Source organism: Rhizobium sp. PEPV16, from assembly GCF_008919455.1.
Lineage (GTDB): Bacteria > Pseudomonadota > Alphaproteobacteria > Rhizobiales > Rhizobiaceae > Rhizobium > Rhizobium leguminosarum_Q.
Genome location: NZ_VSZV01000356.1, coordinates 22,948 through 80,618, shown reverse-complemented (window position 1 = coordinate 80,618; position 57,671 = coordinate 22,948). Strand labels below are relative to the sequence as shown.

The window sequence follows — 57,671 nt, the reverse complement described above, 5'->3', positions numbered from 1 at the left end:
CCTCGCCGCATTGCAGACCGCAAGTACTGCCGAGAAGACTTCGCTGACCGCGACGATGACTGATGGCATCGAGGAAGAGCGGCGCATGGACCTGCTGCTTGCCGAAAACGACAAGCTCAGCCGCAGCAACGCCGCCGAACTCGAGGCCGAACGGAAACGCTCCGAGGAGCTGGCGGGCAAGGCGACGAGCCTTGAAGGCCTGGTCGACTCGATGGAATCCGAGATCGCTTCGGTGCGGGACGCCGCCGCTGCGGCCCGTCAGGCCGAGGAGAACCGCAAGCTGCTGACGGACGAGCAGCGCGCCCAGGCCAAGGCGCTCGCCGACAGCGGCGTGCCCGATAAAAACCGCATTGCGCCCGCATATCCCTTCGGAGAATTGAAGGCGAAATTGGAGGTGCCCGTTACGGGCGATATCCTGCGCCAGTTCGGCGATGCCGACGGCACCGGGCACGAGGCCATGGGAATGACGGTCGCCACCAATCCAGAGACAGTGGTGACGGCGCCTGCGGATGGTCTGGTGGTTTTCGCCGGCGCATTCCGCAGTTACGGCCAGATGATCATCCTCGACGCGGGCGATGGATACCACCTGGTTCTCTCGGGAATGGATACGATCAATACCCGTCAGGGAAAATTCGTTTTCTCCGGCGAGCCGCTTGCCGTGATGGGCGCGAAAAGAGTGGCAAGCGCAACTGCATTGGCGCTGGAAACGAACCGGCCAACGCTTTACATTGAATTTCGAAAGGACGGTAAACCGGTCGATTCCCGGCCGTGGTGGACCGCCAAAGACACTGGAAAGGCACGCAATGATTCGTAGGGCTTCTCTTGTTCTGGTCGGCGCATTGATGGGTGCGACCGCAATGAGCGTCATTTACTCGGCGGGTGTGCCGGCGGAAGCGGCCGGATCCTCGACCTACAAGGAACTTTCGGTTTTCGGAGATGTCTTCGAGCGTGTGCGTGCGCAATATGTGACGCCGCCTGCGGAAGACAAGCTGATCGAGAACGCCATCAACGGCATGCTCTCCTCGCTCGATCCGCATTCGAGCTACATGAATGCGAAGGACGCCGAGGACATGCGCACCCAGACCAAGGGTGAGTTCGGCGGCCTCGGCATCGAAGTCACGATGGAAGATGAACTGGTCAAGGTCATCACTCCGATCGACGATACGCCTGCCGCCAAGGCCGGCGTTCTCGCCGGCGATTACATCTCCGAGATCGACGGCCAGTCCGTGCGCGGCCTGAAGCTGGAAGACGCAGTCGAGAAGATGCGCGGCGCCGTCAACACGCCGATCAAGCTGACGCTGATCCGCAAGGGTGCCGACAAGCCGATCGAGCTGACGATCGTTCGTGACGTCGTCGCCGTCCAGGCAGTCAAGTCGCGTGTCGAGGACGATGTCGGTTATCTCCGCATCATCTCCTTCACCGAGAAGACCTATCCCGACATGGAAAAGGCGATCAAGAAGATCAAGGACACCGTTCCGGCCGACAAGCTGAAGGGTTATGTCCTCGACCTGCGCCTCAATCCGGGCGGTCTGCTCGACCAGGCGATCAACGTCTCCGATGCCCTGCTGCAGCGTGGCGAAGTCGTTTCGACCCGCGGCCGCAATCCCGATGAAACCCGCCGCTTCAATGCCGGCCCGGGCGACCTGACGGATGGCAAGCCGGTGATCGTGCTGATCAACGGCGGTTCGGCTTCCGCATCGGAAATCGTCGCCGGCGCTCTTCAGGATCTGCGCCGTGCCACCGTTCTCGGCACGCGCTCCTTCGGCAAGGGCTCCGTCCAGACGATCATCCCGCTCGGCGAAAACGGCGCGCTGCGCCTGACCACGGCGCTCTACTATACGCCGTCGGGCCGCTCGATCCAGGGCACCGGCATTGCCCCCGACATCAAGGTCGAGGAGCCGCTGCCGCAGGAACTGCAGGGCAAGATGGTGACCGAAGGCGAATCCAGCCTGCGCGGCCACATCAAGGGCCAGAGCGAGACGGACGAAGGTTCGGGCTCCGTTGCCTACGTCCCGCCGGACCCGAAGGACGACGTTCAGCTAAACTACGCGCTCGACCTTCTGCGCGGCAAGAAGACCGATCCGGCCTTCCCGCCGAACCCGGACAAGGCCGTCGTCGCCAAGTAATCGATTACGTCAAGGCCGGGCACTCGCTCGGCCTTGACCCTTTCTGCTGTTTCCCGGTTTTGGAGCGGGCGAAAAATTGGGAACGGACCTGCATGCGCCTTTGGGCCGCAACCGCAAAACCGGCCGCCGGCGCCCAGGTGTCCTGCGCCTCGGTCGTATCGCCGCCAGTCTTTGCCTTTTTGCGATAGGCGGCTTTTCCCTCTATACGGCATTTCGCGGCGATGGGCTCGAACGCGCCAAACCGCCGGCGGACGAACAAGCCGCAACACCCCCTGCCAATACTCCTCAGCCGCCGACGGCCACCACGGGCCAAGCGGCGGACGGTATGCTCCGCGCCGACCCGCGCTCGGGCGCCAATGTCGAGCAGATGGTCACCGGCGACGGCTCGGTCGTCACCAAATACAGCCCTCGCCCGCGCGACGGCGGCGGGCCGGTGCTGGTCGACGCCATGCAGATCGGCCAGGATCCGCGCATGGCGGCCCAGCCCAATGAAGCACTGCTCGAAGAGACGCCTTTTGGCAGGCTGCCGATTATCGGCCCCGATGGCCGGCGGCCGATGGATCAATATGCGCGCCCCTCGTCCGGCGCGCGTGGCGTCCGCATCGCCATCGTCGTCAGCGGCCTCGGGCTCAGCCAGACCGGAACGCAGCGCGCCATCGCGGAATTGCCGGAAGAGATCACTTTCGCTTTTGCCGCAAGCGGCAACAGCCTGCAGCGCTGGATGCAGGAGGCCCGCCGCGGCGGTCACGAGATCCTTCTCCAGGTGCCGCTCGAACCCTTTGATTACCCGGCGAACGATCCAGGCCCCGAAACGCTACTGACCACGAAACCGGCCGCACGCAACATCGAGAACCTGCACAAGGCGATGGGCGAGATCACCAACTATACCGGCGTCATGAATTATCTCGGCGGCCGTTTCCTGTCTGATCCCGCCGCCATGGAACCTGTCATGCGCGACATCGGCAAGCGCGGATTGCTGTTTCTCGACGACGGCACATCGGCGCAGTCGAAGACGGCGGCGATCGCCAAGGGAACCGAACTGCCCTATGCCTTCGCCGACCTGCAGCTCGACGGCCAGCTCGATATCAACGCCGTCCTGAAGAAGCTCGACGAGCTCGAGCGCATCGCCCGCAAGAACGGCCAGGCGATTGGCGTCGCTTCGGCTTTCGATGAGAGCGTTGACGCCATCGCCAAATGGAGCGAGGAGGCCACGATGCGCGGCATCGAGATCGTCGGCGTTGCCGCCCTTTCCAACGACCCCAAGAATCCTTGAAAGTATCCTTGAGATGGGTCCTTGAGAGTATCCTTGAGAAGAATCCCAGAACGGAGAAGAAGATGAGCCAGGCGACCGTGAAAGCCGAGGATCTGCCCTACCGCCCCTGCGTCGGCGTGATGATCCTGAACCGCGATGGCCTCGTCTGGGCGGGGCAACGTATCTCCGACGGCAATTCCGAATATGACGGCTCGCCGCAGCTCTGGCAGATGCCGCAGGGGGGCATCGACAAGGGCGAGGATCCATTGGACGCCGCCTACCGCGAGCTTTACGAGGAGACCGGCATCAAGACGGTAACCCTGCTTGCAGAAGCGAGAGATTGGATCAACTACGATCTGCCGCCGGCACTGATCGGTATCGGGCTGAAGGGGAAATTCCGCGGCCAGACGCAGCGCTGGTTCGCCTTTCGCTTCGACGGCGACGACAGCGAGATCGCCATCAACCCGCCGCCTGGCGGCCATGAACCGGAATTCGATGCCTGGGAATGGAAGCCGATGCAGCAACTGCCAGGGCTGATCGTCCCCTTCAAGCGCGCCGTCTACGACCAGGTGGTGGCCGAGTTCCAGCACTTGGAAACACTTCAATCGGAAGACTGATCACGGCGGGATGATCGCTTCCGTTTGTGCTCGGCAACGATGCCTCCGAAGAATGCCGACCGCACCGATTCGCGTTCAACGGTGTCAGATCGGGCACACCGGCCGCCATAGGCGGCCGGCCTCTCGTTCGAATATTATTCGGCTTCGTTGGCGGAATCGGCATTGAGCTGGCCGTATTTGCTCTCGCCTATTTTCTCGAGCAGGTCGATCTGTGTTTCGAGGAAGTCGATATGACCTTCCTCGTCCGCCAGCAGCTCCTCGAAAAGTTTCATGGAAACATAGTCGCCGGCGTCATGACAGATATCGCGCGACTTCTTGTAGGCCGCGCGGGCGTCGTACTCGCCGGCAAGATCGGCTTCCAGAACTTCTTTGACGTTCTGGCCGATGCGCAGAGGTGCAAGGGTCTGCAGATTGGGATGGCCTTCGAGGAAGATGATGCGTGCAACAAGCCGGTCGGCATGGTGCATCTCTTCGATGGATTCGGCGCGCTCCTTCTTGGCGAGCTTGGTGTAACCCCAGTCCTCAAGAAGACGATAATGAACCCAGTATTGGTTGACCGCACCGAGTTCGAGGAACAACGCCTCGTTAAGCCGCTCGATGACCTTTTTGTCGCCTTTCAATGTCCGCTCTCCTGTTTTCCTCATGGAATTGTTTCAAGCGGGACATGAAATCAAATATTTCGGCCTCCGTCGAGTGGCGACGGGCGTGATATTCCTCGGTTGTCTGGATAATGAGGTCGACGACGTTGGGGAAACAGCCGCAGCAGCGGCCGCGTTTTTCCATGGCGTGGTAGACTTTCGCAGGCACGATAAGCTGCCAACAGTCTTCATCGAGAAGGTTGGTGATAACCTCCCGGATTTCTTTATCGGTTATGTAATTGCAGCTGCAGACAAGCACGTCTTCATTCCAAACATGACACTGACTATCGTGTTTTCTGCTAAAGAAGATGGTGGCTGTCAAGAAAAAATTCGAGCCCCGCATCATTGAATAGCGGTGTCCGGTGAGGCCTTCATGCATATCGTCCGGGATTATGCAGCGGTTTCAGGGTGATGACGCCATAAGGCAATTGAAGCGCGCCGCATGGTCTTGATCGATGCGATGCATTTTTAATGAAAGTTGCGTCCGCGCGGCATCACCTGAGCGGTTTCCGCCGCGCCCGCATGGCGGCCCGAGGCAACCACCCGTTTTTCCAGCTCGGCCCTCTCCTGCGCATTTACAAGCTTTTTCTGCCGCTGATCGGCACCCGGCCTCAGCACCTCGTCTGCCCGCTCGCAGACGCCGAAACGCCGGGCCTCGCGTTGCAGGATACCGAGCGCCGGCGTCATGTCCTCGATATGCTCGACGACGGTATGGATCACCCCGCTCTGGCTTTGCAGCCTGCCGCGGATTTTCACCAGCCGGGCGCCCATCACGACCGAGCGGTATTTGTCGAACATTTTCGACCAGACAATCACATTGGCCACGCCGGTCTCGTCTTCCAGCGTCATGAAGATCACACCTTTGGCCGAACCCGGCCGTTGGCGCACCAGCACGAGGCCCGCGATCGTCACCCTCTTTCCGTTCGCGACCTTCAACAGATCGACATTGCGTGTCACACCGGCCTTGCGCAATTCCTCGCGCAGGAAGGACAGGGGGTGCGCCTTCAGCGACAAAGAGAGATAACGATAATCCTCGATGACCTGCTCTCCGGGCAGCATTTCCGGCAGCTTTGCCGCAGGCTCGATCTGGAGGTCGACATGACGGACCTGCTCGAAAAGCGGCAGCTCCTCGGCAGCACTCTTCACATCCAGCGCCCGCACCGCCCAGAGCGCGTCGCGTCGCGATAGTTTGAGGGATTGGAATGCATCCGCATCCGCCAATCGCTCGATGACGGATTTCTGCAGACCCGACCGTAGCCAGAGATCGCGGACCGAGCTGTAGCCTTCGCCTCGATTGCTGACGAGCCGTTCCATATCGTCTGTCGAAAGGCCCTTGATCTGCCGGAAACCCAGCCGCACCGCATGCCGGGTCTTGATGATCTCGCGCATCTTGTCATGCCGGAAATCGATGGCATTCCGATCGAAGGTAGCTTCTTCCAGACCGCAATCCCAGTTCGATTCATTGATATCGACCGGCAGGATCTTGACCCCGTGCTCGCGTGCATCCCGCACCAGTTGCGCCGGTGCATAAAACCCCATCGGCTGGGAATTCAGCATCGCCGCACAGAAAACGTCGGGATAATAGGCCTTGAGCCATGAGGAAGCATAGACGAGCAGCGCGAAGGAGGCGGCATGGCTTTCAGGGAAACCGTATTCGCCGAAGCCTTTGATCTGGTTGAAACACTGCTGCGCGAATTCCTGGGCATAGCCCTTTGAGACCATTCCGTCGATGAACTGCTTTTCGAAGTTACCAATCGTACCCGTTCTCTTGAATGTTGCCATCGCTCTGCGAAGCTTGTCGGCTTCCGCCGGCCTGAATCCTGCTGCGGTAATGGCGATCTGCATGGCCTGTTCCTGGAACAAGGGCACGCCGAGGGTTCTTTCCAGAACAGTTTCCAGCTCCTTGCTCGGATATTCGATCGGAATGTTCTTGGCCCGCTGCTCCCGGCGCTTCAGATAGGGATGCACCATGTCGCCCTGGATCGGACCCGGCCGCACGATCGCCACCTCGATGACGAGGTCGTAGAATCGCGTCGGCCGGAGACGCGGCAGCATGCTCATCTGCGCCCGGCTTTCGATCTGGAAGACCCCGAGCGTATCGGCCCTGCCCATCATCTCGTAAACTGGCTCGCCTTCGTTCCCATGTTCCTTATTGCCAAGGTCTGCGAGCGTCTTCTTCACATCGTAATGCAATTCAAGCAGCGAAAAAGCCTTTCGCAGGCAGGTCAGCATGCCGAGTGCCAGCACATCCACCTTGAGGATCTTGACGTTGTCGAGGTCGTCCTTGTCCCACTCGATCATGTAGCGATCCGGCATCGCCGTCTTCATGATCGGCACCACCTCGTCGAGCCGGTCCCGCGTGATGACGAAGCCGCCGACATGCTGGGTGAGGTGGCGCGGGAAGCCGAGAAGCTCGGAGGCATATTTCAGCACGTTCCGCGTCACCGGATCCTTGACGTCGAGGCCGGCCGCCTTGGCATCGCGTTCGGAAAGATTGTCCTCCGACCACCCCCAGACGAGACTGCTGATCGCCGACTGGACATCCTCCGACAACCCGAAGGCCTTGGCGACCTCTCGGCCGGCCGAACGGGTGCGGTAGGTGGTCACCCCCGCCGTCAGTCCCGCATGTTCTCTTTTGTAGTTTTTGTAAATAAACTGGATGACCTCTTCACGCCGGTCATGCTCGAAATCGACATCGATATCCGGCGGTTCGTCGCGATCCATCGAAATGAAGCGGTCGAAGAGCAGTGTGCTCTTTTCGGGATCGACTTCCGTTATCTCGAGACAATAGCAGATGACCGAATTTGCCGCCGATCCGCGCCCCTGGCACAAGACCTTGAGTTCATAGCGGGCGTGCTGGATGATCCTGTGCACCGTCAGGAAATAGGAGGCATATTTCTTATCCCCAATGAGTTTTAGTTCATAATCGATCTGTTGCGCCACCTTGGGCGGGATACCCTCGGGATAGCGTCTTACCGCTCCCGCTCTCGTCAGCCTTTCGAGAGTCTCCTGCGGCGTTTCGCCGGGATCGTTTTCTGGCGGATAATTGTGCTCCAGTTCCTTCAGCGAAAAGGTCAAACTGTCGAAAAATACCTGCGTATTCTCGACCGCATTAGGATAGTCCCGGAAGATCCGGGCCATTTCACGTGAATCCTTGAGGTAGCGTTCGGCATTCGGCGCCAGCAGGAAACCGGCTTGCGCTATCTGTACATGCTCCCGGATCGCGATCACGACATCCGAAAGCGGCCGGCGTTCGGGGTGATGGTAAAGCGGTTGGTTGGTGGCAATCAGCGGCACACGATTTCGAGCAGCAAGCATGGCAAGCACCGCAAAGACCTGCCTGTCGCGGCCGTCATAGGCTGGCGCCAGCGCCATAAAAAAAGCCTTGCGGAAGCGTCTGCGAAACCGTTCCAGGTAATCTTCCAGCGTCGACTGAGCCGCCTGATGATCGACAAGGGTGCGATCGGGAACGAGGGCAAGCATCATTTCGTCCCCCCATTCCATGAATTCCGCTTCCGTCAGAATGCAGCTTCCCTTGACCGCTTCCTCCTTCAGATTGCCGGCGCTGAGAAGGCGGCAGAGGTTTGCCCAGCCTCGCCGGTTTTGCGGATAGGCAAGGATATCAGGCGTTCCGTCGCAAAAGACGAGACGGGCGCCTGGTTGAACCCGGATAGGATCGAGGATGACCTCCATTTTTCCTTCCTTCTTCGCTTCGGCCAGAATCTCATCCCTGTTCTTGTATCTCTCCTCAAGCTGCTCCGCCTGCGCATGCGCCCGCACCACGCCAGCAACCGAATTCCGGTCCGCTATGCCGAGGCCACCAAGCTTCAGATAAGCGGCCTGTACGACCATCTCTTCCGGGCCAGAGGCACCTTCAAGAAACGAGAAATTCGTCCTTGTGCCGATCTCGAAGAATGCGCGCGTGGCTGTCATGCGAACACGCCATGCATGAACCAGCGAGGCTCAAGCTCCTGACCATAAAAGCCCCGCCGATAGATCCAGAAGCGATGTCCGGTCTCATCCTCGATGCGGAAATAGTCACGCGCCTCGGCGTCATCCCCATCGATCCACCACTCCATGGCAATCCGTTCCGGCCCTTCGCTTCTTGCCACCTGATGCTGCATCCGCCGCCAGCGGAAGATCTGCGGCGGACCATCGGGCACTTCGGCAAGTATGGTCTCGACGGGCTCCGGCGTTGCAAAGAGCCGCAGCGGGCGCTCTTCGCGGAAAGGAAGCTGGATGTCCTGCGCGGCCTTCCGCCTGGGAAGGCTCTCCATCACAGGAACCGTGATGACGGCGCGTTCCGGCACATGGCTCTCGCGGAGCTGGAAGCTTTGCAGGCAATCCGCACCAAGCCGGGCCGAGACTCGGTCGACGAAGGCCGAAAGCGAGATCTCTCCCTGGCGGTCGCCCTCGAAATCACCCTGCGTCTCATTGAAGGGATCGTGCCGCAACACATTCAACCGCAGGATCTCGAAACCATAGCCGGCATCGAGATCGTCATAGACCGCCTGCAATCGCTCGGAAAAAAGCCCGGCGATGAACTTTGGTTCGCGAAGCGGCTGTGAAGCGCCGACGGAGATACGAAAGACCCTGCCGTCGACGCGGAACAGAACCAGTTCGAACACCCGCCCACCAGCCCCCCGCGCCTCCAGCGACGGCTGCAGCGATAAGGCGACCTGCCTGGTGACGGCAAGGATCTGCTCTTCCGTCCCGATGGGCTCGATCAGCCGGCTTTCGGCCGAGAGGCTGGCAACAGGACGTCGGGGCGAGACCGGCTCCTCTTCACGTCCCAGCGCCTGATCGAGACGCAGAAGCAGCTCCGGGCCGAACCGGCGGGTCAGCGGCGCCCGCGGCGCATCGATGACGTCGCCGACATATTTCAGACCGAGTTTCTTCAGGGCATCGACGGTTTGTCCTTCCAGTCGCAAGGCTGCAACCGGCAAGGACATCAGCACATGTTCCGTCTCTTCGTCCTCGATCACCCCGCCTTGCCCGAAGCGGGACGCGGCCCAGGAAAGGCCGGGTGACGATGAGATCGCGCCGCGGGCATCGAACCCCATATGAAAAAGCCGCGACAGCACATCCCTAAGAAGCGCCTTTTCACCGCCGAAAAGATGGGCGCAGCCGCTAATATCGAGAAACAGGCCGTCCTTGCCGTCGAACGCCACCAGCGGCGTATAACGGTCGCACCAGTCGGCAATTGCCTCCAGCAACCGGCGGTCGGCCGCCGGATCCTCTTCCGCGACCTCGAGCATCGGATACATGGCGCGCGCTTCGGCAACGCCCAGCTCCTTCTTCAACCCCAGCCTCTCGGCCAACTCGTCCAGTGCCGTCAGCCGCATGGCATTGTTGAGCTTGCCGGAACAGACGATAGGCGGCGTCTCAGGACGCCCTTTCGAACGCCAGGAGAGCCCCCATCGCCTGCGGGCGATACGGTCCGTTGGCAGATGCGGGAAGCTGAGCGCCAGAATGCGCTGACTGTTCGCCTGGAGGACGAACGAGGTTTGGTTCGGCGACAGGGAAAAATTCGCGTTCATGGGGATTCCACTCCAGAAGAAAGGACAGCGGGGCCGGATTGCGGCTCTTCTCCAGCGTCAGACGGAAAATTGGATTGCCGATGCTGCCGGAAAGTTTCGATCCATCCGGCAACGGCCGCAGAGCGGACGGGGCCGGTTCGACATGCAGACGCAAGGCCGCACTGCTTGCCTCCTCCGCCCCGGCCTGACGGACAAGAAAGAGCGGACGGCGGGCAGCATGCGCCCTGAGGCTAAGCCTGCGGCTTTCGGTCAGGCCGAAATGGGCAGGATTGCCCCGTACTTCGAAGATGACGGCCGAGAAGGCAGCGCTTTCCACCGCGGCCTCCGCCAGCCAGAGCGCCTCGTCCAGCTTGCGTGGCGCCGCATGGAGAAACCGCTCCGGGTTTAGGCCGAAATCCCGAAGCCCGGGGGCATAGGGACGACCGGCCTCCAGCGTGCCGACGGCATCGCCGATCCAGAGCAACGGCAGAAGGCGGCCGGCATCCGCTTCCTGTTTTTGCAGCCGCGCGGCAACAGCCATCGCCAGCCCGCTTGCAGCACCGGCATCGCGAGACAGAGCGGAACGGAATTCGGTGATCGCATCGAGCGGCAAGCCGCCTTCCAGCGCCCCGTCGAGAAACTCCACCCCAAACGGCAGGGGCGGCAGCGTGCGCTCCTGGCGGGCCTTACGTCCTTCCGCCAGGGCTTCCCGTTCCGCTGCGGCAAGCGCCGGCGCGGGCCTTCCCTCCAGTCTGGCAATGGTTTCGCGGAGCGCAAAAAGCCGCTCGCGCGCCAGGGCGTGCTGCGCCATGGCGTTCTCCGATCCGTCTTGTTCCTGTTATGTTCTTATAGATTCCAGAGAGCTAATGAAGAGTCAACGGCCATTTTCTATGAAAATATTCCTGCCTTTGATTCCGCACTCGAAAATCGGCGATAAAGGTTCTATATGGGCCCGCAAAGGAAGGAATATTCATGGCCCGCATAGACCAGAGCGATGATTGGCGGGACCGCCATGCGCCGACGATCAGCGCCTTCGAGTCGCTGGCGATGGAGGCCTACAGCCATCTCCCGGATGAATTCCGCCAGCTGACGACCAACCTCACGATCGAGATCGAAGATTTCCCCGATGACGACGTTTTCGAGGACATGGCGCTGGAAACCCCTTTCGATCTGCTCGGCCTTTTCGAGGGCAGGGGCATTTCCGAACGTTTCACGGTGGAAACCGGCGAGATGCCGAACCGCATCCGCCTCTACCGCCGTCCCATTCTCGACTACTGGGCTGAAAACGACGAAACGCTCGGCGACATCATCACCCACGTCCTGATCCACGAGATCGGCCACCATTTCGGGCTGAGCGACGATGACATGGAGCGGATTGAGGCAAGCGCCGAGGAAGCCGCCGAACGATAGAGCGCCGCGCGTCCAAGGACGCGCTAAGGACGCTCTATCACTTTCAATCACGCATAACCCCGAAAATCGATTACGATTTTCGGGGTTATGCGCTAAAACCTCACTGCTCGGAGAGCTTCATCTCAGGATCGTAGTCCTTGCCTTCGACATGTTTGACGACGGCCTGGCCGCACTGCATCGCGCCGGTTGCGGCATTGAAGGCATAGGTCGGTGAGCCCTCCAGCGACCAGCCCTTGTTGAGGGCGGCGGTGACCTTATGGCAGAAGGAAGCATCGTCGGGACCGGTCAGGAAGCGGTAGAGTTTCATCACATCGTCTTTCGTGCTGCAGCCTGGCGGGCTGCGATCAGGCGGGCTTTATGGACCAGACTTTCCGCCTGGACAAGATGCAGCCGCTCGACCATCCGCCCGCCTGCATTGATGACGTTCAGCCCATCGGAGGCGGGGTCGGCAAAGGCTGATATGATCGCCTCCGCTTCCGCAATCGCTGCCGGATCCGGACCGAAATGGCGGTTGGCGGGCTCGATCTGCGCCGGATGGATCAGCATCTTGCCGGCAAAGCCCATGGCCCGGCCCTGCAGACATTCGGCATCGAAACCCTGTTCGTCCCTGAAATCGTTGAAGACGCTGTCGATCGCATCGAGCCCATAGGCACTGACCGCAAGGACGACCTGCATCAGCCAGGGCGCGAGATAGCTCCGCCCCGGCTGCGGCAGCACGCCGGTTTCCTTGCGCAGGTCGTTGAGCCCGACGACGAGACAATCGAGCCGTGAGCCCGCCGTGCGCCCGGCTTCGGCGATGCCAGCCGCATTCAGGATGCCGCGTGGTGTCTCGATCATCGCCCAGATGCGCAGATCTTCCGGTGCATCGGCCTCGGAGAGAAGGTCACTGAGCGCCATGACATCCTGCGGTTCGTCGACCTTCGGCAGCAGCACGGCATCGGGACCAAGCGCCGTCACCAGCTCCATGTCCGCCAAGCCGAAATCGGTGGACAGACTGTTAATGCGGATGATCCGCTCCTTGCCTTGGAGCGGCCGAGCCGAAAAGAAATTCCTCAGGGTTTCCCGTGCTTCCACCTTCTTTTCCGGCGCCACGGAATCCTCGAGATCGAAGATCACCGCATCGCAATCGACAGCATGGGTTTTTTCGAGGGCGCGGGGGTTGATGGCAGGCACGCTCAACACCGAACGGCGCAGGCGGGCGGAGCGGGTCGTGGGGTTTCGGCTCATGGCGAATTAGTGCCAAGCTTTGAAAGCCGAAGCAAGCAGCCCACCCCAGAACATCGAGCAGAACAACAAAAAGCCATGCTTGCCTTGCAGAGAGGAAAGAGAAGGACCACATTCCTTTCCGAAGAAAGGTCTCTAACCATGCAGAACATTCGCTCCATCTTCCTCATGCTTGCCGGCGCCACCGTTTTCGTGGCCATGCTGCTTTTCACCTTCTCGGTGACGCTCGCCGTCGGCGGCATCCTGACCGTGCTCATGGTCGGACGTGCGCTTTCGATGAAGATGAAGCCCGCTCCGGTCCGCGCCAAGGCAAATAACGGCCAGCGCGAGATGCGCGTGTGGAACGACGGCCGCGGCACGATCATCGATCTCTGATCACCTTTTCGCTGAAAATTTTGGTTCCCCGAAAAATTTCGGCCGACACTGTCGGATCACGCTTCCATGTTACGTCTTTGAAGCAGCCAGGCATTCAGCCGGCGCTTGAAAAACGAATGGAGGACAAGCATGGATGCGACGACAGAGAGCAACCCGACCAAGATGCCACCGGTCAAGAACGGCCTGCTGCCCTATCTGACGGTCGACGGCGCGGTGAAAGCTGCGGAATTTTACAAGAAGGCTTTCGGCGCCGAAGAGGCATATCTCGTGCCCGTCGACGAGAGCGGCAGAACGATGCATGTGCATCTCTACATCAACGGCAGCTCCCTGATGCTGTCGGATGCCTATCCTGACTACGGCCATCCCTTCAAAGGCCATGAAGGCTTCGCCATTCAGCTGATCATCGACGATATCGATTTCTGGTGGGATCGCGCGATTGCTGCCGGCGCCGAAGTCGTCATGCCGGTCGAACTGATGTTCTGGGGCGACCGCTATGGCCAGCTTCGTGATCCGTTCGGCGTCCTCTGGGGGTTGAACGCACCGTCCAAATAAGGGACAGCCGCAATTGGCGGACCGCGCGAAACGTCGCGTGGCCGCCGGCTGTTAAAGATTCTCCTTCATTTCGGCGAAAAACTGGACTAGATGCAAATTCAGGAAGTAGATTTGCTGAAATGGAGCATGGGTCATGGATAAATTCGTGAAGCTCACGGGCGTTGCAGCGCCTCTGCCGGTTGTCAACGTCGACACCGACATGATCATTCCGAAGGATTATCTGAAGACGATCAAGCGCACCGGCCTCGGCACCGGCCTCTTCGCGGAGGCTCGTTATAACGAAGACGGCTCAGAAAACCCGGATTTCGTGCTGAACAAGCCGGCCTATCGCGATGCCAAGATCCTGGTTGCCGGCGACAATTTCGGTTGCGGCTCCTCGCGCGAGCACGCGCCCTGGGCGCTTCTGGATTTCGGCATCCGCTGCGTTATCTCGACCAGCTTCGCCGATATTTTCTATAACAACTGTTTCAAGAACGGCATCCTGCCGATCAAAGTCAGCCAGGAAGACCTCGACAAGCTGATGGACGACGCCTCGCGCGGTTCCAACGCCGTCCTGACCGTCGACCTCGAAAATCTCGAGATCACCGGCCCCGATGGTGGCTTGATCAAGTTCGATCTCGACGAGTTCAAGCGTCACTGCCTGCTGAACGGCCTCGATGATATCGGCCTGACGCTGGAAAAGGGCAAGGCGATCGACAGCTTCGAAAAGAAGAATGCCGCTTCGCACCCCTGGGCAGCCTGAGCCCTATCCAATCGGTTACCGATCAAGCCGGGCTTTGCCCGGCTTTCTCTTTTGCGGCACATCAAAGAAATTTCTCTTTCCAGGCCCTGAGTTTTTCGAGCGACACGCCGATGCCGCCGCAGACTTCGATAAGCGGATTGTCGAAGCGCTGAAGCAGCCCGGCATGCACATCGGCAACCGCAAGGGCCGCACCGCAAGCCGGCTCGACCAGAATGCGCTGCGCATCGGCAAATTTCAGGCAGGCGGCAACGGCATCGGCGTCGCTGACGAGAACACTTTCGATCGGATGCTGCTGCGGCAGGTCGAAGACATGCTGCGCCACCTGCCGCGCCCCGAGCGAATTGGCAATCGAGGTAATGGCGGGAAGGGTGATACGCTCATTCGCCTTGAGGCTGGCATGGAGCGAAGCCGCCCCTTCCGTTTCGACGGCGATAACAGGCACATCGGAAAGCCCGTTGCGCTTCAACCCCTCGACGATGCCGGCAAGCAACCCGCCGCCGCCGACGCTGGTGACCACGCAATCGAATTTTGCCCCTTTCGCCACCACCTCATCGATCAGCGTGGCATGGCCATCCCACAGAAGCGGATGGTCGAAGGGGTGCACATAGGTTGCCTTGCGGCTCCGGGCGAGTTCGACCGCATGGGCATTGGCCTCATCGAAAGCCGAACCATGAACGAGGACATTCGCGCCCGTTGCGGCAATGGTCTGCCGTACATCGGCCGCCGTCGTCTCCGGCACGACGATTGTGACCGGCACACCGAGCGCCCGGCCGGCATAAGCGGCCGCAATGCCGGCATTGCCGCCGGAAGCGCAGAAGATTTCGCGCGCCCCATTTTCCACCTCGTGCTGGCAAAGCCGGCCGACGCCGCGCAGCTTGAAACTGCCGGAAGGCTGCAGCGCATCAAGCTTCAGCCAGAGCGGTTTGCCGCTGGCGCTGTAGCCAGGTGCCGTCTGGAGCAAGGGCGTGTCGAGGTGGAGAGGCGCGAAAGGCATGGGAACCATCCAGGATAAAGATAGGGTCACCGTTCTAATCCGTTTGCGGACGCAGGAGCAACTATCGCGGCTCGGAGCGAAGCGTACCGATTCACCGCTTCTGTCGCTTGAAATGCCCTTTTCCGAGGTCTAAGAAACCGCAACTTGTTTTTCCCAGGAGGGTTTCATGACAGCGCGCAATCTTTTCCTGTTGCCGGGCGACGGCATCGGTCCCGAGGCCATGGGCGAGGTCCGCAAGATCATCGCCTATATGAACGAGGCGATGAATGCCGGTTTCGTCACCGACGAAGGCCTTGTCGGCGGCTGCGCCTATGATGCGCATGGCGCTGCCATCTCGGAAGCCGACATGCAGAAGGCGCTTGCCGCCGATGCCGTTCTGTTCGGCGCCGTCGGCGGCCCGAAATGGGATAGCGTGCCTTACGAAGTGCGCCCGGAAGCCGGCCTGCTGCGCCTGCGCAAGGATCTGCAGCTCTTCGCAAACCTGCGCCCCGCCATTTGCTATCCGGCCCTTGCTGCGGCCTCGTCGCTGAAGCCGGAGCTGGTCGAAGGCCTCGATATCTTGATCATCCGCGAGCTGACGGGCGGCGTCTATTTCGGCGAGCCGAAGGAAATCATCGACCTCGGCAACGGCCAGAAGCGCGGCATCGACACGCAGGTTTACGATACCTACGAGATCGAGCGCATCGCCGGCGTCGCCTTCGAAATGGCCCGCACGCGGCAGAATCGCGTCTGCTCCATGGAAAAGCGCAACGTCATGAAGTCGGGCGTGCTCTGGAACCAGGTGGTAACCGAGACACATAAGGCAAAATATTCCGACGTCCAGCTCGAACACATGCTGGCCGATGCCGGCGGCATGCAGCTGGTGCGCCAGCCCAAGCAGTTCGACGTCATCGTCACCGACAACCTCTTCGGTGATATGCTCTCCGACGTTGCCGCCATGCTGACCGGTTCGCTCGGCATGCTGCCGTCGGCCTCGCTCGGCGCGCCTGATGGCAAGACCGGCAAGCGCAAGGCGCTCTACGAGCCTGTGCACGGCTCGGCCCCTGATATCGCCGGCAAGGGCATCGCCAATCCGATCGCCATGATCGCCTCCTTCGCCATGTGCCTGCGTTACTCCTTCAATCTGGTGAAGGAAGCCGACGATCTGGAAAAGGCGATCGCCAACGTGCTCGACAAGGGCATTCGCACCGGCGACATCATGGCCGATGGCGCAAGGCAGGTCGGCACCGTCGAGATGGGCGATGCGATCCTCGCCGAGTTCAAGACGCTTTCCGCCTGATATTTCACGTGAAACAGTATCCAGCCCTTCGCATCGCGCATGCGGAGGGCTTTTTTCATTGAGGGCGGTGAAGCGCGTCCCGCTTGGTGGAATTATCCGAAACGGACTATTCTCAGCCACAATCTCGTGTATTTTTGCGCCGGATTTTAACGGGCGCATAATCCCGAAATCGGAAGCGATTTTCGACAAAGGATCATGCGTCAATTCAAAGTAATAGAGCGTCCTTAGCGTGTCCTGTTCGACGCGCGGCGCTCTGGGAAAAATTCGAACGGACGACGAAATGCGGGCATTTTGGGCTTCCCTGGACAGGCGCTGGCGCCGGAGCGCCGTCGGCATGCCGCCTTTGCGCTGGCAGGCCTGCCTCTTCGTCACGCTCAATGCCGTGATCCTTTCGATGCTGCTCTTCGACGCGCCGATCGGCGCCAGCGAAGCTCCCGCGCCGGTGAAACACCTCGGCGAGATGCTGACCGGTTTCGGTGATTCCGCCTGGCTGATCTACACCAGCATCCTGCTGTTCTTTCAGGGCAGGGCAGGCTACAAGCTTGTGAAGACGGCGCGTTCCAAGGCGCAGGCGCTGTATGTCAGCTGGATCGGTGCTTATCTCTTCTTCACGGTCGTCTTCTCAGGACTTCTCGCCAATCTGCTGAAACGTGCGATCGGCAGGGCGCGTCCCGATCATTTCCACGACTACGGCATGTTTTCCTTCACGCCCTTTTCGGGCCATTCCGCTTTCGAAAGTTTCCCGTCCGGCCACTCCACCACGGTCGGTGCCTTCTTCGCCGCCTTCGCCCTGCTATTTCCACGCTACCGCGTTGCCTTCATCGCCTGCGCCATCTGGCTCGGCATGACGCGTGTCATGGTCGGCGCCCATTATCCGAGCGATGTCATCGCCGGCCTCGCCTTCGGCGCCTGGTTCTCACTGCTGACGGCGATCGTCTTTGCCCGCTGCGGCCTGCTCTTCAAGCTGGCGCCGGATGGTTGGCCGCTCGCCAAGCGCCTGTTCCCTGATATGGAAAAGCCCGGCGCCTTGTGAGCGCCGGGCCTTTTTTCTCAAGCGAGGATTGGCCTCAACCCACCGCTCAATCCATGGCGTGGATATCCCTGTTCTTCGTTTCCGGCAGGAAGATCAGGCCGATCACCAGCGTGATCGTCGCAAAGACGATCGGATACCAGAGACCGTAGTAGATATCGCCCGCGGCAGCGCTCATCGCGAAGGCTGTCGCCGGCAGCAGGCCGCCGAACCAGCCGTTGCCGATGTGATAGGGCAGCGACATGCCGGTGTAGCGGATGCGGGTCGGGAAAAGCTCGACCAGCAGAGCGGCGATCGGGCCGTAGACCATCGTCACATAGAGGACGAGGACGAACAGCACGGCGATCGTGCCGATCCAGTTGACGCGGGCGGGATCGGCGGTCATGGCGAAAGTGCCGCCATTGGCGATGTTGTAGACCGCCATGTCGGTGACGCCATTGGTCTCATCCGCCGTCAGCAGCTTGCCTTCGACCAACTTGGCGGCCGGCATGGTTTCCTTCTCGCCGGCGCGCACGGTATCGGCGTTGAGCGCCAGTTCAGGATTGGCCGCGATGAAGGCATCGAGCTTGGCATCCGGCACCTTGACGGCGCCGCGCTTCAGCGGGTAGCCGGCACCTTGGAGCGCGATGTTGACGCCCTTTTCGAAGGCCGCAGTCATGCCCTTGGCCTTGTCGCCGGCGGCAGCGACGTCGAAGCTCGGGATCGTCGCGTTGCCGACCTTCACCGTCGCCGGCTGTCCGGCGGTACCGGGCACGACGTCATAGGGCACCGAGTTCTTGGTCAGGAACGCCGTCGCCACGTCGCAAGAGCTGGTGAACTTCGCCGTGCCGGTCGGGTTGAACTGGAACCTGCAGTCCGCCGGATCAGCTGTCACCGTTGCCCGAATCGAAGCCTGCGCTTCGGCTAGCGCCGGGTTTGCCGTCCAGGTCATCGCCTTGAACAGCGGATGATAGGTCACCGCCGCAATGAGAAGGCCTGCCATGATGATCGGCTTGCGGCCGATCTTGTCGGAGAGGCCGCCGAAGATGACGAAGAACGGCGTGCCGAGGAGAAGTGCGATGGCGACCATGACATTGGCCGAGAACAGGTCCACCTTCAGCACGTTCTGCAGGAAGAACAGTGCATAGAACTGGCCGCCATACCAGACGACCGCCTGGCCCATGGTAGCGCCGAGCAGCGCGATGATCGCAATCTTGGCATTTTTCCATGTCCCGAAGGCTTCGGTCAACGGCGCCTTGGAGCCCTTGCCTTCCGCCTTCATGCGCTGGAACGCCGGCGATTCGTTCATCTTCAGGCGGATCCAGACGGAAATGCCGAGCAGGACGAACGAGAGCAGGAACGGAATGCGCCAGCCCCAGGCGGCGAACTCAGCCGCACCCATCAGATATTGAACAAAGACAATAACGATCAACGACAGGAACAGGCCGAGCGTCGCCGTCGTCTGGATCCACGAGGTGAAGTAGCCGCGGCGCCCGTTCGGCGCATGTTCGGCGACATAGGTTGCCGCACCGCCATATTCACCGCCCAGCGCCAGACCCTGGAGCAGGCGAAGCGCGATCAGGATGATCGGGGCTGCGATACCGATGGTGGCGGCACCCGGCAGAATGCCGACGAGGAAGGTCGACAGACCCATGATCATGATCGTCACCAGGAAGGTGTATTTACGGCCGACGAGATCGCCGAGACGGCCGAACACCAGCGCGCCGAAGGGGCGGACCAGGAAGCCGGCGGCAAAGGCGAGCAGCGTGAAGATGTTACGCGTTGCCTCGGGATATTGGGTGAAATAGGTCGCACCGATATAGGTGGCGAGCGAACCATACAGATAGAAATCGTACCATTCAAAAACGGTGCCGAGCGAAGAGGCGAAGATGACCTTCTTCTCCTCGCCGGTCATCGGACCGGCCTTCGCGCCGTCGATGCTTGCGACATTTGCCATTGTCTGTCCTCCACAGAGTGATGATCAACGCGCGCGACCTGCTTCTCCTCAAAGCATACCCCTGGCCGCGACTCGCCTGACGGGAGTGTGCCAGAAACGACAGATCAAAAAGAGAGAGGCTTTCGGATTATGACTTTAGTCTAATGAGACCACGTTCCGTCGTCCCCATCGGGCCGCTGCGTGGCCTCCGACCGGCAATGCTATTTTGGAGGCGGAAGGTTCTGCTGCTTTACGAAGCAGACCTGCTAAGCCCTCAGCGCCTGCACCGGAGATTGCGGCGGCAGGCGGAAACAGCCTGCTCACGCAAAAACCTTGACTCCTGTGGAAAACCTTCTAAGAGCAACAGCGGAAAAGGAATCTCCATGGTTCGCGACGAACACGCCATTGCTGATCGCAGTGACCGGGCACGAGTTGCCGGGGTGGACATTGCCGTTCCGGTTTCTTCCAAAACCAAGGCCAAAACAACGACGAAAACCGTCTGACGTCTCTGGCCTGCCGCTCTCTCCCCGGCTCGGCTGGGGACAGGAAGACGCGATTAATCGCGCCTTTCCCCTCACCGGACAAGAGGAGAGAAGAGAAAGAGAGCTTGAGAAATGGGTTTCAAAGTAGCAGTTGCGGGAGCGACCGGAAATGTCGGCCGGGAGATGCTCAATATCCTCTCCGAGCGAGGCTTCCCCGCCGATGAGGTCGTGGCACTCGCCTCCTCGCGTTCGCAGGGCACCGAGGTTTCCTACGGTGACCGGACGCTGAAGGTCTCCAATCTGGAGAATTACGATTTCTCCGATACAGACATATGCCTGATGTCGGCCGGCGGCGAGGTTTCCAAGAAGTTCTCGCCGAAGATCGGCCAGCAGGGCTGCATCGTCATCGACAATTCCTCGGCCTGGCGCTACGACGCCGACGTGCCGCTGATCGTGCCGGAAGTGAACCCGGATGCCATCAGCCAGTTCACCAAGCGCAACATCATCGCCAATCCGAATTGCTCGACCGCCCAGCTGGTGGTGGCGTTGAAGCCGCTACACGACTTTGCCAAGATCAAGCGCGTCGTCATCTCGACCTACCAGTCGGTCTCCGGCGCCGGCAAGGACGGCATGGACGAGCTCTTCAACCAGACGCGCGCCGTCTTCGTCGCCGATCCGATCGAGAACAAGAAGTTCACCAAGCGTATTGCCTTCAATGTCATCCCGCATATCGACGTCTTCATGGAGGACGGCTACACCAAGGAAGAGTGGAAGGTGCTGGCCGAGACGAAGAAGATGCTCGACCCGAAGATCAAGGTGACCTGCACCGCGGTGCGCGTGCCGGTTTTCATCGGTCATTCGGAATCGGTCAACATCGAATTCGAAAACGAGATCACCGCCGACCAGGCCCGCGACATCCTGCGCGATGCACCGGGCTGCCTCGTCATCGACAAGCGCGAGGATGGCGGCTACATCACGCCATATGAATCCGCCGGCGAGGATGCGACCTACATCTCGCGCATCCGCGAGGATGCGACGGTCGAAAACGGCCTCAACATCTGGGTGGTCTCCGACAATCTGCGCAAGGGCGCTGCGCTGAACGCCATCCAGATCGCCGAGTTGCTCGTCAATCGTGGTCTCGTCAAGCCCCGCAAGCAGGCCGCCTGATACCATTTGTAAACCATAATATGCTAAAGCCCTGCTGATGATGAAGGCAGGGCTTTTTGCCGAATTGTGGACGCTTCTGTCCATAAGCGCTTGCTGAAAAAGGTGATCGTGACAAGATCGCCTTCGGCTGGCATTCTGCCCGGCATCAAGCCAAAGCATGCCGTCCAAAACCGTGCAGCGGTTCGGGACAGCGACATGAACAGAACGAAGACTTTGAGCGCGTCGCATAGCCCCGATCGGCTGCGGCGCGCTTCAGTAGATCGGAAGCGGGGTTTCTCATGCGCATGACAAAATTCTTTCTGGCGGCGTTTACGGCGGCGGGCGTCCTCCACGCGCTGCCGGCAGCGGCACAGGGCGCTCAATGCGGCAATAATAGCAGCGGTTTCGGTGCATGGGTCGCCGACTTCAAGCAGGAAGCGGCGGCAAACGGCGTCAGCCGCTCGGTCCTCGACCGCGCCTTCGCCAATGTCAATTACAACAGGCCGACGATTGCCGCCGACCGCGGCCAGAAGAGCTTCAAGCTCTCCTTCGACGCTTTCATGCAGAAGCGCGGCGGTGCCACGATCATCTCCCGCGGTCGCAGCATGAAGGCAGCCAATCAGGCGCTTTTTGCCTCGATCGAGCGCCGCTTCGGCGTTCCGGCCGGCCCGCTGATTGCGATCTGGGGCATGGAGACCGGTTTCGGCAGCTATATGGGCAACCAACATACGCTGTCGGCTGTTTCGACCCTTGCCTATGACTGCCGTCGTTCGCAATATTTCACCGACCAGCTCTATGCAGCACTCCAGCTCGTCTCCGAGGGTTATCTGAGCCCGCAGGCCAAGGGCGCTGCCCATGGTGAAATCGGCCAGACGCAGTTTCTGCCGCGCAATGTCGTGCGCTTCGGCGCCGACGGCGACGGCAACGGCCGCGTCGACATGGTCGGTTCCCGCGCCGATGCACTGGCCTCGACGGCGAATTTCCTCAAGGGCCACGGCTGGCGCGCGGGCGCCGGCTATCAGCCTGGAGAGCCGAATTTCGTCGCCATCCAGGGCTGGAACGCCGCCAGCGTCTACCAGCAGGCGATCGCCTATATCGGTCAGCAGATCGACGGCAAATAGGCCCGACTGAATACGCCAAAACGCCGCTGCGATATGCGGCGTTTTTCATATGCGGGAATCAAAGCCGCCGCCGGAAGCCGCCTTGCGTCGCTCCTGCTGCACCGGGGCCTGGATGATTGGTCCCGAGACGACACAATTGCGGCCGGAGGCCTTGGCGGCGTAAAGTGCCAGGTCGGCGCGTTTGACCAGATCCTCGAAGTTCCGGTTGGCGGCTTCATTTGCCCGCCCGGCGCATCCGAAACTCGCCGTCATCTTGAAAATATCGCCGCTTGGCAAGGGGATTTCCGCAGCCTCGATCGCCTGCCGCACGCGCTCGGCAACGATTGCCGCATCGTCAGGCGTCGAATCCGGCAGAAGCGCCAGGAATTCCTCGCCGCCGTGGCGCACCAGCAGATCGAAGGAACGGAAATTCTGGCGCGCGACGCCCGCGACCTGTCGGAGCACGGCATCGCCGGCGTCATGCCCGTGAACATCGTTGATCTTCTTGAAATGATCGAGGTCGAACAGCACGACGGAAATCCAGCGTGATCCGTGCTCGGCCTGCGTGAGAAGTGCGGATGCGGCGACCTCGAAGCCGCGCCTGTTGTAGAGGCCGGTCAGAAGATCGGTCTGGGCGGCGCTGCGCAACTCGCCCACCAGCGTCTCCCGATCCTGGGTCAGCCGGTCGATCAGGCGCAGGCCCTTTGCCGCCAGTAGCAGCACCAATGTGGCGAGGATCAGCAGGCCGGCACACAGCGCCAGGATCCGCGTCAGGTGTATGTGCGAGCGCGTCGAAAGATTTTCGCCGGTCTCATGAATATCCTCGGCAGCCTCGATCATCTTCTGCTGCAGGAAGATCATGCGCTCGCTCTGCGCGGCGGCCCAGACGTCATGCACGGCGCGTGTCGGCCGCGATCCGGCAAGAATGGCATCGGTGATCGCATTCGCCTTCACTTGGTCGCTGCGACCGAGATAAGCGACGATGTTGCGCACGACCGGCTCAGAGGAATGGAAGACCATGTGATCCATGCCCTCGCCGAGCATGACCTTGCCCTGCACGAACAGTTCCACCGGCAATCTGGCGGAAACGCCTTGATTGAGATAACGGGTACCAGTCCCGGTGATCAGCCTTTCGCCGTAATAGGTCAGCAGGATGCCCATCAGCTGGTTGGATTTTTCAAGCAGCACCGGATCGCTGATCAGCGGTGAAAGCGCATCGACGACAGCCAACTGCTTGAGAGCCGCATACCAGTAAATGGAACCGGGATCACTGCCGGCATAACGGCCCTGGTCGACGGCGCTGCGTGCGGCGACGATGCGGCTGTAGGCAAGGCTGAGAATCGATAATTCGCCGACGAGCCCCTCGTCGAGCGTATCGCGGGAGGGCAGGCTGGTATAGAAAGCGCGGCGCTCGCGATCGAGCGTCGCCCGGCTTTGCTGCATGTCGATGGCAGTCCTGCTGCTGGGATGTGCGAGGTAGCGGCGGGTGGCGCCAATCTCAGTCAGAATCTCCGTGGCGGCGATCGACCCACCACGGGCAAGCACATCGGCGAATTGCCGGTCCTTTTCGAGGTTCTGGTATTGCTTGACCGAAGAACGTATGACGACAACGCCTTCAATGAGCATGAAGACGAAGGGCAGCATGATGGCGGCCAGGATAACCCTTTTGATTGTTTCGAACTTCATCGCCAATCGCCACGGTGATCAAAAACGTCGGTCGTGCGCGACCAATTGACGGCGAGCTTAACAACAATCCTTAAAAAACTGATAAACTGGCATGTCCCTAGATTTCGGGACGAATGAAATCGCGTGTCTCGGCGTCCATGACCCAGAGTTCACCGGTCGAAATGTCGAACCAGGCACCGTGGAGATGAATCTTTCCCGCTTCCTCGAGCGCCTTGATGTCGGGAAAGCTTCTGAGATTGTTGATCGAATTGCGAATGGAGACACGCTCCAGCGCCGTCTGTCGCTCGGCGGCCGTCATCACGTCGTTGCTCTGGATCTGCTCGGCGGCGGGTTTGACCAGCGACATCCAGCGGCCGATGAAATCGCCGGGCGACAATGGCTCGGCATTCGGATCGAGCGCCGAGCGGATGCCGCCGCAGCGGCCATGGCCCATCACGACGATATCCGAGACCTTCAGCACCTGCACGGCAAATTCGAGTGCGGCCGAGGTCGAATGAAAATGACCGTCCGGCTCGTAGGGCGGCACCATGTTGGCAACGTTGCGGATGACGAAGAGCTCGCCTGGGCCGGCATCGAAGATCAGCTCCGGTGCCGCGCGAGAATCCGAACAGGCAATGACAAGCGTATGGGGATTCTGACCGTTTTCGGCAAGCTGCCGATACCTGTCGCGGGCGTCGGCATAACGCCCGTTCATGAAGTTGCGATAGCCGTCCAGAAGGGGATTTGGAAAACGCTGCATGCTTCTGGATTAGCGCGCGCGGAAGACAAGATCAACTGCTGCACCGCAAAATGAACATATTGGCGGATGCGTCACTTTTTCCGCCGTTGCGCCGGGTGCACGAGGCGGCGCATCTGCACCATGGCCATCGGCGTCGAAAGGCTGGAAGCATCGCTTGCCAGCATCAACTCGTTGCTGCCGCGCTTGACGGCGCGCGCGAGCACCTCGAAGACGCTGGCGGTGGCAAGCTGCAGCGCCTTTTCGTCCTCGATCCCGGAAAGCAGGCGCGACAGGAAGACGGCGGCGATGAGGTCGCCGAGACCATTCGGCGGGTTGTCGACGACGCGATGCTCGGCAAGAAGGGCGTGACGGCCGGAAAGATAGAGATTGCCGGTACCGCCCGCCATCATCGGCACCGCCGAAGTGACGAGCATGCGCGATGGCCCGAGCGCGAGCGCCGCCTCCATGATCGCGCTGTTGTCTTCAAGGGCTGCCCCCGAAAGCCATGCGAGCTCGTAGCGGTTCGGCGTTGCCAGCGAGGCGAGCGGAATGAGATGGTCGCGAATGGCCTCCGCAGTCGCTTCCGGCACGTAAAGGCCGCCGAGATCGCCCATGACGGGATCGCAGACATAGAGCAGCTCGGGATTGTTTTCCCTCAGCGCACCGATCAGCCGGGCGACGGAGCGCGCCTGGGCTGCATTGCCGAAATAGCCCGAAAGCACCGCCTTGACTTCGCCGATCCAAGGCGCGCGGATCAGATCCTCGATTGCCGCGTCGAAATCCGCTTCCGCAAAAGTCAGCCGCGTCGAGCGGCCGTGGCCGGGATGCCAGGGCAGCACGATGGTCGGCAGGGCCCAGACCGGATGACCGAGCGTCTCCAGCGCAAAGACGGCGGCCCGATTTCCGACCGAGCCCCGCACCACATGGCTGGAGATGACGATGACTGCGCCCGCTGCATTTTCCGACATGATACCCAAGATCCGAATGATGACGGCGTTTGATGATCTGTTTGACGCCACGCTGTCAACCATTCTTCATGCGGGCGTGGAAATGTTCGGCGGAACGAAAATCCGGAAGACGGGACTTTCGCTTTCACTTGGCGAAGAAAACGGAAAATCTCTTACAATTTCTCTTTTCCAGCGCCAAAAAAGCGTCAAAACAATCCTCCGGACCTCTCTTTTAGAGATTTTTTCGAAGAATCTTCTGCTAGCTTGCGGAAAATCAGACATTGAGGGAGGCGATCCATGGCTGCCAGACACAATCCGAAACGGGAAAAGCAGATCGAAAGCGCGCGCAAGATCGCCAAGGCGACGGGCGAGGCGCATCTCGATCCGGAAATTCTCTTCGGCCGGGCAAGCAATGACGATCTCGAACTCTATACACCAGAAATGCTGGCGCTCTCCGCGGTGCATTCGGCAAAGGAACTTGCTGTCTGGAACGGCAAGGCGCCCCGCGTCAGCATCGACACGATTGCCGATGTGACGCCTGATGGCATCGCCGTCTCGGTGCTTTCAGTCACCGACCAGAACATGCCTTTTTTGTTTGAATCGGTCATGGGCGAAGTGACGAGCACCTATCGCGACCTGTTCATGGCCGTGCATCCCATCCTGATCATGGAAAAGGGCAAGGCGCCGACGACGTATTCCGCCGATCACCCGAGCGACCCGGCCAACCGCGTCAGCCATATCCAGCTTCATATTGCACCCCTCAACTCCGCCCAGGCCGCCGATCTCGTCAAACGCATCGAAAAAGTCCTCGAACAGGTCCGCCTGTCGGTTTCCGACTGGAAGCCGATGCTTTACAAGATCGACGGAGTGATTGCCGAGCTCGCGGCCAATGGCGCCAGCCGGAAGAAGGTTGATCGCGACGAAGCCGTCGCTTTCCTGACCTGGCTGCGCGATGAGAATTTCACTTTCCTCGGCATGCGGGAATATGTCTATTCCGGCAAGGGCGCCGATGCCAGGGTCGAACGCGACAAGGGTGCAGGCCTCGGCATCCTTTCCAACCCCGATGTTCTGGTGCTGCGCACCGGCAAGGACGCCGTGACGACGACGCCTGAGATCCTTGCCTTCCTCGACGGTCCCGACTTCCTGATCGTCACCAAGGCGAATGTTAAGTCGATCGTTCATCGCCGGGCCTATATGGATTATGTCGGCGTTAAGCGCTTCGACGCTGAGGGCAACGTCACCGGCGAATTACGCATCGTCGGCCTTTTCACGTCGACCGCCTATACCTCGCTCGCCTCCGAAATCCCGCTGCTGCGTTCCAAGATCGAGAAGGTGAAGGAACATTTCGGCTTCGACCCGATGAGCCATTCCGGCCGCATGCTCGACAACACGCTGGAATCCTATCCGCGCGACGATCTTTTCCAGATCGACACGACGCTGCTTGCAAGTTTTGCCGAACAGATCAACGACTTGGCCGATCGGCCGCGCGTCCGCGTCCTGCCGCGCATCGACCATTTCGACCGCTTCGTCTCGGTAATCGTCTACGTGCCGCGCGAGGAATACGACTCGATCGTCCGCGAACGGATCGGCACCTATCTGAAGACTGTCTATGACGGCCGTGTCTCCGCCTATTACCCGGCTTTCCCGGAAGGCGGCGTGGCTCGGGTGCATTTCATCATCGGCCGCTCGGGCGGCAAGACGCCACGCATTCCGCAGTCAAAGCTCGAGCAGGTGATCCGCGAGATCACGGCCCGCTGGGACGACCGTTTCGAGGCGCTGGCAGGCGCCAAGGCGCCGAAGATATCCGTCGACCAAGCCTTCCAGGATTCCTTCACTCCGGAGGAAACCGTGGCCGACCTCGCCGATATCGGTGCCTGCGCCGCCGGCGAACCGCTGCGCATCCAGTTCTACCATCGTCAGGAAGAACAGGGCCGCACCCTTTCCTTGAAGATCTTCCACGCCGGCGGCCAGCTGGCGCTGTCGCGCCGCGTGCCGCTTCTCGAGAATCTCGGCTTCAACGTCGTCAGTGAACGCACTTTCGACATCGGGGTGCCGGCCGCCGATGGAGAAAAGAAACTCGTCGTGCTGCACGACATGGAGCTCGAGGCCCGCAATGGCGGCGAGATCGATCTGCAGCGTTACGGCGCCGCCCTCGAGGAAGGCTTCGTTGCCGCCTTCGCCGGCACGATCGACAATGACAGCTTCAACCGGCTGATCCTTTCTGCCGGGCTCTCGGCGCGCGAGACGAACGTGCTACGCGCCTACGCGCGTTATCTCCGCCAGGCCGGCATCGCCTATTCGCAGGATTATATCGCCACGACGCTCGATAAATATCCCGGTGTCGCCGCTGCTATCTTTCGTCTCTTCCATGATACGCTCGACACCAGGCTTACGGAGAAGGTCCGCGTCAAGAAGCTTGCCGAACTGCACCAGGCGATAGAGGCCGAGCTTGCCGACGTGCCGAGCCTCGACGACGACCGTATCCTGCGCCGCTACGTCAACATCGTCGATGCGACGCTGCGCACCAATTATTTCCAGAAGAACGCGGATGGTTCGCCGAAACCGATGCTGGCCTTCAAGCTTGATCCGCACCTGGTCGACGGGCTGCCGCAGCCGAAGCCCTTCCGCGAGATGTTCGTCTATGGTGTCGAGGTAGAAGGCGTGCATCTGCGCTTCGGCAAGGTGGCGCGCGGCGGCCTGCGCTGGTCGGATCGCGCCGAGGATTACCGCACCGAGGTGCTCGGCCTCGTCAAGGCGCAACAGGTCAAGAACGCCGTCATCGTGCCGGTCGGCGCCAAGGGCGGCTTCTATCCGAAGAAGCTTCCCATCGGCGGCAGCCGCGACGAGATCTTCAATGCCGGCCGTGAGGCTTACAAGACCTATATCCGCACGCTGCTTTCGATCACCGACAACATAGCAGGCGCCGATATCGTCCCGCCGAAGGATACCGTCAGGCTCGACGGTGACGACCCCTATTTCGTAGTCGCCGCCGACAAGGGCACAGCGACCTTCTCCGACACCGCCAATGCACTGGCGCAGGAAGCCGGCTTCTGGCTGGACGACGCCTTTGCTTCCGGCGGATCGGCCGGTTACGACCACAAGAAGATGGGCATCACCGCCCGCGGCGCCTGGGAAACCGCGAAACGCCATTTCCGCGAAATGGACATCGACATCCAGACGACGCCCTTCACCGTCGCCGGCGTCGGCGACATGTCGGGCGACGTCTTCGGCAACGGCATGCTGCTCTCTCCGAAGATCCGGCTCATTGCCGCCTTCGATCACCGCGACATCATCATCGATCCCGACCCCGATATGGAAAAGACGCTGACTGAGCGCCAGCGGCTTTTTGACCTGCCGCGTTCAAGCTGGCAGGATTTCGACAAGAGCGTACTGTCGAAGGGTGCAATGATCATTTCGCGCGCAGCGAAATCGGTCACGCTGACGCCGGAAGCGGTTGCCGCGATCAGCATCGACAAGGCCGTGGCCACGCCCTTCGAGATCATGACGGCGATCCTGAAGAGCCCGGTCGACCTGCTCTGGTTCGGCGGCATCGGCACCTATGTGAAAGCGCCGTCCGAAACCGACACCGAAGTCGGCGACCGCGCCAATGACCCGATCCGCATCACCGCGGTGGAGGTGCGCGCCAAGGTGATCGGCGAGGGCGCAAATCTCGGCGTTACTCAGAAAGGCCGCATCGCCTACGGTCTGAAGGGTGGGCGCTGCAATTCCGACGCCATCGACAACTCAGCCGGCGTCAATACCTCGGACGTCGAGGTCAATATCAAGATCGCGCTGGCAGCCGCCATGCATGACGGACGCCTGACGCGCGCAAAACGCGACCAGCTTCTTTCCTCGATGACCGGTGAAGTGGCGACTCTGGTGCTGCGCAACAACTACCTGCAGTCGCTGGCGATCTCGCTGACGGAACGCAAAGGCACGGCAAACGGCCTGGAACTTGCGCGCTTCATGACGGTTCTAGAAGGCGCCAAGCAGTTGAACCGCAAGGTGGAGACTCTTCCGGACGACCAGACTCTCACAGAACGCTACACGGCCGGCAAGCCGCTGACGCGGGCTGAAATCGGCGTGCTGGTGTCCTATGCCAAGATCGTGCTCTTCGACGCGCTGATCGCAAGCGATCTGCCTGATGATCCCTATTTCATTGCGACGCTTTCGAATTATTTCCCCGTGAAAATGCAGAAGTCGAATGCCGGCGATATCGCCAACCATCGCCTGAAGCGCGAAATCGTTGCGACCGTGCTTGCCAACGAAGCGATCAATCGCGGCGGGCCGAGCTTCACCGTCGCCATGATGGACGCAACGGCGGCTTCAGCACCGGAAGTGGTGCGCGCCGCAATCGTCTCTAGAGACGGTTTCGGCCTGACCCACCTTTGGGCCGAGACGGACGCCTTGGACGGCAAGATATCGGGCGAGATGCAGAACCGCATCTACGAGGAGATCAGCCACAGCTATATCGTGCTGACGCGCCTGCTGCTGAAAACGGGCATGACCAAGGCCGATATGGCAGAAGTGATTAGCCGGCTTCAGGCGGCCCTGAAGAAGCTGAAAACCGCCTTCGCCGGACAGGTGGCCGGCGAGGTCGCCGTGCGCCAGGCGGAGTACAGCCAGGCGGGCCTGCCCGAAAAACTCGCCGCCGACATCGCCAGCCTCCCGATCTTCGCACTGGTGCCGGAGATCATGCAGATCGCCGAGCGCACCGGCGAACCCCTGGTACGCGCCGCCGAGAACTACATCGCAGTGTCGCAGACCTTCCGTATCGGCAGGCTGCTGGCGGCGGGCGGGCGGATCCTCACCTCAGACCATTACGAGAATCTGGCGCTTGCCCGCAGCATCGATCAAATCGCCAGTGCAAGGCGCGACATCGTCATCTCCGCCCTTTCCGATCACGGCAAGGAAAAGCTTCCCGTTCAAGCCTGGCATGCGCAGGATCGTATCCGCATCAACCGTATCCTCGAGGAGCTTTCAACCCTCAGCGACGGCGGCGATCCCAATCTCGCGCGTATTACCGTTGCTGCAGGTATCCTGACCGATCTTGCGCGCGACCGGGTGAGGTGAGACAGTCCGCGTCAAAGAAGGAGCGGATGTTGAATCGCATTGACTGGACAGGAACGCAACCGCCGAAGGCCACGGAGAAGGGCATCTGGGGGTGGATGTTCTTCGATTGGGCAGCACAGCCCTTCTTCACCGTGGTCACGACCTTTATCTTCGGGCCCTATTTCGTTTCCCGCCTGACCGATGACCCGGTATCCGCGCAGACGACGTGGAGCAACATGGCGACGATCTCCTCGGTGATCATCGCCCTTCTCTCACCCGTCCTCGGCTCGATCGCCGACCAATCCGGCGCACGCAAACCCTGGATTGGCTTCTTCGCGGTCATCAAGATCGCCAGCCTCTTCTGCCTGTGGTTCGCCGCACCCGGCTCGCCTGTTCTCTATCCCGTCATTTTCATGATCCTCGCCTCGATCTCGGCCGAGTTTTCGATCGTCTTCAACGATTCGATGATGCCGCGCCTGGTCGGCAAGCACGAGGTCGGCAAGCTCTCCAACACTGCCTGGGGGCTCGGTTATCTCGGCGGCATCATCGTGCTCATTGCCGTCGTGACGCTTTTGGCGGCGAGCCCTGAGACCGGCAAGACCATCCTCGGCCTTGATCCGCTGTTCGGCCTCGATCCTGAGACCGGCCAGGATGCACGCATCACCGGGCCGATCTCGGCCGTCTGGTATCTGATCTTCATCCTGCCGATGTTCTTCTTCACGCCCGATGTCGGCAAGGGTCTTCCCTTCGGCACCGCGGTGCGCTCCGGTTTGCGGGAACTCAAAAACACGCTTGGCGAGCTCAGAGAGCGCCGCGGCATCCTGAAATTCCTCATCGCCCGCATGATCTATCAGGACGGCGTCAACGGCCTGCTGATCCTTGGCGGTATCTTCGCGGCCGGCATGTTCGGCTGGGCGACGATCGAGATCGGTATCTACGGCATCATCCTGAATGTGATTGCGATCTTCGGCTGCCTGATCGCCGGCCGCATCGACAAGGGCGTCGGTTCGAAGGTGACCGTCGTCATCAGCCTCACGATGCTGCTTCTCGCCACCATCGGTATTATTTCGACAGGACCGGGCTACACCCTGTTCGGATTGATGCCGCTGCCGACGGCGGATTCCGGCGGCCTCTTCGGCACGGCGGCGGAAAAGGCCTATATCCTCTATGGCCTGCTGATCGGGCTCGCCTTCGGGCCGGTGCAGGCCTCGTCACGCTCCTATCTCGCCCGCAGCGTCAACATCGAGGAAGCCGGCCGCTACTTCGGCATCTACGCGCTTTCGGGGCGCGCCACCAGCTTCATGGCGACTCTGCTCTTTTCGCTGGTGACCTATATGAGCGGATCACCGCGGCTCGGAATGGCAACGCTGATCCTGTTCCTCGCCGGCGGATTGATACTCTTGATCCGCACATCCTATCCGGCCGATCGCGCATAGGGACAAACCTGCTCGAGGAAGAGCGCCGGCCACCGCCGGCACCCGATCAGTGCCGGAAATGGCGCATGCCGGTAAAGACCATTGCGACGCCGTGTTCGTTGGCGGCATCGATGACTTCCTGGTCGCGCATCGAGCCGCCCGGCTGGATAACCGCCGTCGCCCCTGCGGCGATCATCGACAAAAGACCGTCGGCAAAAGGCAGGAAGGCCTCGGAGGCAACCGCCGAGCCATGCGTCATCGGGACTGCAAGGCCAAGGGCCTTGGCGGCCTCTTCGGCCTTTAGCGCGGCGATGCGGGCGGAATCGACCCGGCTCATCTGGCCGGCGCCGATGCCGGCCGTCTGGCCGTCCTTGGCATAGACCACGGCATTCGACTTCACATGTTTGCCGACCTTGAAGGCGAACTTCATGTCATCAAGTTCCTGCGCCGTCGGCGCGCGCCTGGTGACGACCTTGAGTTCCAGATCCTCGACCATGCCGTTGTCGCGGCTCTGGACCAGCAGCCCGCCGGAAACGGTCTTTGCCGTCAGGCCCGCGGCACGCGGATCGGGCAGGCCACCGGCAGACAACAGCCGCAGGTTCGGTTTGCGGGCGACGATCGCCTTCGCCTCCTCCGTGACATCCGGCGCGATAATCACTTCGGTGAAGAGCTTGACGATCTCTTCGGCCGTTTCGGCATCGAGCGTCTGGTTGAGCGCTATGATGCCGCCGAAGGCGGAAACGGAATCGCAGGCAAGCGCCCGCCGATAGGCCTCGACCAGGCTCGATCCGGTGGCGACGCCGCAGGGATTGGCGTGCTTGATGATCGCGCAAGCCGGCGCCTTCTCCGGCAGGAACTCGGCGACGAGCTCGTAGGCCGCATCCGTATCGTTGATATTGTTGTAGGAGAGCTGCTTGCCCTGGAGAAGAGCGGCCGTCGAAACACCCGGACGCTTCTCGCCGGTCACATAGAAGGCGGCCTTCTGGTGCGGGTTTTCGCCGTAACGCATCTCTTCCTTCAGCGCACCGCCGATGACCCGGTGGCGCGGCATGTCGATCGACAGCGCCTCGGCGAACCAGTTGGAGATCATTGCATCATAGGCGGCGGTGCGGGCATAGGCCTTGGCGGCCATGCGCTGGCGGAAGGCATAGGCGGTCTTGCCGTCATCTGCGGAAAGCTGCTCCAGCAGCTCGGCATAATCGGCTGGATCGGTCAGGGTCGTCACATAGGCATGATTCTTGGCCGATGCGCGGATCATCGCCGGACCGCCGATATCGATATTCTCGACGGTCGTCGGATAGTCGCCGCCGGCTGCACGCACCTCCTCGAAGGGGTAGAGGTTGATGACGGCGAGGTCGATACCCTCGATGCCGTGCTTTTTCATCGCTTCCTGGTGTTCGCTGTCGTCACGGATCGCCAGCAGGCCGCCATGCACCGTTGGATGCAGCGTCTTCACACGCCCATCCATGATCTCCGGAAAACCGGTGATTTCGGAGACATCGGTGACTGCAAGACCGGCAGCGGTGATAGCTTTAAACGTGCCGCCGGTCGAAAGCAGGCGCACACCTCTGGCAGACAAGGCGTGGGCGAGGTCGACGATCCCGGTCTTGTCGAAGACGGAGATGAGCGCAGTCTTGATTTCGACCTTGTCGGGGGTGGGGATCTTCTTGGAAATGACGGCCATGAAACCTTCTCCGTTCGGGCTTCGGGAGGACATCCGCAAGGGATGTTCGCATGCTGGCGCCGCGTTAGCACAGCTTTGCCGCCGCGCAAACAGGCGTCAGCGCATGACGCCAAAAAGCACGAGCCATTTTTGGACGGCATCGTACTTTACTTCTTTGATGTGGATGCGATCCCGATTTTGGCCGCTCGGCTCAAAATCATCCGCTTCTAGCCTTTGCGGGACAAAAACCAGCGGATTTCGGTCTTCTCGGCAAGATCGAAATCGATCTCGATCTGGTCCGAGCCGCAGATGCCGGAGCTGTCGGCAAAGAAGATATCCTCGGCGATCAGCACTTCATTGCCGGGTGCGGAAAACAGCCAGCTTTCGCCGTCCGGCGCCGTCAGCAGCACGGACTCCCCGTCACTCTGATGCAGGACGATCGAAGGATGGATATGAAAACGGGCGACGGCCTTCAGGGGCTCGTCACTCTCATATCCTTCGCGGACGACGAGCCGGTCGCGGCCGGTCACGATCGAACCTGCGGCATTGAGTGTCAGCTCACGCTCGTGCAGCACCCCGAACACCCTGAGATAACCGTCATGGCTGAGCTTTATGCCGTCGCGTCCGTCTTCGGTTTCCGCACGCTCGACGGTGATTGTCCTCACCGGTTCGGTGATTGCGTGGTTCAGGAAGGGCGAAGGCGAAAAGCGGCTGGACGAGGTGTCGTTGAGGATAACGGTCGAATGCGCCGCCGTCGTGCGCGCCATCTGGACATAACGATGCCCGGCAAATTTCGGCGAACCCGAATTGACGATGAAGCGATGACGTCCGGACGACATCTCGAAGGAGAGGCTGCCGGCATGCGCGATCCGAAGCGCGCCTCCCGAAGGCGGCGTGCCGGTATCGGCAATGATCACCGTCTTGCCTCCGGAAAGCCGCTGATAACGCGAATGCGGCAAAGCCTTGAACGGCTGACCGGCGGTCTCGTCATATCTGAGCACCGACATCAGCTCGTTTGCGAGCGTGGAGGTCGCCCCGTTAAAGAGCGCCAGGTCTCCGTCCTGATGGCGAAAGAACCGCAGCGCCGGATAGATGCGGTCTATGCCGGAGATCAGCTTCTGCGGCAGGTCATGGCCGAGATTGACATAGGTCTGCCGGAGCGGCAGCAGATCGAGCAGCAATTCCAGCCCGACGCGCGGATTGCGCGACACATGGCCGCCATCCGGCAGAATCTGGCTATCGAATTCGCGGTCGAGCGCCCGTGCCGCCCTTCTGAGCGTAGAGGCGCGCGCCGGCATGGCGACGGAGGCCATGGCCAGCGCGATACGCAGCCGAAACAGCTCCAGGCCGCCGAGGGTGAACGGCGCCATCCGGTGCAGGAACCTCACCTGGAACGCCAGCGACTTCATGAAGCGGCGATAAAAGCCGCGGTCGGCATTCTGCAGTACCACCGGCGAATGTGACAGCCAGGCAATAACGCGCTGGGCGGTGACGTCGGTTTCCCAGGCAATACCCTCCATGCGACCGGCATGGATGGAAAGCCAGCTGTCGACGATCGCCCGAGCGACCGCCGAACTACGCTCCGTCTTGTTCGCCCGCATATGCCGCAGCCAGCCGAAGCTGTGAAGACGGATCGCGAAGGGGCGTGAGGGCAGGGTGAAGGTGAAGGGCGACTTCTCGTTGGTTTCCAGCATGCGCCCGGCCAGGAGAAACCGTCCGTTGAGGATCTCGTCGGCCACATGCGGATCGATGCTGCGCAGATCGGTCGGTGCGACGATCAGACGCTCCGGCACCTTGATCGAATGGCGAAAGAGCTTCAGGCGCAACAACGCGACGCGGCGCAAGGCGCGCCGCCAAGCCTCCCGAACATACATGCTCGCAAAACGCCGACCGGACTGCATATTCTATTGTCTATTGACCCTCGTGGTTAAGAATAGGTGAAAAGTGGCCGATTTCATCGTCCGCAATGAATTAATTCGTGACAAAGTTCGAATATACGCACATTGACGCGTTTCACCTGAAATCATGCGAGCGCTTTGGAGAACGGCATGCGTGACACGAGGCTATGAAGCACCTCGTACAGCCCAAGCTCGCCGCGAGCGCTCAAGCCTGTAATCAGGCCATGCGCCGCAGCACCACCGCATAGAAGCCGTCGAGGCCGGAGCCGATGCCGTCAGGCATTTTCAGCATGGTGGGAAGCGTACGGAATTCACCGAGCGGCGTGATCGCCGCCTCAAGGCCCGGCCAGTCTCCGGCGCCGATCGGAACGCGCTCGATTGCATCCGTATCGGAAAGAATACGGGCGACGACGTCCTCACCCTCGACAGGATCGAGCGAACAATTCGAAAAAACCAGCGTGCCGCCCGGCTTCAGCAATCTTAGCGCGTGTCGCAGCAGCCGTTCCTGCAGCGCCGCCAGCCTGGCGATATCCTCAGCTCCCTTGGTCCACAACACGTCGGGGTGCCGACGCGTCGTGCCGGTGGAAGAGCAAGGGGCATCGAGTAGGATCGCGTCAAAACGCTCCGCCGGCTCGAATGTCGTCAGATCTGCCGCAATCGTCTCCGCTTTGAGACCGAGCCGGTCGAGATTCGACCGCAGCCGTCTCAGCCGGTTTTCCGACTGGTCGAGGGCGGTGACTGCGCCGCCGGCAAGGATAAGCTGCGCCGTCTTGCCGCCGGGTGCGGCACAGAGATCGGCGGTACGTCTGCCCGAGAGATCGCCGAAAAGCTTCGCAGGGATGCTTGCCGCCGCATCCTGCACCCACCACGCGCCCTCATCGAAGCCTTCGAGCGAGGGGATACCGCCGTCGAAGACGGCGAGACGCACGCCGCCCGTGGGCAGGACGACGCCGTTCAGCCGCTTCGCCCAGCCTTGGGGGTCGGACTTGACGGTCAGATCGATTGCTGCCGGTTCGAGCTGGGATTCCGAAATTGCCAGCGCCGCGTCCCGGCCATAGGCCTTTTCCAGCCTGGCGATGAACCAGGCCGGCATCGGCGCGACCTTGCCGATCTCATCGAGAACCTGTTCCTTCTCGCGGCCGAGCCGGCGAAGAATGGCATTGACCAGCTTGGCAAAACGGCGATTGCGGGGATCCTGATTGGCCTGCTCGACGGCGAGATCGACGGCAGAATGATCCGGGACGTCGAGATAGAGGATCTGCGCCGCCCCGATTGCGAGCACGTGATGCAGCGCCCTTGCGCCCTCCGGCAGCGGCGAATCCAGCAGCCCGGCAATCGCGGCATCGATGCGCGGCAGGTGGCGTAGCGTCGTGTTCAGGATGGCGCGGACGAGCGCCCGGTCGCTTTCGCCGAGCGCCCTATAGGCCGGATTGCCGTGTTCATGATCGAGAGCACCGTCGAGCGGCAGCTTGCGGTCGACGACGGCAGCAAGAATTTTTGCAGCCGCGGCCCGGGCCTGCAGGCCAGGCTTTGCCGGAGCGGATCGCTCGGTGGAGGGCTTATGCTTGCGGAATGGCTTCTTCGTGCCGTCTGAATTCAAGACCACGGACCTTTTGGCGGTTGCGAACCACCGCGACCAAGACCCGTATCCGGAACAGAGCGCGATTTGCGCGACGGATTAGCAGCACGAGCAGGCTGCGTCGAGACATTCATGCCGCCTTGCGCCATGTCCTGCAGCGCAGCAATTCGGTTTTCCGTGTTCGGATGCGTCGAAAACAAATTGTCCATGCGCTCGCCGGAAAGCGGATTGATGATGAACATATGCGCCGTCGCCGGGTTGCGCTCGGCATCTTCGTTCGGCACGTGAGCAGCACCGCGGGCGATCTTGCCGAGCGCCGAGGCAAGCCACAGCGGGTTCCCGCAGATCTCGGCGCCGCGGCGGTCGGCCGAATATTCGCGCGTGCGGCTGATCGCCATCTGCACCAGCATGGCGGCGAGCGGCGCCACGATCATCGCGACGATGACGCCGACGAAGCCGAGCGGATTGCTATTGTTGTCACGATTGCCGCCGAAGAAGAAGGCAAAGTTGCCGAGCATGGAGATCGCGCCGGCAAGCGTTGCCGTGATCGTCATCGTCAGCGTGTCGCGGTTCTGAATGTGGGCCAGTTCATGCGCTATCACGCCTGCGACCTCCTCGGCAGACAAGGCGCTGAGCAGGCCGGTCGAGGCGGCGACGGCGGCATTGTCGGGATTGCGGCCAGTGGCGAAGGCATTCGGCTGCGGGCTATCGTAGAGATAGACCTTCGGCATCGGCAAGCTGGCATTGCGGGCGAGATCGCGCACGATCGCAAAGAATTCCGGCGCGTTGCGCTCATCGACCTCCTGGGCGCGATAGGCCGAAAGCACCATGCGGTCGGAATTCCAATAGGAGAAGAAATTCATGCCGGCGGCAATGACGAATGCGATCATCATGCCGGCCCGACCGCCGATCAGGAAGCCGACAAACATGAAAAGCGCCGTCATGAAGGCAAGCAACATGGCAGTGCGAACGAGGTTCATGGCGGATCTCCATCTCCGATTTCGGCGTCACAAGCTTTCAATCCCGGCACCGGCACATTATGATTTGGTTATTCATCAGCCATTTTCAATATTTCCGGCAGGAGACGGCCATGCAGGACGCCGATAACGACAACAGCGAAACGCCGACGGCCGAGGGATCTGAGCCGCCGCGCAAGATGCTGTCCCCGGCTGCCAAACGCGCCCTTGCCGAAGCCGAGGAGCGGCGAAAGAACCAGAAGCCGCTGGAGCTGCCGCCGGAGATCGGCGGCCGCGGCGGAGCCGAGCCGGCGCGTTTCGGCGATTACGAAATCAATGGCAGGGCGATCGATTTCTAAGCCAATATTGCTATTGGCTTCTCCGACCGCAGCAGAATGGAGTTAAGAATCCGGCTAACGACATCTTAGGCGACAGATATTTCAGCCACATCTAGCAGGCGTGACCTCGCCGGGAATGGTCTCAGGGCTTCGCCCATAAACATGCTTGGATGCCGCAAACCACGCATCGAATACGCGGAAACAAAAGAGCCGTCCCGGAAGCCCGAAAGGGGACCGGAACGGCTCGATCTATCAGGCGGTCGCCTTGTTCTGCCGATTGGCGATCAGATCGTCGACGACTGCCGGATCGGCAAGCGTCGAAGTGTCGCCGAGCGCACCGAAATCGTCTTCGGCGATCTTGCGCAGGATGCGGCGCATGATCTTGCCGGAGCGGGTCTTCGGCAGGCCGGGCGCAAACTGGATCTTGTCGGGCGCGGCGATCGGGCCGATTTCGGCCCGCACATGTTTCACCAGTTCCTGGCGAAGCGTATCCGATCCCTCGTGACCGGACATCAGCGTCACATAGCAATAAATGCCCTGGCCCTTGATCGGATGCGGATAACCAACGACCGCGGCTTCCGAAACCAGATTATGCGAGACAAGGGCGGATTCCACCTCCGCCGTGCCGAGCCGGTGGCCGGAGACGTTCAGCACGTCGTCGACGCGGCCGGTGATCCAGTAATAACCGTCCGCATCGCGCCGGCAGCCATCGCCGGTGAAATACTTGCCCTTGTAGGTCGAAAAATAGGTCTGGATGAAGCGCTCGTGATCGCCATAGACCGTGCGCATCTGGCCCGGCCAGCTGTCGGTGATGCAGAGATTGCCGTCGGCAGCACCTTCCAGCACCTTGCCCTCATTGTCAACCAACTGCGGCTTGACGCCGAAGAACGGGATCGTCGCAGAACCAGGCTTCAGATCGGTGGCGCCAGGCAGCGGCGTGATCATGTGGCCACCGGTCTCCGTCTGCCACCACGTATCGATGACAGGGCAACGCTTGTCGCCGACGACATTGTAGTACCATTCCCAAGCCTCGGGATTGATCGGCTCGCCGACCGTGCCGAGCAGGCGCAGCGAAGAGCGCGAGGAGCGCGTGACGAAGTCGTCGCCGGCACCCATCAGCGAGCGGATCGCCGTCGGCGCCGTATAGAAGATGTTGACCTTGTGCTTGTCGATGACTTCCCAGAAACGGCCCTGGTCCGGGAAGTTCGGCACGCCCTCGAACATCAGCGTCGTCGCGCAGTTCGCAAGCGGCCCATAGACGATATAGGAGTGGCCGGTCACCCAGCCGACATCGGCCGTGCACCAATAGACGTCGCCGTGATGATAATCGAAGACATATTCATGCGTCATCGCCGCATAGACGAGATAGCCGCCCGTCGTGTGCAGCACGCCCTTCGGTTTGCCGGTCGAGCCGGACGTATAAAGAATAAAGAGCGGATCTTCCGCCTTCATCTTCACCGGCGGGCATTCCGCCTTCACGGTAGCAGTCTCCTGGTGATACCAGAGGTCGCGGCCGGGCGCCCAGCCGGTCTTGCCGCCGGTGCGGCGAACGACCAGCACCTTGCTGACATTGACATGCTGGCGGGCGGCGATATGGATCGCCGTATCGGTATTGTCCTTCAGCGGCACCGGCTTGCCGCCGCGCAGGCCTTCGTCGCAGGTGATGACGAAAGTGGATTCGCAGTCGGCGATGCGCCCGGCCAGCGCCTCGGGCGAGAAACCGCCGAAGACGACCGAATGCACCGCGCCGATGCGGGCGCAGGCGAGCATCGCATAGGCCGCTTCCGGGATCATCGGCATATAGATGGTGACGCGATCGCCCTTCTTGACGCCGTGCTTCTTCAACACGTTCGCCATCCGGCAGACATGCTCGTAGAGCTCGTTATAGGTGACCTTCTTGTCGATATAGGGGTTGTCGCCCTCCCAGATGATCGCCACCTGGTCGCCATTCGTTTTCAGATGACGGTCGATGCAGTTGTAGGAGACATTTGTCTGACCGTCCTCGAACCACTTGATCGAAACCTTGCCGGTAAAGGAAGTGTTCTTGACCTTGGTATAGGGCTTGAACCAGTCGATCCGCTTGCCGTGCTTGCCCCAGAACTTGTCGGGGTTCTCGACGCTTTCCTCATACCATTTCAGGTACTTTTCCTTATCGATCAGGGCGCGCGCCTTCACCGGCTTCGTGACCGGATAGATCTTCTCCGACATGCAACTCCTCCTCATGGGACATGCGACGGGCCGCGTGAGCTATGGCCCGGACTTGAAATCACGGCAATTCATAGCAGTTCGCCTCGCCACGGCAATTAGACAAAGGTCATTTCATTTCGGAAGAATTGCAATTCTGCGACAGTGCGGTTATATAGCGCCATATTTCCCGGACATTGTGGTGACAATCCACGGACCGCGACCGGCGCGGACGATAGAAGGACTATATCCATGGCTCAAACACTGCTCATGCCGAAGGCGACAGCCATTTGGCTCGTCGACAATACGGCACTGTCTTTCGATCAGATCGCGCAGTTCTGCAAACTGCATCCGCTCGAAGTCAAGGCGATCGCCGACGGCGAAGCGGCGCAGGGCATCAAGGGCCTCGACCCGATCTCGACAGGACAGCTTTCCCGCGACGAGATTGCCCGCGCCGAGGCCAATCCGAACCACAAGCTGAAGCTTTCCGAACCGAAGGTGCGGGTGCCGGAGTCCAAGCGCCGCGGTCCGCGTTATACGCCGGTTTCCAAGCGTCAGGACCGCCCGAACGCCATTCTCTGGCTCGTTCGCAACCATCCGGAGCTGAAGGACGCGCAGATTTCCCGCCTCGTCGGCACGACGAAATCGACGATCGAGCAGATCCGCGAGCGCACCCACTGGAACTCCGCCAACCTGGCGCCGATGGATCCGGTCACGCTTGGCCTCTGCAGCCAGATCGATCTCGACATGGAAGTGGAAAAGGCCTCCAAGGGCCGTCCGCTGCCGACCGCTGCCGAGCTGGGCGCAACGCTGCAATCGGCCCAGGACACCGAGCGCCTGACCCCGAACTACGAGCGCGAGGAGGAAAAGGAAAAGGAAATCGATGCCGACGCCGTCTTCCGCAAGCTGAGCTCGCTGCGCTCGGCCCCGAAGGACGAAGACGACGATCAGTACTGAGATATCACGATCTCATGAAAAACCCCGCCGGTATGAGCTGACCGGCGGGGTTTTTGTTGCGGATTGCCTGTTTCGATTAGTTGCGGAACAGGGTGAGGATGTTCTGCGCCGAGCTATTGGCGATCGAAAGCGACTGGATGGCAAGCTGCTGCTGCGTCTGCAACGCCGTGAGCTTGCTCGATTCCTCCTCCATATCGGCATCGACCAGGCGTCCGACGCCGGAGTCGATCGAATCGTGAAGGCCGCTGACAAACGTTTCCTGCAGCTGGATACGGGTCGAGATCGAGCCGAGCGCCGAGCCGGCGGCGGTCATGGCGCCGAGAACCAGTTCGATACCGGCCAGGGCTGCGTCGAGCTGACCCTGAGTGAAACCGGTGATGTCGAGAGCATATATCGACGGCATGACGATGACGGTACCGCCATAGGTTCCGTTGAAGGCCGTACCAATGATACCGCTGCTCGTCTCGATCGCACCGGTGCTCGTCATGCCGAAAAGCACATTTCCGAGCGTGCCTGAATTGAGCACGTAGTCCGTCGTCTTGACCGAAACGGCATTGCTGCCATCGCGCACGAAGGACGAGACGACGCTCTTCGTGCCGGAGGCGCCGGCAACCCAGTTTTCGCCGGAGAAGGACGCCGATTGGGCAATGCTGAGCAGCTGCTCCTGAAACTGGTCGAGTTCCTGCTGGATCTTTGTCTTGTCGACACCCTTTTCCGTGGCGGCGACGATCTTGGCCTTGATTTCGCTGACGACATCGAGCGCGCTATCCATGGCCGAATAGGCGGTATCGACCTTGGCTGCACCAAGTCCGAGCGCATCGGAGACGGCCGAAAGCGCCTTGTTGTCAGAACGCATGGTCGTCGCAATCGACCAATAGGCGGCATTGTCCGCCGCCTTTTCGACACGATAACCCGATGAAACGCGACCTTGGGTGTCCTTGAGGCTATCGTTTACGCCGCGCAAAGTCTGCAGCGCTGCCATGGCAGCGTTGTTGGTGAGGATGCTTGTCATGATCCGTTCCACAATCGTTGAGAAAGGGGCAATCCGGACTAAGCCGGTAACGGCGACCGCGTCATGCAAAGCCTGCTATGCAAGCCATTGCCGTTAACAAATGCTTGCATCAACATGGTTAACAATTCCTCAATTAGGCTTACCGAAAGTTTAATTCACATCGGCAAGGAGCCTAAACCGCGTCCGCGCAGCGCCTCGGCAATTTCCTCTAAAATCGTTGGATCATCGATAGTTGCAGGCATTTTCCAGGGTATGCCGTCGGCGATCTTCTGCATCGTGCCGCGCAGTATTTTGCCGGAGCGTGTCTTCGGCAACCGGTTAACGGTGATGGCCGTCTTGAAGGCGGCGACAGGTCCGATCGAATCACGAATCATCGCCACGACCTCTGATTCGATCGCCGTCGCGTCGCGGGAAACATGTCGTTTCAGCACCAGGAAACCGCAGGGCGCCTGACCCTTCAGCGCATCGACCACGCCAATGACCGCGCATTCGGCGACATCTGGATGACACGCACAGACCTCCTCCATCGCCCCCGTCGAGAGCCGATGACCGGCGCAATTGATGATGTCGTCGGTGCGCGACATGATGAAGAGATAGCCGTCCTCATCGACATAGCCGGCATCGGCCGTCTTGTAATAGCCGGGAAGCTCATCGAGATAGGCCGAGCGAAAACGCTCGTCGGCGTTCCAGAGGGTCGGCAGGCAGCCGGGCGGCAGGGGCAGCTTCACGACGATATTGCCGAGTGTTCCCGCCTCGAGCGGATGACCGGCATCGTCGAGCACCGCGATATCGTAGCCGGGCATCGGCAGCGCCGGCGACCCGTGCTTGACGGGAAGAGCGCCGAGACCAAGCGGATTTGCGGCGATCGGCCAGCCAGTCTCCGTCTGCCACCAATGATCGATGACGGGTATGCCAAGCATGCGCTCAGCCCATTTCAACGTCTCCGGATCCGCCCTCTCGCCGGCAAGAAACAGTGCGCGCAAATCCGGCATGGGATATTGGCGCATCAGTTCACCGTCACCGTCCTCCCGCCGGATGGCGCGGAATGCCGTCGGCGCCGTGAACAGCACCCGCACCTGATATTCCGAAACGATGCGCCAGAATGTGCCGGCATCCGGAGTGCCGACCGGTTTTCCCTCGAAGATCAGAGTGGTTACGCCTGATAGCAGCGGGGCATAGACGATATAGGAATGCCCGACGACCCAGCCGATATCCGAAGCCGTCCAGAAGACCTCGCCCGGCTTCAAGCCGTAGATATTCCGCATCGACCAGTTGAGCGCGACCATATGGCCGCCATTGTCGCGCACGACGCCCTTCGGTTGGCCCGTCGTGCCCGAGGTATAGAGGATGTAGAGCGGATCGGTCGCCTTGACGGAGACACAGGCGATCTCATCGCCACGATGCTGCGCCATCGCCACCTCAAAATCGTGATCTCGACCGCTGACGAGATCTGCCCGAAGCTCCGGCCGCTGCAGCACCAGACAGCACTCCGGCTTCGAACGCGCGATCTCGATCGCCTGATCGACCAGTGGCTTGTAGGCGACGATGCGACCAGGCTCGAGCCCGCAGCTCGCGGTGATCACCAGCTTCGCAGCGCAATCGTCGATGCGCGCCGCAAGTTCGCTGGCGGCAAACCCGCCGAAAACGACGGAGTGAACCGCACCGATGCGGGCGCAGGCGAGCATCGAAAAGACCGCCTGCGGCACCATCGGCATATAAAGGATGACGCGATCGCCTTTGCCGATGCCGCGCTCGACCAACGCTGCTGCGATGGCCATCACCTCCCGAAGCATCTCATCATAGGTGAAACGGCGCTTCTCGCCGTTCATTGCGCTGTCGAAGATGACCGCCGTCTCGCCGCCGCGGCCGGCAGCCACATGCCGGTCCAGGCAATTGTGGCATGTATTGGTTTCGGCGTCTGAGAACCAACGGCCATAGACGCCGTCATTCGGCGAGAACACCCGCTCCGCTGGCTTGAACCAATCGATGTCACTGGCCGCTTCGCGCCAGAAGGCTTCGGGATCGCGTTTCCAGGCCGCATAGGCCTGATGATAGCCGTTCCGCATCTGCTCCTCCCCAGGACATGCAAACCTAATCTAGGCGGCATTGAGGGGAACAGGAAGCCCGACCAAAGCAGCGTTTCAGCGCGTGCCGAAAATCGCTGATCCCACACGTACGCTGGTGGCGCCAAAGGCGATAGCCGTCCCGTAGTCGCCCGACATGCCCATGGAAAGTTTTTCGACGCCGCATTTAAGCGCGAGCTTTGCCAGCAGGGCGAAATGCGGTCCGGGATTTTCCTCGGCCGGCGGAATGCACATCAAACCTTCGATCGAAAGGCCGAGTTCGTCGCGGCAGAGGGCGACGAAGGCTGGAGTGTCGTCAGGAGCAATACCCGCCTTCTGCGGTTCGAGCCCGGTATTGACCTGGACATAGAGCCGCAGCGCCTTGCCTTGCCGCCTCATCTCCTCGGCAAGTGCGCGGGCGATCTTTTCCCGGTCCACCGTCTCGATGACGTCGAAGAGTGCGACGGCATCCGCCGCCTTGTTCGATTGCAGCGGTCCGATCAGATGCAGCTCGATATCCTGATGCTCGGCCTTCAGCGCCGGCCACTTGCCCTGGCTTTCCTGCACCCGGTTTTCCCCGAACACACGCTGCCCGGCTTCGATGGCCGGCCGGATCGCGTCCCCCTCGAAGGTCTTCGACACCGCGACGAGCTGAACGGAGCCCGCCGATCGGCCTGCTTCGCGTTCCGCGGCGGCGATCCGCGACCGCACGTCGTTCAACCGCTCTTGAAGTTCCATCGTTTTGCCTCGACATACCAGCACGAAAGGATTGGCAATGAACTAACCAGCCAACATGTGCTTGCCAAGGCCCGCCTTCGCGAAATCGCTTGCGCGTGATCAAGATCGGACGCTTGCAGCGCCTGCGAAACTTGACGCTACGGTGGTTTCATGGTGAAGGTCTCGACCAACTCCCCTGATTTTCCGGAAATACGAATACCATGGCCACCGAACGTTATAACCCGCGCGATGCCGAGCCCCGCTGGCAGCAGAAATGGAATGAAGACAAGGTCTTCGAGACCGACAACGCCGATCCGCGCGAAAAATATTACGTCCTCGAAATGTTCCCCTATCCGTCGGGGCGCATCCATATGGGTCATGTCCGCAATTACGCCATGGGCGACGTCGTCGCCCGCTACAAGCGCGCCCGCGGCTACAACGTGCTGCATCCGATGGGCTGGGACGCCTTCGGCATGCCGGCGGAGAATGCCGCCATGGAGCGCGGCGTGCATCCCGCATCCTGGACGTACCAGAATATCGGCTCGATGAAGGCGCAGCTGAAGGCCATGGGGCTTTCACTGGACTGGAGCCGTGAGTTTGCCACCTGCGACGTCGAATATTACCAGCATCAGCAGCACCTCTTCCTGGATTTCCTGGAAAAGGGCCTGGTCTATCGCAAGCAGTCGAAGGTGAACTGGGATCCTGTCGACAACACCGTGCTCGCCAACGAACAGGTGATCGATGGCCGCGGCTGGCGTTCCGGTGCGCTGGTCGAACAGCGCGAACTGACGCAATGGTTCTTCAAGATCACCGACTTCAGCCAGGATCTGCTGGACGCACTGGATACCCTCGACCAGTGGCCGGAAAAAGTGCGTCTGATGCAGAAGAATTGGATCGGCCGTTCGGAAGGCCTGACGATCCGCTGGGAGATCGTGCCGGAAACGGCACCTGCCGGCGAGAGCGAAGTGACGGTCTATACCACCCGGCCGGACACGCTGTTCGGCGCTTCCTTCCTGGCGATCGCCGCCGATCATCCGCTGGCGAAGGATGCCGCCGCGAAGAACCCTGATATCGACGCCTTCTGCGACGAGTGCCGCCGCGCCGGCACCTCGCTCGCAGCACTCGAGACCGCCGAAAAGAAGGGCATGGATACCGGTATCCGCGTCAGGCATCCGCTTGATCCCTCCTGGGAGCTGCCTGTCTATATCGCCAATTTCGTCCTGATGGATTACGGCACGGGCGCCATCTTCGGCTGCCCATCGGGCGATCAGCGCGACCTTGATTTTGCACGCAAATATGGCCTGCCGGTGGTGGCAGTCGTCATGCCGAGTGATGGCGATGCGGCAAGCTTTGCCGTCGGCGATACCGCCTATGACGGCGATGGCGTGATGATCAATTCGCGCTTCCTCGACGGCAAGACGACCGAGGAAGCCTTCAATATCGTTGCCGACCGGCTGTCGGCCGCTTCGCTCGGCAATGCGCCGCAGGGCGAACGCAAGGTCAATTTCCGTCTGCGCGACTGGGGCATTTCCCGCCAGCGTTATTGGGGCTGCCCGATCCCGGTCATCCATTGCGAGGATTGCGGTGTCGTGCCGGTGCCGGAGGCGGACCTACCGGTCAAGCTGCCCGACGACGTCACCTTCGACCAGCCGGGCAACCCGCTCGACCGTCATCCGACCTGGCGCCATGTCTCCTGCCCGAACTGCAGCAAGGATGCCCGCCGCGAGACGGATACGATGGATACCTTCGTCGATTCGAGCTGGTATTTCACCCGCTTTACCGCGCCCTGGGAGGGAAAGCCGACCGATCCGGAGGCGGCAAACCGCTGGCTGCCGGTCGACCAGTATATTGGCGGCATCGAGCACGCGATCCTGCACTTGCTCTATTCCCGCTTCTTCACCCGCGCCATGCGCGAGACCGGTCACGTCGCCGCCACCGAACCTTTCAAAGGTCTTTTCACCCAGGGCATGGTGGTCCACGAAACCTATAGCCGCGGCGCCGGCGCCAACCGCGAATGGGTGGCACCCGCCGATATCCGCATCGACGAACTCGACGGCAAACGCCGAGCCTTCCTGTTGGCGAACAATGAGGAAGTTGCGATCGGCTCGATCGAGAAGATGTCGAAATCGAAAAAGAACGTTGTCGATCCCGACGATATCATCGCCTCCTACGGCGCCGATACCGCCCGTTTCTTCGTTCTGTCCGACTCTCCACCCGAGCGTGACGTCATCTGGTCCGAAGCGGGCGTCGAAGGCGCTCATCGTTTCACTCAGCGTCTGTGGCGCTTGATTTCCGAAGCAGCCGACGCGCTCTCCGCCGTGGTACCTGCGCCGGCAACCGATGGGGAGGCGTTGTCGATCTCCCAGGCCGCCCACAAGACGTTGAAGGCTGTCGAGAACGACTATGACAAGCTCTGGTTCAACAAGGCCGTTGCCCGAATTTATGAACTCGTCAACGCGCTGGCCGCACCGATGACGAGGGTTGCGGCAGGTGAGGGTGATGCCACCTATCGCGCGGCGGTGCGCGATGCCGCCGAGATTCTGATTCAGCTCGTCTCTCCGATGACGCCGCATCTGGCTGAGGAATGCTGGGCCGCGCTCGGCAATGAAGGCCTGCTTGCCCGGACAAGCTGGCCGCGATACGACGAAACACTCGTCATCGAAAACGATGTCGTCTTGCCGGTACAGATCAACGGCAAGAAACGCGCTGAATTGACAATTTCTCGCGATGCAGATCAGAATGCCGTCACCAACGCTGTGCTGGATCTGGATGCGGTGAAGAACGCGCTGAACGGACAGGCACCGAAGAAGATCATCGTGGTTCCCCAAAGGATTGTAAACATTGTCGTTTGATATCGCTTGCAAGCTGGCCCGCAATGCCGGCATCGCCATGATCCTTGGCTCGGCGGCTTTTCTCTCCGCCTGCCAGGTCCGACCGCTCTATTCCGAGAGTTCCGGTGTCGTCGAAAAGCTTTCCTCGGTCGGCTTTTCCCCAGCAAGCAGCCGCGTCGAGCAGCAGGTGCGCAATCGGCTGATCTTCCTTGCGTCGCGCGGTGCCGGTGAAGCGGTAAACCCGCAATATCAGGTTGAGATTCGCGCTACCTCGTCTGTTACCGATACGCTCCTGACGGATTCCTCGGACACGTCGCGCGCCGGCCGTGTGACCGTCAGCGTCACCTACACGCTGCGTTCGGCGACCGACAATCACGTGATCAAGGCCGGCAGCCGCGCTACCACGGCGCTGGTGGATTTTTCCGAACAGGAATTCGCCAAGCAGCGCGCGATCCGTGATGCCCAGAACCGCGCGGCGGATCAGGTGGCGGAATTCGTGGGAGCCGATATCGCCGCTGCCCTCAGCCGCTGAGGGCGGAGATGTGGCAGAGATAAAATCCCACGAATTCGAGACGTTCCTGCAGAAATCGGCGCGGAACTATCGGATTTACGTCATCTACGGGCCGGATCGTGGTCTTGTTTCCGAACGGGCAAGCCTGCTCGCCGGCAAGAGCGGTGTTGCTCTCGATGATCCCTTCTCGCTGACCAAGCTCGATATCGGCGACCTGCAGAAAGACCCCGGTCGGTTGGTAGACGAGGTCCATTCGATCGGTCTGTTCGGCGGCGAGAAACTAATCTGGATCCGCGGTGCCGCCAACGAGAAATACCTCGTCGATTCCTTGGCACTGCTGGCCGAAAAACCACTCGAAGCCGCCTATCTGATCGTCGAGGCTGGTGACCTCAAGAAGGGTTCCCTGCTGCGCAAGACCGCGGAAGCCGCCCGATCCGTCATGACGATCCCCTCCTACGCCGATGACAGCCGCGCCCTGAATGCATTGATCGACACGGAGCTCGGTGCAGAGAAGCTCGGCATTACGCCGCCCGCGCGACAAGCGCTGATCGCGTTGATCGGCGGCGACAGGATCGCTTCCCGAAACGAGGTGCGCAAGCTTGCCCTTTACTGCCGAGGCTTCGATACGGTCGAAGAACATCACGTTACCGAAATAATCGGCGATGCCAGCGCCATCTCGGTTGACGACGCCGTCGATGCCATCCTCGGCGGTGATCTCAACGCTTTTCTGCACGCCATGCAAAAAATCAGCAGCTCGAAAACCCCGATCTTTCTCGTGCTGCAGGCATGCCTGAAGCAGTTCCAGCTTCTGGATTCGATGCGCGCCGAAATGGATGAAAAACGGCTGCAGCCGCCTCAAATCATGCAGACAATGGGGCGGCATCTGCATTTCCGCCGCAAGCCGATCATCGAACAGGCGCTGCGCCAGTGGACCGCGGAAAGCATCGCCCGTGAATCCAATCGGCTACAGGCCGCTATTCTGCAAACCAGACGGCGGCAGGTTCTGGAAGACAGCGTGGCGATGCAAACGCTTCTGTCCACCACCCTTCAATCAGGCCGGAAATCCGCCTGACCAGCGCACGTCGGCCCAAAAAATCATAACCGATTTTCGGAAACACGATGCGTTGTTTCAAGGAGTTAAAGCGTCGGTGCTCTAGAGCATGATGCCGAAAAGTGTGAGCGGTTTTCGGACGACATCATGCTCTAACTATCTAATGTAGAACAGGATTCAGATTTTAGGCCGACCCGGCCTAAAATCATCCTGTTCTAGCGCCTCTCGAGCAAGCGGCAGATTTCCTCGAGCTGCTCTAGCGACTTATAGGAAATTTTGATCTGACCGCCGCTTGCCTTGTGATTGATCGCAACATCAAGGCCGAGCGCATCGGAAAGTGTCCGTTCCAGCGCCAGCGTGTCTGAATCTTTCTGATCTCGCCGCAAGGCCGCCTGCTGCGGCTCCGATTGGGCCTTGATATTGTTTTGCGCCAGTTTTTCCGCATCACGCACCGACATGCCCTTGGCAACGATCGTACGGGCAAGACTTGCCGGATCGGATGTCGAAACCAGTGCGCGCGCGTGGCCAGCCGATAGACTGCCGGCAGCAAGCAGATCGCGAACCGGATCAGGCAATTTCAACAGGCGCAACGAGTTGGCAACATGGCTGCGGCTTTTACCGATAATTTCGCCGAGGTCGTTCTGGGTGTAGCCGTATTCCGCGATCAGCTGCTCATAGCCCAAGGCCTCTTCGAGGGCATTGAGATCCGCGCGCTGCACGTTTTCAACAATGGCGATTTCCAACGCCGTCTTATCATCCACATCACGGATAATGACCGGAATCTCGATCAGCCCGGCAAGCTGAGCTGCGCGCCAGCGTCGTTCGCCGGCGATGATCTCATATCGATCCCGCGACATCGTCCGCACAACAATCGGCTGAACGATACCGTGTTGACGAATGGAGCTTGCGAGATCGTGCAGCTCCGAGTCATCGAAGAACCGACGGGGATTGCGGGGGTTGCGGCTGACGAACTCGATCGGGATCATTCTGTCGGCGCTGATAGTCCGCTCGGCTTCCACCGGGACAGGCTGATCCATTTCACCAATCAGCGCCGCAAGGCCGCGGCCCAATCGCCTCTTTGATACATCGTCATTCATGATCTACACTCACCTACACCCCTAAAATGACATCACGCGGCCAGTCTTTGCCGTTCTCGCTGGATGACCTCGGAGGCCAGCTGCAGATAGGCCTGACTGCCCGCGCACTTCAAGTCATAGAGAATAGCCGGCTTACCGTAGGACGGAGCCTCGGAAACCCGGACGTTGCGCGGAATTAACGTGTGGTAAACCTTGTCCCCGAGATGCGTACGCACGTCATTGACAACCTGCTGGGCAAGATTGTTGCGCGCATCGAACATCGTCAAGACGATACCCTGAATATCCAGACGCGGGTTCACCGTCCGCCGAACCTGGCTGACGGTCTCAAGCAGCTGGCTCAACCCCTCCAGCGCAAAAAATTCACATTGCAGCGGCACCAAGACCGAATGCGCCGCCGCCATAGCATTCATCGTCAGCAGATTGAACGACGGCGGGCAATCCAGAAGAATATAAGAAAACGCCATGGCTTCGGGCGACGACAGCGCTTTCCGCAATTTAAACACCCGATCGCTCTGCTGCGAGATTTCCATCTCGATGCCAAGAAGATCCATCGTCGACGGGACGATAAACAGATTGGGAACCGCTGTTTCGAGAGTCACTTCGGGGATCCCGCGATCACCGACCATCAGATCGTAGGAGGAAAGCTTGCGATCACGACGATCAATGCCGAGGCCTGTGCTGGCATTGCCCTGTGGGTCGAGATCGACGATCAGGACGCGCTCGCCGATAGCAGCAAGCGCCGTTGCCAGATTGATTGCTGTGGTCGTCTTGCCAACGCCACCTTTCTGATTTGCGATGGTGATAATCCGATGTCGTTCGCCAGCCATTGCCGCAATATCCGATCTGTTAAACCAAGCGCCGGAGATTTGATATTTCCAAAATAACAGATTCCTGCTCGACGGCGCTCTTATGTTCTACCAGATCGAATTCCCACCGACCACGTGCTTTGTCAATTTCCCTGAGGTAATCCCGGCCTTTGTGAAAGAAGCCACGACAATTTTCCTTGCCAAGCATCCAGGGGAATGAATAACCGATGAGCCCATCAAGATCCGCAAGGGCGCGCGCTGAAATCGCACCACATTCAGCAACCTCCGTATAAGCATCTTCGATTCGAATGCTATGGACGCTGCCACGCGCATTTGTCTCCCGCAGCGCTGTCCGCAGAAACGCTGCCTTTTTATGGTTGCTTTCGACCAGATGGACCCATCCGCCTTGCAGCTCGGCCAAAAAAATCGCCGTAATAATGCCGGGAAAGCCGCCCCCACTGCCGAGGTCAACCCAGGTAATCGGTTGAGGATGAATCTGAAAGACCTGGCTGCTATCAGCGATGTGCCGGTGCCACAGATCATCCAGTGTCGACGGCGCCACCAGATTGATTGCTTTTGCCCACTTCTGAAACAGCGCTGCAAAGTGTTGCAACCGTTCCTGTGTTTCACGTGAAACACGCAAACCGTTTAATTCCATTCTTGAAAGACTCTCAAATCTTGTAATCAAGCGCTATAGCGCTCGGCAGAGGATAGTCGACGCAAGTGCACGAGCAGCAACGCGATTGCCGCCGGCGTCATCCCTTCAACGATTGCAGCCTGGGCGATATTGAAAGGGCGAGCAGCACTGAGTTTGACCTTCAGCTCGTTCGAGAGACCGGACAGTGCGTCATAGTTGAAATCAAGCGGTATCTGCCGCTCCTCGTCGCGTTGCTGATCGGCAATCGCCGAGGCTTGTCGATCGAGATAAACCGAATAGCCTGCCTCGATTTCCAGCGCCTCCGCAACTTTCCGTCCAATCATGCCGAGCTTCTCCGGCCAAACATGCCGGAGCGCGGCGAAATCATAATTCGGATAGGACAATAAATCATACGCGGTTCGGCGCTGCCCATCGAGATTGATATTCAAGCCCGCGCGACGCGCCTCATTCGGTGTCACCGCCAGCGACTGCAACAGCGCCCGACTGGTTTCGATCTCTGCTTGATAGGATGTGAATCGCTGTACGCGCGCGTCACTGACGCAGCCAAGTCGCATGGCCAGCGGCGTTAAGCGCATATCGGCGTTGTCAGCCCGCAAACTCAGCCGATACTCCGCGCGCGATGTAAACATTCGATACGGCTCCGTAACGCCTCGCGACGTGAGATCGTCGATCATGACGCCAATATAAGAACTCGTCCGGCTAAAATGGAACGGATCCGAATCGCTGCTTCGCAATGCGGCATTCAGCCCGGCTGCCAGCCCCTGCGCGGCCGCCTCTTCATATCCGGTGGTGCCATTGATCTGGCCTGCCAGAAACAAGCCTCTCAGCCGTTTGACCTCCAGCGATGGCGTCAGCTCTCTAGGATCGACATGATCATATTCGATCGCATAGCCCGGTTGCAGTATTCTTGCCGCTTCGAGGCCGGGAATCGTTTTGATGAAGTCGGCCTGCACCTCCGCCGGCAAGGAGGTCGAAATCCCGTTCGGATAGACCGTGTCATCGTCCAGTCCTTCGGGTTCGAGAAAGACCTGATGTCCATCCCGCTCTCCGAATTTCACCAGCTTGTCTTCGATTGACGGGCAATAACGAGGCCCGACGCCTTCGATCTGCCCGGAATACATTGCCGAGCGCATGATGTTGTCGACAATGATGCGGTGGGTCGCTTCGGTCGTCCTGGTGACCCCGCATTCGATTTGTGGCGTGGTAATCGTGTCTGTCATAAAGGAAAAGGGGACAAGCTCCTCGTCAGCCCCCTGTCGACCGATGGATTGCCAGTCGATCGTCTTTCCGTCCAGCCGGGCGGGTGTGCCGGTCTTCAGACGTCCCAGCTGCAGCCCAAGGCGGGCGAGGGTCGCAGACAATCCGATCGACGGCGCTTCACCGACACGCCCGGCCGGTGTCTTTTCCGACCCGATATGAATAAGACCGCGCAGAAACGTTCCAGTGGTCAAAACCACCGCCGGCGCTTTCAGGGCCTGACCATCCTTCATGATCACGCCGGCAACGCAACCATCGACAACGTCCAGATCAAACGCATCGCCCTCGATGATATCCAAGTTCGGCGTCGCTTCGATCGCCGCCAGCATCGCCAGGCGATAGAGCTTTCGATCAGCCTGCGTCCGCGGTCCTCGGACAGCCGCGCCTTTCTTCTTGTTGAGCATCCTGAATTGAATGCCTGCAACGTCGGCGACCCGACCCATAAGGCCGTCCATCGCATCGATCTCCCGAACAAGATGGCCCTTGCCCAGCCCGCCAATCGCCGGATTACAGGACATGACCCCGATCGTGTCCCGCCTATGCGTAATCAGAGCGGTTTTTGCCCCGAGGCGCGCAGCTGCGCTGGCAGCCTCCGACCCCGCATGGCCGCCACCGATCACAATCACGTCGAAGACATTATCCGTCAATTCAAGACTCCATATCCGGCAGGCGTTTGAGGTGAAACCGTGCAGGCCTTTGGCTCCAAAGGTTTCACGTGAATCATTTGCCAATACAAAACTCCGAGAAGATCACCCCGAGCAATTGTTCGACATCCACTCGTCCGGTAATTCTACCCAAATACTCCGCGGCAATTCGCAGCTGCTCGGTCCGCAGTTCAAGATTCACCCCCGGCTGCGATACGGCCGCATCGAGCGCCGCTAAACATTTCGTGAGCGAATCCTTATGCCGCTGCCGGCTGGGGATTGCCATAGACAGGCCGGCAAAACGTCGCTCGACGATATCGCCGATCAACCGCCGTAACTCCGGCAGACCGTCACCCGTCGCGGTGGAAATCTGCAGATCATACCGACCCGAAGCTATTTCGGTCAGATCCTTCTTTGTCCCGACAGTAACATGCGGAGAGGACTGCTCCAAGTCGTCGGGAATCAGCGGTTTCGTCATGTCGATTAGCAACAGGACAAGATCGGCATCACGGAGTGCCACGCGCGCGCGCCGCACACCTTCCATTTCGACTTTGTCGTCCGCCTCGCGAAGACCCGCAGTGTCATAGAGCTTGATCAGGTAACCATCAATGTCGAGATCAACCTGCAGGACATCGCGGGTGGTTCCGGCAATCTCCGTCACGATTGCGACATCTCGACGCGCCAAAGCGTTCAACAGGCTCGATTTTCCAGCGTTCGGAGCACCGGCGATGACCACCTTGAAGCCGTCTCGGATAATCTCGCCGGCCGAAGCTCCCGCCAGGTGATCCTCGATATCGCTGCGAAGCTTCGCCATATCGGCCCAGACCGCATCCGATACCGACCCTGGAACGTCATCCTCGTCGGGGAAATCAAGTTCCGCCTCGATCAGCGCGCGGGCGCGCGTCAATCGTTCCGCCCACGTATCGTAAATTGCGGAAAGCCCGCCTGCGCTATGTTCGACCGCAAGGCGTCTTTGCATTTCGGTCTCGGCGCCAATGAGATCGGCCAGCCCTTCCACCTCGACCAGATCAAGTTTGCCGTTCTCGAAAGCCCGGCGGGAGAACTCACCCTCGACCGCCATCCGCACGCCCGGAATATCGCCAAGGGCCTGAAACAGCGCCGCTAGCACGGCTCTGCTGCCGTGGATCTGCAGCTCGGCAACATCCTCGCCGGTAAACGAATTCGGAGCAGGAAAAAACAGCACCAGGCCGCTATCGATCGGCTTATTGTTACGAGTCCGAATCGTTCGGTAAGACGCATACCGGGTTGCCGGAACGGATCCGACGAGCTTCACCAATATGTCTCTGGTCAGCGGGCCGCTGATTCGAACGACAGAAACACCCGAAGGCAGGGCGCCGCTCGATAGTGCATATATGGTATCGTTCAACATGGCCATATCGCCTGGTTCATCGGTTGGAATCGAAATCGATTCCTCTCAAATAGAAAAGCTGGCGGCATCGCGAGATGCCTCCAGCTTTAAGGGGTGAATCCGGCTAAGGATTATGTGTTCATCGATTCGAAGAAGTCGGAATTGTTCTTCGTCTGCTTGAGCTTGTCGATCAAGAATTCGACCGCATCGGTCGTGCCCATCGGAGCCAGGATACGGCGGAGCACGAAGATCTTCTGCAGATCCTGGCGCGGAACCAGAAGGTCCTCCTTACGCGTGCCGGACTTCAGGATGTCCATTGCCGGGAAGATGCGCTTATCGGCGACCTTGCGATCGAGGACGATTTCCGAGTTGCCGGTACCCTTGAATTCTTCGAAGATCACTTCGTCCATGCGGCTGCCAGTATCGATCAGCGCCGTCGCGATGATCGTCAAAGAGCCGCCTTCCTCGATGTTACGCGCCGCGCCGAAGAAGCGCTTCGGCCGCTGCAGAGCGTTGGCGTCCACACCGCCGGTCAGGACCTTGCCTGACGAGGGAACGACCGTGTTATAGGCACGGCCCAAGCGCGTGATCGAATCGAGCAGAATAACAACGTCGCGTCCGTGTTCGACAAGGCGCTTGGCCTTCTCGATGACCATCTCGGCCACCTGCACGTGACGCACGGCCGGTTCGTCGAAGGTCGAGGAGATTACCTCGCCGCGAACCGAACGCTGCATGTCGGTCACTTCTTCGGGGCGTTCATCGATCAGCAGGACGATCAGATAGCACTCCGGATGGTTGGCAGTGATCGAATGCGCGATGTTCTGCAACAACACGGTTTTGCCGGTACGCGGCGGTGCGACGATCAATCCACGCTGGCCCTTGCCGAGCGGCGCCACCAGGTCGATCACACGTGGCGACAGATCCTTGGTGGTGGGAAGATCGAGTTCCATCTTGAAGCGCTCGTTCGGATAGAGCGGCGTCAGATTGTCGAAATGAACCTTGTGACGGATCTTCTCCGGATCGTCGAAATTGATGGTGTTGACCTTGAGCAGCGCGAAATAGCGCTCGCCTTCCTTCGGCCCACGGATGGGGCCCTCGACCGTATCGCCGGTTTTCAGCGAAAAACGGCGGATCTGCGACGGGGAGATATAAATATCGTCCGGGCCCGGCAGGTAGTTCGCATTGGGCGACCGCAGGAAGCCGAAACCGTCCTGCAGCACTTCGACGACGCCTTCGCCGATGATTTCGACATCCTGGCTGGCAAGCATCTTGAGGATCGCAAACATCAGCTCTTGCTTGCGCATCGTGCTTGCATTCTCGACCTCGAGCGATTCGGCAAATGCCAGCAGATCCGTCGGGGATTTACTCTTAAGTTCCTGAAGCTTCATTTCAGCCATGAAGTGACCAATACTCTTTTCAATTTCAAAGGGGAAAGGCGATGTTGGGTCGTATTCGGTACCGCGAAAGGGCTCGCAGACGACTGAACTCTACACACATGCCACGTAGATGAGATGCGCGGAAAATAGCGACTCGCAATCGCTGCCGCAAGAGGGCTGCTTAAAATGAAGCAAATTTAACCTGAGGACGATTTTCCTCAGAACGGCTTCACCACGACGAGGATGACGATCAGGATCATCAGCAGTGTCGGGGCTTCGTTCATGAACCGCCAATAGCGCGCCGAGCGGCGGTTTTCATCCCGCTCGAAAGCCCTGACGGCGCGGCTGAAGAACATATGAACACCGGTCAGCAGTACGACGAGACCGATCTTGGCATGCAGCCAGCCGCCCTGGAATCCATAAACCGACCAGGCGAGATAGAGCCCGAATATCCACGTCAGCATCATCGCCGGCGTCATGATGAT

General features: G+C 60.3%; 47 protein-coding genes (1 of these 47 running past the window's edge). 20 read left to right on the top strand and 27 right to left on the bottom strand.

Translation table 11 applies throughout. The annotated features are described in order from the left end of the window. The 4 genes from FY112_RS34785 to FY112_RS34770 all read left to right on the top strand — a co-directional run. Positions 1–814, top strand: partial view of a murein hydrolase activator EnvC gene (locus tag FY112_RS34785; RefSeq protein ID WP_151520382.1) — the 3' portion only. Its footprint begins 584 nt before the window's first position; 814 of the gene's 1,398 nt are visible here — the last part of the coding sequence; its start codon lies off the left edge, out of view; the stop codon is at positions 812–814. Then, positions 804–2,126 carry a S41 family peptidase gene (locus FY112_RS34780; RefSeq protein ID WP_131719601.1) on the top strand — a complete coding sequence of 441 codons (1,323 nt, stop codon included), beginning with the start codon at positions 804–806 and terminating at the stop codon, positions 2,124–2,126. The genes FY112_RS34785 and FY112_RS34780 overlap by 11 nt, the downstream gene beginning before the upstream one ends. Before the next feature lie 76 nt (positions 2,127–2,202). Beyond that, positions 2,203–3,399, top strand: coding sequence for a divergent polysaccharide deacetylase family protein (locus FY112_RS34775; protein WP_131719602.1), 1,197 nt, complete (start codon positions 2,203–2,205; stop codon positions 3,397–3,399). 62 nt (positions 3,400–3,461) lie between these two features. After that, the gene (locus tag FY112_RS34770; protein WP_017962585.1) at positions 3,462–3,995 is read left to right on the top strand and encodes an RNA pyrophosphohydrolase; all 534 of its coding nucleotides are present in this window, start codon (positions 3,462–3,464) and stop codon (positions 3,993–3,995) included. A 134-nt stretch (positions 3,996–4,129) separates the two neighbouring features. Here FY112_RS34770 and bfr read toward each other — a convergent pair whose 3' ends face one another. From bfr to FY112_RS38370, 5 genes are all read right to left on the bottom strand, one after another. After that, positions 4,130–4,615 (bottom strand): bacterioferritin, encoded by a 486-nt coding sequence (gene bfr / locus FY112_RS34765; protein WP_003543950.1) that lies wholly within the window; start codon positions 4,613–4,615, stop codon positions 4,130–4,132. Next, positions 4,581–4,979 (bottom strand): (2Fe-2S)-binding protein, encoded by a 399-nt coding sequence (locus FY112_RS38375; protein ID WP_017962586.1) that lies wholly within the window; start codon positions 4,977–4,979, stop codon positions 4,581–4,583. Before FY112_RS38375 ends, bfr begins: the two co-directional genes overlap by 35 nt. 122 nt (positions 4,980–5,101) lie before the next feature. Then, complete coding sequence (locus tag FY112_RS34755; RefSeq protein ID WP_151520381.1) at positions 5,102–8,566, bottom strand: error-prone DNA polymerase; 3,465 nt, start codon at positions 8,564–8,566, stop codon at positions 5,102–5,104. Then, the gene (locus FY112_RS34750; protein WP_281040834.1) at positions 8,563–10,008 is read right to left on the bottom strand and encodes a DNA polymerase Y family protein; all 1,446 of its coding nucleotides are present in this window, start codon (positions 10,006–10,008) and stop codon (positions 8,563–8,565) included. Before FY112_RS34750 ends, FY112_RS34755 begins: the two co-directional genes overlap by 4 nt. Positions 10,009–10,018: 10 nt before the next feature. After that, positions 10,019–10,963, bottom strand: coding sequence for a hypothetical protein (locus tag FY112_RS38370; protein WP_017962589.1), 945 nt, complete (start codon positions 10,961–10,963; stop codon positions 10,019–10,021). 161 nt (positions 10,964–11,124) lie between these two features. On the opposite strand from FY112_RS38370, the gene FY112_RS34745 reads away from it, so the two are divergent. Next, positions 11,125–11,562, top strand: coding sequence for a metallopeptidase family protein (locus FY112_RS34745; RefSeq protein ID WP_003543974.1), 438 nt, complete (start codon positions 11,125–11,127; stop codon positions 11,560–11,562). A gap of 100 nt (positions 11,563–11,662) precedes the next feature. On the opposite strand, the gene FY112_RS34740 is transcribed toward FY112_RS34745, so the two are convergent. Together FY112_RS34740 and FY112_RS34735 are read right to left on the bottom strand one after the other, a co-directional pair. Beyond that, on the bottom strand, positions 11,663–11,869 hold the full coding sequence (locus FY112_RS34740) for a DUF1737 domain-containing protein (protein WP_017962591.1): 207 nt from the start codon (positions 11,867–11,869) through the stop codon (positions 11,663–11,665). Further along, on the bottom strand, positions 11,869–12,789 hold the full coding sequence (locus tag FY112_RS34735; protein WP_151520380.1) for a CoA ester lyase: 921 nt from the start codon (positions 12,787–12,789) through the stop codon (positions 11,869–11,871). The genes FY112_RS34740 and FY112_RS34735 overlap by 1 nt, the downstream gene beginning before the upstream one ends. Before the next feature lie 138 nt (positions 12,790–12,927). On the opposite strand from FY112_RS34735, the gene FY112_RS34730 reads away from it, so the two are divergent. The 3 genes from FY112_RS34730 to leuD all read left to right on the top strand — a co-directional run bounded on the left by FY112_RS34730 (position 12,928) and on the right by leuD (position 14,455). Continuing rightward, positions 12,928–13,161 (top strand): hypothetical protein, encoded by a 234-nt coding sequence (locus FY112_RS34730; protein ID WP_025396469.1) that lies wholly within the window; start codon positions 12,928–12,930, stop codon positions 13,159–13,161. Positions 13,162–13,290: 129 nt separating this feature from the next. After that, the gene (locus FY112_RS34725; RefSeq protein WP_151520379.1) at positions 13,291–13,713 is read left to right on the top strand and encodes a glyoxalase/bleomycin resistance/extradiol dioxygenase family protein; all 423 of its coding nucleotides are present in this window, start codon (positions 13,291–13,293) and stop codon (positions 13,711–13,713) included. 133 nt (positions 13,714–13,846) lie between these two features. Then, a complete protein-coding gene (gene leuD, locus FY112_RS34720; protein WP_012759503.1) occupies positions 13,847–14,455 on the top strand; it encodes a 3-isopropylmalate dehydratase small subunit in 609 nt (202 codons plus the stop codon). A gap of 61 nt (positions 14,456–14,516) precedes the next feature. Here the strand turns inward: leuD and FY112_RS34715 are convergent, their stop codons facing one another. Beyond that, positions 14,517–15,449 (bottom strand): pyridoxal-phosphate dependent enzyme, encoded by a 933-nt coding sequence (locus FY112_RS34715; RefSeq protein ID WP_151520378.1) that lies wholly within the window; start codon positions 15,447–15,449, stop codon positions 14,517–14,519. A 166-nt stretch (positions 15,450–15,615) separates the two neighbouring features. Between FY112_RS34715 and leuB the strand changes: the two genes are divergently transcribed. Both leuB and lpxE read left to right on the top strand, forming a co-directional pair. Next, complete coding sequence (gene leuB, locus FY112_RS34710; protein ID WP_003543987.1) at positions 15,616–16,728, top strand: 3-isopropylmalate dehydrogenase; 1,113 nt, start codon at positions 15,616–15,618, stop codon at positions 16,726–16,728. 280 nt (positions 16,729–17,008) lie between these two features. Further along, positions 17,009–17,761, top strand: coding sequence for a lipid A 1-phosphatase LpxE (gene lpxE / locus FY112_RS34700; protein ID WP_181018324.1), 753 nt, complete (start codon positions 17,009–17,011; stop codon positions 17,759–17,761). Positions 17,762–17,807: 46 nt separating this feature from the next. Here the strand turns inward: lpxE and FY112_RS34695 are convergent, their stop codons facing one another. After that, positions 17,808–19,694, bottom strand: a complete 1,887-nt coding sequence (locus FY112_RS34695) for an MFS transporter (RefSeq protein WP_131628223.1) — start codon at positions 19,692–19,694, stop codon at positions 17,808–17,810. Between the two features lie 272 nt (positions 19,695–19,966). Here FY112_RS34695 and FY112_RS34690 point away from each other — a divergent pair, with 272 nt between their 5' ends. The 3 genes from FY112_RS34690 to FY112_RS34680 all read left to right on the top strand — a co-directional run bounded on the left by FY112_RS34690 (position 19,967) and on the right by FY112_RS34680 (position 22,422). After that, positions 19,967–20,176: a hypothetical protein gene (locus tag FY112_RS34690; RefSeq protein ID WP_131620120.1), complete on the top strand. Its 210-nt coding sequence runs from the start codon at positions 19,967–19,969 to the stop codon at positions 20,174–20,176. Between the two features lie 111 nt (positions 20,177–20,287). After that, positions 20,288–21,322 carry an aspartate-semialdehyde dehydrogenase gene (locus FY112_RS34685; RefSeq protein ID WP_012759513.1) on the top strand — a complete coding sequence of 345 codons (1,035 nt, stop codon included), beginning with the start codon at positions 20,288–20,290 and terminating at the stop codon, positions 21,320–21,322. Between the two features lie 278 nt (positions 21,323–21,600). Continuing rightward, on the top strand, positions 21,601–22,422 hold the full coding sequence (locus FY112_RS34680) for a lytic transglycosylase domain-containing protein (protein ID WP_131620073.1): 822 nt from the start codon (positions 21,601–21,603) through the stop codon (positions 22,420–22,422). Between the two features lie 45 nt (positions 22,423–22,467). Here the strand turns inward: FY112_RS34680 and FY112_RS34675 are convergent, their stop codons facing one another. The 3 genes from FY112_RS34675 to pdxY form a co-directional block, all read right to left on the bottom strand. Further along, the gene (locus tag FY112_RS34675; RefSeq protein ID WP_131620074.1) at positions 22,468–24,087 is read right to left on the bottom strand and encodes a GGDEF domain-containing protein; all 1,620 of its coding nucleotides are present in this window, start codon (positions 24,085–24,087) and stop codon (positions 22,468–22,470) included. Positions 24,088–24,184: 97 nt separating this feature from the next. Then, positions 24,185–24,826 (bottom strand): carbonic anhydrase, encoded by a 642-nt coding sequence (locus FY112_RS34670; RefSeq protein ID WP_017962600.1) that lies wholly within the window; start codon positions 24,824–24,826, stop codon positions 24,185–24,187. Between the two features lie 71 nt (positions 24,827–24,897). Further along, positions 24,898–25,773, bottom strand: a complete 876-nt coding sequence (gene pdxY, locus FY112_RS34665; RefSeq protein ID WP_131620075.1) for a pyridoxal kinase PdxY — start codon at positions 25,771–25,773, stop codon at positions 24,898–24,900. A 276-nt stretch (positions 25,774–26,049) separates the two neighbouring features. Here pdxY and FY112_RS34655 point away from each other — a divergent pair, with 276 nt between their 5' ends. Together FY112_RS34655 and FY112_RS34650 are read left to right on the top strand one after the other, a co-directional pair. Continuing rightward, positions 26,050–30,825, top strand: a complete 4,776-nt coding sequence (locus tag FY112_RS34655) for an NAD-glutamate dehydrogenase (protein WP_151520376.1) — start codon at positions 26,050–26,052, stop codon at positions 30,823–30,825. Positions 30,826–30,851: 26 nt separating this feature from the next. After that, the gene (locus FY112_RS34650; RefSeq protein WP_017962603.1) at positions 30,852–32,240 is read left to right on the top strand and encodes an MFS transporter; all 1,389 of its coding nucleotides are present in this window, start codon (positions 30,852–30,854) and stop codon (positions 32,238–32,240) included. Between the two features lie 46 nt (positions 32,241–32,286). Here FY112_RS34650 and purH read toward each other — a convergent pair whose 3' ends face one another. The 4 genes from purH to htpX all read right to left on the bottom strand — a co-directional run bounded on the left by purH (position 32,287) and on the right by htpX (position 38,339). After that, on the bottom strand, positions 32,287–33,903 hold the full coding sequence (gene purH / locus FY112_RS34645) for a bifunctional phosphoribosylaminoimidazolecarboxamide formyltransferase/IMP cyclohydrolase (RefSeq protein WP_131620077.1): 1,617 nt from the start codon (positions 33,901–33,903) through the stop codon (positions 32,287–32,289). Between the two features lie 206 nt (positions 33,904–34,109). Then, complete coding sequence (locus FY112_RS34640; RefSeq protein WP_151520375.1) at positions 34,110–35,783, bottom strand: heparinase II/III family protein; 1,674 nt, start codon at positions 35,781–35,783, stop codon at positions 34,110–34,112. Positions 35,784–35,997: 214 nt separating this feature from the next. After that, entirely contained in the window at positions 35,998–37,386 is a 1,389-nt protein-coding gene (locus FY112_RS34635; protein ID WP_151520374.1) for an RsmB/NOP family class I SAM-dependent RNA methyltransferase, read from the bottom strand. Then, positions 37,377–38,339 carry a zinc metalloprotease HtpX gene (gene htpX, locus FY112_RS34630; RefSeq protein ID WP_151520373.1) on the bottom strand — a complete coding sequence of 321 codons (963 nt, stop codon included), beginning with the start codon at positions 38,337–38,339 and terminating at the stop codon, positions 37,377–37,379. The genes FY112_RS34635 and htpX overlap by 10 nt, the downstream gene beginning before the upstream one ends. A gap of 110 nt (positions 38,340–38,449) precedes the next feature. Between htpX and FY112_RS34625 the strand changes: the two genes are divergently transcribed. Continuing rightward, positions 38,450–38,674 (top strand): DUF1674 domain-containing protein, encoded by a 225-nt coding sequence (locus FY112_RS34625; protein WP_027667991.1) that lies wholly within the window; start codon positions 38,450–38,452, stop codon positions 38,672–38,674. Between the two features lie 231 nt (positions 38,675–38,905). On the opposite strand, the gene acs is transcribed toward FY112_RS34625, so the two are convergent. Next, complete coding sequence (acs, locus tag FY112_RS34620) at positions 38,906–40,861, bottom strand: acetate--CoA ligase (RefSeq protein ID WP_151520372.1); 1,956 nt, start codon at positions 40,859–40,861, stop codon at positions 38,906–38,908. Positions 40,862–41,089: 228 nt separating this feature from the next. Between acs and FY112_RS34615 the strand changes: the two genes are divergently transcribed. Continuing rightward, a complete protein-coding gene (locus FY112_RS34615) occupies positions 41,090–41,794 on the top strand; it encodes a DUF1013 domain-containing protein (RefSeq protein WP_151520371.1) in 705 nt (234 codons plus the stop codon). 76 nt (positions 41,795–41,870) lie between these two features. On the opposite strand, the gene FY112_RS34610 is transcribed toward FY112_RS34615, so the two are convergent. The 3 genes from FY112_RS34610 to FY112_RS34600 form a co-directional block, all read right to left on the bottom strand. Further along, positions 41,871–42,806 (bottom strand): flagellin, encoded by a 936-nt coding sequence (locus tag FY112_RS34610; RefSeq protein WP_017962612.1) that lies wholly within the window; start codon positions 42,804–42,806, stop codon positions 41,871–41,873. Between the two features lie 155 nt (positions 42,807–42,961). Next, on the bottom strand, positions 42,962–44,872 hold the full coding sequence (locus tag FY112_RS34605; RefSeq protein WP_151520370.1) for a propionyl-CoA synthetase: 1,911 nt from the start codon (positions 44,870–44,872) through the stop codon (positions 42,962–42,964). 75 nt (positions 44,873–44,947) lie between these two features. Beyond that, a complete protein-coding gene (locus tag FY112_RS34600; RefSeq protein WP_065281674.1) occupies positions 44,948–45,607 on the bottom strand; it encodes a YggS family pyridoxal phosphate-dependent enzyme in 660 nt (219 codons plus the stop codon). Positions 45,608–45,807: 200 nt separating this feature from the next. Here FY112_RS34600 and leuS point away from each other — a divergent pair, with 200 nt between their 5' ends. From leuS to holA, 3 genes are read left to right on the top strand one after another with little or no spacing between them, the layout of a single operon-like run. Then, positions 45,808–48,438 carry a leucine--tRNA ligase gene (gene leuS / locus FY112_RS34595; protein WP_151520369.1) on the top strand — a complete coding sequence of 877 codons (2,631 nt, stop codon included), beginning with the start codon at positions 45,808–45,810 and terminating at the stop codon, positions 48,436–48,438. Then, positions 48,428–48,949 (top strand): LPS assembly lipoprotein LptE, encoded by a 522-nt coding sequence (lptE, locus tag FY112_RS34590; RefSeq protein ID WP_017962616.1) that lies wholly within the window; start codon positions 48,428–48,430, stop codon positions 48,947–48,949. The genes leuS and lptE overlap by 11 nt, the downstream gene beginning before the upstream one ends. A 10-nt stretch (positions 48,950–48,959) precedes the next feature. Further along, a complete protein-coding gene (gene holA / locus FY112_RS34585) occupies positions 48,960–50,000 on the top strand; it encodes a DNA polymerase III subunit delta (protein WP_151520368.1) in 1,041 nt (346 codons plus the stop codon). A 194-nt stretch (positions 50,001–50,194) separates the two neighbouring features. On the opposite strand, the gene FY112_RS34580 is transcribed toward holA, so the two are convergent. The 7 genes from FY112_RS34580 to FY112_RS38365 form a co-directional block, all read right to left on the bottom strand. After that, complete coding sequence (locus tag FY112_RS34580) at positions 50,195–51,076, bottom strand: ParB/RepB/Spo0J family partition protein (RefSeq protein WP_017962618.1); 882 nt, start codon at positions 51,074–51,076, stop codon at positions 50,195–50,197. 32 nt (positions 51,077–51,108) lie between these two features. Beyond that, complete coding sequence (locus FY112_RS34575) at positions 51,109–51,903, bottom strand: ParA family protein (RefSeq protein WP_011654065.1); 795 nt, start codon at positions 51,901–51,903, stop codon at positions 51,109–51,111. A 19-nt stretch (positions 51,904–51,922) separates the two neighbouring features. Further along, entirely contained in the window at positions 51,923–52,540 is a 618-nt protein-coding gene (gene rsmG / locus FY112_RS34570; RefSeq protein WP_151520367.1) for a 16S rRNA (guanine(527)-N(7))-methyltransferase RsmG, read from the bottom strand. A gap of 26 nt (positions 52,541–52,566) precedes the next feature. Further along, a complete protein-coding gene (gene mnmG / locus FY112_RS34565; protein ID WP_151520494.1) occupies positions 52,567–54,444 on the bottom strand; it encodes a tRNA uridine-5-carboxymethylaminomethyl(34) synthesis enzyme MnmG in 1,878 nt (625 codons plus the stop codon). 73 nt (positions 54,445–54,517) lie between these two features. Continuing rightward, positions 54,518–55,837, bottom strand: a complete 1,320-nt coding sequence (gene mnmE, locus FY112_RS34560) for a tRNA uridine-5-carboxymethylaminomethyl(34) synthesis GTPase MnmE (RefSeq protein WP_151520366.1) — start codon at positions 55,835–55,837, stop codon at positions 54,518–54,520. A 104-nt stretch (positions 55,838–55,941) separates the two neighbouring features. Further along, positions 55,942–57,207, bottom strand: a complete 1,266-nt coding sequence (rho, locus tag FY112_RS34555; protein ID WP_027667979.1) for a transcription termination factor Rho — start codon at positions 57,205–57,207, stop codon at positions 55,942–55,944. Between the two features lie 197 nt (positions 57,208–57,404). Then, the coding region (locus tag FY112_RS38365) for a CopD family protein (RefSeq protein WP_246700824.1) at positions 57,405–57,671 on the bottom strand (267 nt) is incomplete at its 5' end.

Coding starts and splice junctions, on each gene's coding strand:
- FY112_RS34780 (WP_131719601.1), top strand. CDS start 804: ATGATTCGTAGGGCTTCTCTTGTTCTGGTCGGCGCATTGATGGGTGCG.
- FY112_RS34770 (WP_017962585.1), top strand. CDS start 3,462: ATGAGCCAGGCGACCGTGAAAGCCGAGGATCTGCCCTACCGCCCCTGC.
- FY112_RS38375 (WP_017962586.1), bottom strand. CDS start 4,979: ATGATGCGGGGCTCGAATTTTTTCTTGACAGCCACCATCTTCTTTAGC.
- FY112_RS34755 (WP_151520381.1), bottom strand. CDS start 8,566: ATGACAGCCACGCGCGCATTCTTCGAGATCGGCACAAGGACGAATTTC.
- FY112_RS38370 (WP_017962589.1), bottom strand. CDS start 10,963: ATGGCGCAGCACGCCCTGGCGCGCGAGCGGCTTTTTGCGCTCCGCGAA.
- FY112_RS34745 (WP_003543974.1), top strand. CDS start 11,125: ATGGCCCGCATAGACCAGAGCGATGATTGGCGGGACCGCCATGCGCCG.
- FY112_RS34740 (WP_017962591.1), bottom strand. CDS start 11,869: ATGAAACTCTACCGCTTCCTGACCGGTCCCGACGATGCTTCCTTCTGC.
- FY112_RS34735 (WP_151520380.1), bottom strand. CDS start 12,789: ATGAGCCGAAACCCCACGACCCGCTCCGCCCGCCTGCGCCGTTCGGTG.
- FY112_RS34730 (WP_025396469.1), top strand. CDS start 12,928: ATGCAGAACATTCGCTCCATCTTCCTCATGCTTGCCGGCGCCACCGTT.
- FY112_RS34725 (WP_151520379.1), top strand. CDS start 13,291: ATGGATGCGACGACAGAGAGCAACCCGACCAAGATGCCACCGGTCAAG.
- leuD (WP_012759503.1), top strand. CDS start 13,847: ATGGATAAATTCGTGAAGCTCACGGGCGTTGCAGCGCCTCTGCCGGTT.
- FY112_RS34715 (WP_151520378.1), bottom strand. CDS start 15,449: ATGCCTTTCGCGCCTCTCCACCTCGACACGCCCTTGCTCCAGACGGCA.
- leuB (WP_003543987.1), top strand. CDS start 15,616: ATGACAGCGCGCAATCTTTTCCTGTTGCCGGGCGACGGCATCGGTCCC.
- lpxE (WP_181018324.1), top strand. CDS start 17,009: ATGCGGGCATTTTGGGCTTCCCTGGACAGGCGCTGGCGCCGGAGCGCC.
- FY112_RS34695 (WP_131628223.1), bottom strand. CDS start 19,694: ATGGCAAATGTCGCAAGCATCGACGGCGCGAAGGCCGGTCCGATGACC.
- FY112_RS34685 (WP_012759513.1), top strand. CDS start 20,288: ATGGGTTTCAAAGTAGCAGTTGCGGGAGCGACCGGAAATGTCGGCCGG.
- FY112_RS34680 (WP_131620073.1), top strand. CDS start 21,601: ATGCGCATGACAAAATTCTTTCTGGCGGCGTTTACGGCGGCGGGCGTC.
- FY112_RS34675 (WP_131620074.1), bottom strand. CDS start 24,087: ATGAAGTTCGAAACAATCAAAAGGGTTATCCTGGCCGCCATCATGCTG.
- FY112_RS34670 (WP_017962600.1), bottom strand. CDS start 24,826: ATGCAGCGTTTTCCAAATCCCCTTCTGGACGGCTATCGCAACTTCATG.
- pdxY (WP_131620075.1), bottom strand. CDS start 25,773: ATGTCGGAAAATGCAGCGGGCGCAGTCATCGTCATCTCCAGCCATGTG.
- FY112_RS34655 (WP_151520376.1), top strand. CDS start 26,050: ATGGCTGCCAGACACAATCCGAAACGGGAAAAGCAGATCGAAAGCGCG.
- FY112_RS34650 (WP_017962603.1), top strand. CDS start 30,852: ATGTTGAATCGCATTGACTGGACAGGAACGCAACCGCCGAAGGCCACG.
- purH (WP_131620077.1), bottom strand. CDS start 33,903: ATGGCCGTCATTTCCAAGAAGATCCCCACCCCCGACAAGGTCGAAATC.
- FY112_RS34640 (WP_151520375.1), bottom strand. CDS start 35,783: ATGCAGTCCGGTCGGCGTTTTGCGAGCATGTATGTTCGGGAGGCTTGG.
- htpX (WP_151520373.1), bottom strand. CDS start 38,339: ATGAACCTCGTTCGCACTGCCATGTTGCTTGCCTTCATGACGGCGCTT.
- FY112_RS34625 (WP_027667991.1), top strand. CDS start 38,450: ATGCAGGACGCCGATAACGACAACAGCGAAACGCCGACGGCCGAGGGA.
- acs (WP_151520372.1), bottom strand. CDS start 40,861: ATGTCGGAGAAGATCTATCCGGTCACGAAGCCGGTGAAGGCGCGCGCC.
- FY112_RS34615 (WP_151520371.1), top strand. CDS start 41,090: ATGGCTCAAACACTGCTCATGCCGAAGGCGACAGCCATTTGGCTCGTC.
- FY112_RS34610 (WP_017962612.1), bottom strand. CDS start 42,806: ATGACAAGCATCCTCACCAACAACGCTGCCATGGCAGCGCTGCAGACT.
- FY112_RS34605 (WP_151520370.1), bottom strand. CDS start 44,872: ATGCGGAACGGCTATCATCAGGCCTATGCGGCCTGGAAACGCGATCCC.
- FY112_RS34600 (WP_065281674.1), bottom strand. CDS start 45,607: ATGGAACTTCAAGAGCGGTTGAACGACGTGCGGTCGCGGATCGCCGCC.
- leuS (WP_151520369.1), top strand. CDS start 45,808: ATGGCCACCGAACGTTATAACCCGCGCGATGCCGAGCCCCGCTGGCAG.
- FY112_RS34580 (WP_017962618.1), bottom strand. CDS start 51,076: ATGAATGACGATGTATCAAAGAGGCGATTGGGCCGCGGCCTTGCGGCG.
- FY112_RS34575 (WP_011654065.1), bottom strand. CDS start 51,903: ATGGCTGGCGAACGACATCGGATTATCACCATCGCAAATCAGAAAGGT.
- rsmG (WP_151520367.1), bottom strand. CDS start 52,540: ATGGAATTAAACGGTTTGCGTGTTTCACGTGAAACACAGGAACGGTTG.
- mnmE (WP_151520366.1), bottom strand. CDS start 55,837: ATGGCCATGTTGAACGATACCATATATGCACTATCGAGCGGCGCCCTG.
- rho (WP_027667979.1), bottom strand. CDS start 57,207: ATGGCTGAAATGAAGCTTCAGGAACTTAAGAGTAAATCCCCGACGGAT.